The organism is Streptomyces sp. NPDC004111 (genome assembly GCF_042874215.1).
Lineage (GTDB): Bacteria > Actinomycetota > Actinomycetes > Streptomycetales > Streptomycetaceae > Streptomyces.
In genome coordinates this window covers 535,474-580,936 of record NZ_JBIAMU010000003.1, presented here as the reverse complement: position 1 = coordinate 580,936, position 45,463 = coordinate 535,474, and the positions used below count along the sequence as shown (strand labels likewise).

Here is a 45,463-nt window from a genome sequence, read left to right as displayed (position 1 = left end):
CGCATCGCCCCGTACTTCGCCACCCGTGACGCCCGGCTCGCCCGGCCCGGAGCAGCCCGCTTCGCGTTGTAGATTTCCGTCAAACGCGCAATGGCTTTTTCTTGGGTCGCGTAGCCCGATTCCTGTACCTGCATTCCGTCTATGGCACGGTATCGAATCTTGTACGTGTGAGGGCACTTTGACCACCGTTCGGCTGGATGCTCGCATGCTTTGAAGAAGACACCCATTCCGCGAGCCATGGATTTTACCGTCAATGCGCCAGTAGCCTTTCATAGCAGAATTTTGGCGAAAGGGGCGATCCTGGGAAGTGCCCTTCTGTTTCAAATTTGCACCCTCCCTTTACGTTGCTGGATCCATGCCTTCACCTCCGACTCGCTGAAGTGTAGTTTTGCATTACGGCCAACTCCGAATCGATACGGAATCAACCCCACTCGGGGTCCGTTTTTGTAAACCCATGAGGTGGACATATTGATGAGCTCTGCGGTCTCTTTTGTGGTAATGAATCTTTTCAAAGGAAATACTTTCAGGCTTGAATTGGGGTGTGAAATCTCGCGCATTAGGAGGTTCTTGCGGTCAATGGATTAAGCGTCCTCAATTGTGCGGGTGTCCATTGATCTTCGTCCTAGGCGACTCGGTTTCGTTCAACTTCCATTCGTGTGGTGGTGGGCGAGGTCGTCCGGGACGGTTTCTCCCGGCCTCGGTGGCCGTCGTGTGGCATCGGTACCGGGGAGAGATCAACGGTCTTCGGGATCGCCGGTTTGGCAAACCGGCGATCCCGCGTTACCTTCGCGTCGTCCTCTTTGCTGGCGCCGCTGTGTGCCCGCGGGTGATTGTCTGTGCCCAAGCAAATGCGCGACTGTGATGACATCGGTCCTGCGCGCTGTGTCGCACAAGATCGTCTCACCCGGTGCACGGATGCCGTGTGACTGTCTGGTTCAGATGAGCTTCCTTGCGGAACGCAAGGCAGGATCCCTCCCGCCGCTAAAGGGTGTTGCACAAGGCTGTGAACTGGGCATCTCCCAGGTATGGCAGCGGTGTTGAGGGCTGAGGCGTTGTGGTTGGAGACGTTCACCGGGCTGCGGTTGGAGCAGTTCGGTCGGCTGCTCAGGGCGGTCCGTGACCGGGGCGGGAACGGCACTCTGCAGGGCCGGCCGTGGAGCCTGCCGCTGGCCGAACGGGTCCTGGTAGTGGCCGTGTACTACCGCACGAACCTGACCATGCGCCAGTTGGCACCGCTCTTCGGGGTCTCATCCTCCACTGTGTGCCGGGTGATCCAGCGGCTCGGTCCGCTGCTCGCGCTGGAACCGGTGTCCCGGTCGGCTGACGCGGCGGACCGGCTGTGGATCGTGGACGGCACTCTGCTCCCGGTCCGCGACCGGCGCGTTGGTGCGTCGTCACGTAACTACCGGTTCTCGGCGAACGTGCAGGTCGTCGTGGACGCCGAGACCCGGCTCGTGATCGCCGCCGCCCGGCCCGTGCCGGGCACTACCGCAGACGCGCACGCCTGGCGGGCGTCCGGGCTGGCCGAGCACTGCCAGGGCGTTACCGTGCTGGGCGACGGCGCCTACCTCAACTGCGGCATGGCCGTGCCCCACCGCAAACGCCCGCGCCGCCCCCTGCTGGCGGGCGAGGAGGCGGACAACGCCGCCCACCGTAAGGTGCGGGCCCGGGTGGAGCATGTGATCGGCCGGATGAAAGAACTACAAGATCCTCCGCGACTGCCGACAGCACGGCAACGGCCCGCGCCACGCCGTCCAGGCCGTCGCCCACATGCACAACCTCGCCCTCACATCATGACCAGAAGACCGCCCGCACGGGCCCTGACCTGACCAAATGCAGCCTTGTGCAACACCCTTTAGCGGCCTGGCGGCGGAAATTCACCCGGAAGGGTGGAGGTCATTGCTTCGTCACGGGCGGTGGGTCTAGCGTCCATCCTGGATGGAGGGAAATCCTCGTCGTGCGCCAACCCGGATGATTCGCGGCGCAGCGTGTCGAAACCCCTCGCAGCACACCGCATGCATGAGCACCGTTCACGCAGGCATCACCTCTTTCCCGCGTTGGGTCCGGGCAGCGCACGAAGGAGCAGTCATGCCCGAGAACGAGCTGATCGAACTGTGCCGTCGCTACACGGGGGAGTCCTGGGCCGGCGCGAAGGCACGCATCCAGCGCCAGGCACCGGACAGTCCGATGATCCCCTCTGCCGAAGGGGACCAGGCGTTCCTCGAAAGCCAGATCTTGCGCGCACTGCTGGAGTACCCCACCACGTACACGACCCGGCCCCTGCGCGTTGCACGGGTGGTCCCCGGGGAACGCCGTACGCTCATCCGCTTCGCTCCGGACGCCGACCCTGACGGGCTGGCGGAACTGATTGCCTGGGGGCTCTTCTCCTCCGGTGATGCGGATTCCTTGAGGGGCATCTGCGGCCTCCGGATTCGCCGGGAGGGGCACGGAAGGATCGACGTCGGCCTCTACGGCACACAGGCAGCGGTGCGCCTGGAGGGCGTTCCCGAACGTGCGTGGGAGCAGGCCGAGGCGATGAGGCTTCGGACGGCTGCGCAACACGGCGAAGCATCCCCGTGCCGTCACCGCGGACTCACCACAGTAGAGACGGCGTTCATGCGGGAGCACGGCTGGTTCGAGGAAGCGTGGCGGGAGACGGCATCGCTGGGAAGCGCGTTGCTGCGACGGCTGGTGATGTTCCGTACGGGTGCCGACTGGCTGGACATGGCAGCCTTCACGAAACACAGCGACACCTACGGTTTCCGCCTCCACGTCGCCCGAACACGTTGGACGGACCACGACGTGATTGTGGCGCACCTTACCGACCCGGTCTTCGGTATCGCGCTGCGCGAGGACATGCGCGCGTGCACGTGCGCGTACGGCAGTGGAGGGTGCCGCCTGTGGTTCGATGCGCCGGCTGGTTTCGGCGGCCGTCTCGATCTGCAGCTGATCCCCGTGGAGAAGGAGTGCCAGATCGCGGAGTACAACCAGGCACTCACCTATGCGGGCAGCCCGAGGGTGGAGATTGCCCAGGTCACCGGGAACCCGCCGGGCACGACCGCGCCGTGCGCCGATGGCTGCCACCGGCGTCACGGCATCGTGGACTTCCTCGACCGTCGAGCGGCACGTCGCCGCAGCGAACAAGCGCGGCCCACCTCGGTACGGCCTCAGGCCGATCGCAAGTACCCGTAGTCCACTGGACACTGCCCCCTCCGCCGATGCGAGGAGAGGGGGCGGAGATCCGTCTCCCGGACGGCACCTGCGCCACCGAGCCGATTGCCTACTCCCATAGATCGGAAACGAACTACGGCGTCCGAGACCTTCGGACTAAACCCCGGCTACCTCTCCGCTAAACATCGTCACGATGCCGCAACCTGGGCCCTTCGCGCTGTCGACATTCAGCGACGTGGCGCTCTGCCGCAGCAACCTGCCCTCTGATGACGGGCAGGCACCCTGCTTGCGGGGAGATCCTCTCTGCCATCGCGCTTTCCCTTCGGCCCCGCCCGGCAGGCTCCGGGCGAAGGGTCTGTCTGAGTGAACCCGCCGATCGGGCCCGGCAGTAGGGCGATATCCAGACGCGTTTACGACTTGACGGCATCCCTGGAGAGGCTTGCCCGTTGGACCGCCGCCCCACGGATCGCTCGCGCCAGGACCGGCCGGCAGGCCGTCCCAGGACTCCGGATGCCAGGCGCCTTCTGCACTGTGGCCGAGGATCACGATGCCGGCGTTGTCCAGCTCCCGCGGCTGTACGTCCCGGGCGGTGACACCCGCGGCGCGCAAGGCGATCCAGACCCGGATCACCACACCGTGGCTGACGATCGCCACCGTCCGCGCACCACTGCGCACGGCTTCCTCGACGACGCTGTCGAAGCGCTGGAGCACGGCCGTGCCGCTCTCGCCGCCCGGTATGAGCGTGGTCGGATCCGTGGGCCACCCGAAGACGAGTTCCAGGCAAGCGGTATGGGAAGCGTGGTCGCTCGCGGGGGGCCGAGTGTGGGAGCACGTCCTCGCTGTTCGGTGCCGCTTCGGGCGCATCTTCAGATCGGTTCGCATGGCGCAGATTGTGGGCGATGCACCCGCAGAAGGGCTTGCTTCGAGCAGGCAGGGATGCGAGGGATGTAGCGCCTGCCCGCTTGGGTGCGGACCGTTCCGGCATCCAGGTGCCCGTGCCCGAGCGACTGGCAGCCGGTGTGGCCGAGGCGACGAGGGCTGGCGGGAGACTCGTCAGGGATTCACCCTTCGGCCGCGGCGCGGGCGCAGGGTGGCGGGAGCACGGTCGTCCCCAGGTGGTAGCGGTGCACGCACTGAGGACGTCGTACGCTGCTCTGAGCGTGGGCGCAGGGCCCAGGGCCACCACCAGCGCCGCGTCCGCGATCCGCGGCGCAACTGCGGATAGCGGACAGTGGCTTCGGGATGCAGGGTCCGGACATAGAGCGGCCTGCCGATGACGATGCGGTTCGCCGTGGCGAGTACGTCGCCGGGGTGGAAGGACCAGCGCTCCCGGTCCACCACGACATCGGTGTAGACCTTCAGCAGCACAGTGCATTCCCCGCTGTGCCCGACGGTGAACCCCCGAGTCTCCGGACGGCCTGCGTGCTGCTCATCGGGGCCCGAACTGCCTTGTCGCAGGGCAATTTTCAGCGCTTCAAGCGCGAGATACTGGGGGTCCTCGTCCAGCGAGACGGCCCCCTCCGCTTGAAGCAGTTGCTCGATCGCGGGAGCCTCCGAGGACACCCACCCATTCTCGAAGTCATCCCACGGCCCAAACCCGCTGACGTTGTCCATGCTGCCGAACAGGCACAGATCCACCTGGCGGCCCGACCCGTTGTACGTCCGCAGGTGCAGGAGCGCTCCGGGGTTCTTGGCGTACATACCCATGAACTGAGCGAAATTGACCCTGCCGCTGGCTCGGATGAACAGTGCGGGCGGGGGAGCGGAGAGGTCCGTGGTGAGGGCTCTGCCGAGTACCTTCTCCACCCGCTTCGCTTCCTCGGCCCGGTCGCGAATCGCTTGTTCCCGGCTTGCCAGGCCGACCTGGACGAGCCCGGCATTCACTGAGGCTGTCCACCGCGGCCGGTGCGACAGAGCAACCCCGTTGTCCTCCGCGATCTTCCGGATCGCTCGGTCCGACCAGTACAAGTAACTGGGCTGCATGCTTCGCCTTTCGGGTAAGTGACCAGCTAACTCTGCACGAATTGGTAGGGCCTGGAGGCGCATTCCGCGAAAAGGATAAATAGGGCCGGTGTGGCGAGTAGTGCTGGCCCGCTGCCCGATGTCAGCCACTTGGTGCGGCAGAAGATTCCTGCCCGCCGCGAACGGCAGAGCCAAGCGGTCCTGTTGGTCTGCGGTGCGCGGAAATAACTTGGTTCTTCGCGGTGTTGTGGGCCCTGTTGCCGAGTAGGGGGAGGTGGCGGAGCTGAGGTTGTTCCGTACGGACACGTCGAATGGTGGCGTTGTGGAGGTCGTGCCGCGTCTTGCTGTGGTCGAGGCGGATGTGCAGGGTCTGGTCGAGGCGCACATGGAGACGATGCTGGGGGTGCGGTTCCTGGCGAGCGAGTACAGCACCGGCCCGCTGCACGGCGGGCGCATTGATTCACTCGGGCTCGACGAGAACGGGGCCCCGGTCATCGTGGAGTTCAAGCGCGGCACCGACGCAGGAGTGATCCATCAAGGGCTGTTCTATCTCGCGTGGCTGATGGACCACCGGGCGGAATTCGAGCACCTGGTCCGCGACCGGCTCGGGGTCACGGCGGCGGCCCAGGTGCTCTGGAGTTCCCCGCGGGTGATCTGCATTGCGGGCGACTTCACCCGCTACGACATGCATGCGGTGCGCGAGCACCGGCGCAGCATCGACCTGGTCCGCTACCGCTACTTCGGGCCCGGTCACTTCGCGCTGGAGGAGGTCGCCTCAGCGACCGCCAGTACGGGCTCCAGGGCCCGCCCACGGGCCGCTGCGGCAGCGGCCCCCCGCGCGGCGCCCACGGCAATGGGGGAGCTGGCCCGGGCGGTGGACGAGGTGCTGCTCGGTCTCGGCGGTGGAGTCACCCGAATCCAGCGCAAGCATTACGCCGCCTACCAGCGGGTGCAGAACTTCGCCTGCGTCTGCCCGCCCCAGCAGACCAAGCTCCTCGTCTACCTGAAGGCCGACCCCCACCAGGTCGACCTGGCCGAGGGCTACACCCGCGATGTCACGGGCATCGGCCACCACGGCACCGGCGACCTCGAACTCCAGCTCCGCTCGGAGGCGGACCTCGAACGCGCCCAGGACCTGCTCCAACTCAGCTACGCCGCTGCGTAACTGAGCGCTTCGGTTGAGAAGGCGGCTTCCGGCGGGGCGGCAACGCAACTCCGCCGTAGGGGCCGCTACTGCGGAAGCGTGCTGGGGCAGGACGTCGCGCCGGCGGCTGGGAACGCGAAATGCGCAACGTCGTGTCCGAAGGTCACGACGAAGCCTCCACGTGTCCAGGCCAACTGCACTGACTGCGAACGAAGATGACACCGTGCTGCCTCCATGCCGGTGGTGAGGTTCCAGACGATGGCGGTGCGGTCGTGGCTGGTGGTGATGGCGAGAGGCCCCTTCGGACTGTCGGTCACGGCCACCGCGGTCACCCAGTTGGTGTGGCCGGTGAGGGTGTGGCGTCGTTGGCCTGTGAGGACGTCCCAGACGATCGCGGTGTGGCTGTTGCCGGTGGTGATGGCGAGGGGCCCGTCCGGGCTGTCGGTCACGGCTACCGCGGTCACGTCGTCGCTGTGAGCGGCGAGGGTATGACGTCGGGCACTGTGGGTGTCCAGGGAGGCCCAGCTTGGTGTGGGTGGCAGTGGGCGTCCGGGCAGGGGAACATGCGTGAAGGTGCGTGCCAGTGCGGGTTGTTGCCAGCCTGCGGCGTCCAGGGCGAGCAGATCACGGCGGACGGCGGGGTCATGTCGTTGAGGGTGATGGGTGACCGTGGTGCGGTAGACCGCGGCATGAAGCTGGGCTGTCTCACTCCCTGCGTGATGGAGGTAAGGGGCCAGGGTGTCGGGTTCCGCGTGGATCAGGTACATGGGATTGGTGAGAAGCCGGTCAAGGGCGTCGCTCCCTGCGTCGGTTGCGTGTGCTGCGGCGTGCTGCAGCAGGTAGGGGCCCCTGTCCGAGCACGAACTGCAGATCCTCCAGACGGGCACTCATACGGTCGCTGAACCACACCAGTTCCTGCCCCAGCGACACCGCCATCCCACCCAGGCCCAGAGCGGACGCGCACGCCATTGCCGCCTGGCGGCGCTCCTCCTCGGACGCCTCCGCATCCAGACTGTCCAGGAATTGCCGGATCGCCTCGTGCACCCACGCCACCCTCCCGGCCCCGCGACAGATTCCGGCGGCAGCCTTCCACCGAGCGTAGAACCGGACCCGGAGCTAGGGCAGGCTGTCCGCCGAATCCTGTGACGGTGCCCTGATCAGACGCACTGCAGGGGCGCACCGCAGCCCAGGCCAAGTCTCTTTGGGGCAGGTTTCGCAGTCCCGGTGTGCTGGTGGTCCCGTCCGTTCCCGGCGCAGGCCGCCTACGGCGGCCCGCCCAGAAGTATGGAGCGGCCTGCCGTACCTCAATACTGCTCGGGAACCGACGCCACGGGTCCAACACCGGCCGGCGGGTGGGGAGATCTGGGTTCTGGGCGTCGTCCAGGCGCGTGGGGGGGCGGGCTGGATTGGCGTGTACTGCATATGGGCATGCTGGGGGCATGGAACCGTTCACCCGGTGGACGAGAGTGGCCATCGACGTCACCCGTTATGCGTGCGAACAGCATCTCGCGGACCGGAACTTCGAGTTCTACGGTCTGCAGGCCGCGGAGGAACTGCACTACGGTCCCGGAAGCGTGTATCCCGTTCTGCGCCGGCTGGAGGCTGCAGGGTGGCTGCTGAGCCGTCAGGAAGAGGCGCAGGAGCCGCGGGTGCGGGGCAGGCCGCGGCGCACCTACTACCGTGTCAATCCTGACCAGTTGGGCGCTGTTCAGCAGCGGGTGGCCGAGCTTGACGCCCGCGGCCGAACACGACGGCTCCCGACGCGGCCGGGGGCCCCGGCGGTTCCCGGCGTCCGTAGCGGCCCAGGCGCCGGGGAGGCGCGGTGGTGAGCCGGATACTGTCGGCCGTGGCACGGTCCACGCGCGGCGCGGACACCAGGACCGTACGGGTGCTTTTGGCCGGCACCGTGTCGGCCGCGCCCGTCTTCTGTATCTGGGCCGCACCCCAGTCACCCCTGGCCCACGCCAGCCACAGCGCCAAATGGGCCTGGACAGCAGGGTGGGGCCTGGGCCCGCTGCTGCTCCTGCTGCTCGGCGACACGGCCGCACTGATCCTCCGGGCGACACGCCCCGCGGCGAGATGGGCGGCACCACTGCTGCCCCTGCTGGGAGCCGCCGTACTGCTCCTCCCGGCAGCCGCTCTTCCCCGCCGCGCCCGCAAGCAGTGGCTCGGCGACGGCCTGGAAGCCCTGTCACTGCGTCAGGACCACGGATTCACCTGGTGCGCTGTGCTGCTGAGCTTCCTGGGAAACTGGCCGTCGATCCTGCTCCACGCCTGGAGAGACCACCTTGCCGTACGCCCCGACAGTGACCTGGACCTCGCCACGCACCCCGGTTGTGCCCCGTCCGCGGGTTACTGGAAGCGGCATCGCACGGAGATCCTCTGGGCGGCCGTCTTCGCGGCTCTCCTTGCGGTGCCCGCCGCGGTGGGATACGAGATGCTGACGGAGTTCCTGCATCACCACCACATGTCCTGGCCGTGGGAGACCGGCGGTGCAGGTAACTGAAGGGCTCCTGATCGGGTGTCCCTGTCAATCCGCCGGCCACCGACGCGGGCGGACGCGGTTTCGGCGGACGATGCCTGCTCTCGTCTTCATCTGGGCAGCACCATGATCCGAAAGTAGCGCCTTGGGTGCCCCACGCCTCGGGGGGGGCGGGGCCGTCCGTCCGGACGGCCCCGCGCAGGGCGCCGAGGACCAGGGGGGCGTTCTGGGCGCCGCCGCGGCAGGCCAGTACGCCGGCGGCCGGGGTGCCGAGTGCGTCCGGCCGGTGGACCCAGCCGCGGGCCCGGTCCACCGCTTCGGGGCGGCAGGGGGTGGGCCCAACAGTTGGTCTCAGGTGCGGCCGGTGCCCTGCTGGCTTTGGACCAGGAGCGCCAGGAGGTGTTCAACGCTTGTGAGCAACGCGCGCAGCCGGTCCGTGGAGGCGGCCAGCCCCTGGGTGGGGGCGGCCTCCAGGGCGCGTCGGGCGGTGTCGTGGATGGCTTGTCGGCGCTCCCGTTCGCGCGCGGCGTGGTCCGTCGCGGTGAGGAGGGGTTGGGTTTCGTGGACGAGGAGGGCCAGCTGCGAGTGGAGGAGGCTGGTGAGGAGTTCGGTGTCGTCGGGGCGGGGCAGCGGGTGGGAGCGCAGCGCCCGGTGAGCGCGTGCGACGGTGGACGACATGAGACCGGTGTCGAGGGGGACGACGGGGGTGCCCTTCTTGGGTTCCACGGTGAAGCGGGGGTGGCCGGGCATGGGGTACCTCCGAACTGGGTTACGCCGGGTCGTGATTCCCGTTGGCAGCGGAGGCTCGAATTGACCCAGGCCACCGGCCCAGGCGATGGCCGACGGCCCGGTCGGGGCCCATTCAGGCCACGTGGCACCTCTCCCTGCAACTCGCGTCGAATCTGCGTCAGAAGGCCCTGGGCGGTGACCGGGCGGACGGGCGAAGGGCTGTCGCCAGATCGGGAAGTGGAAGGTGCAAGGTTGCGCCGTAGGTGGCTGAAACAGGCATTATCCCGTCGCTGCACGTGCCGGTGGGTAGAGTCGTGAGCGGGCCGAGAGCGCGGGGCAGCCGCCCTGGCGGTGCGTCACCGCCCGCATCTCCCAGACCTGGGAGCGACGGTCTTGGGAATGGTCTGGCTGCCTCGGTCGGCAGGGGGAGCCAGACCATATGCACGCTCCTGGCTGACTGCGACCATGCGCGGTCGTCCGCCCACACCGCCCCGGGGCTACGGGGTTCGTCAGTCGTCGGTCCAGGATGCGGGACTGCGGGCGATGGCGGCGGCGAGCTGCGGGAGCGGGGTGCCGGTGCGCAGCGACCTGGCCCGCATCATCAGCAGGGCCTCGGTCACCGTCACCCCGAGGCGGGCGGAGAGGGCGCCCGCGGCGCGGTGGGTGCTCAGCCAGTGCGCTTCGATCACCTCCCGGGGCTCCCACGAGGGTCCGTGCTCGTTCAGCAGCACGTCCTGCAGGTGCTCCCACAGGCGGGCCACCGCCCACGCGGCGAACACGCCCTGCTGAACGGCCCTGGGGTGCGCGGGCCACGGGCTGCTCCGGTACAGCACGATGGTGGCCAGCGTCTCGTCGCCGCCCAGGGCCGGGAACGCCCACAGCCCCCTCACCTGCGGGAGCTGCTCGCCGACAGTGGCGCTGAAGAGGGGCCACAAGGGGTGGGGTTGCCGGCAGTCCTCGATCACCACCGGTGTCCCGCCGGCCGCGCAGGCGATACCGGGCCCGTGGCCCACTTCGAACTGCAGCTCCTCCAGCCGCAGCGCCACCTCGTCCGAGGCGCACAGCAGCTGGGCGCCTTCGGTGTGCGGGAGGAGGGTTACCGCAGCGCCCTGCGCGCCCATCCCGGCGCACAGGGCATCCGCGACCCGCAGCGGAAGGCGGAGCGGGTCGGGCTCCAGGGCCGCTTCGGTCAGGAGATGCACAGCAACACGCAACCGCTCCGGCATGACCACCCCCGACGAAGACCGGCATCAAGGACAACTTCAGCGGGGTCCAGGCCAGGCGCGTACCCGCCTATTGTGCACCAGTTGAGCCGTCAACAGGCCCCTCTTGCGGGCCTCTTCACCTGCCGGACGACACGATTCCCCGGCCCTGACGCAACCGCCCCGCACGGCAGCTCAGGCACCAGCAGCAGGAGGAGCAGGGGGCGTCCTCCCGCAGAGGTGGGGGCCTGCCGGGGCAGGCTGCTGCACTGGGATCCCACCAGGGGTGGGGCGGTGGCCGCCGCCGGGTGTGCGGCGGCCACCGGGGCGCGTACCGGAGTCCGTGCCTGCTGTGCGAGCTCCGGTACGCGGCATCCCCCCTGGGGAGGCGGGAGAGGTCCCCCTGGGGAGGTGGGGCGGGAGCCGCGGTGTCGGCGTGCGGCTCCAGCGGGTCGTACCGCGCGGGCAGGGAACGGCGGGTCATCCCGCAGACGAGGAAGGAGCTGGGGCATGCCGGTGCGGCCCGGAGCTACATCCCAACTCCAACGGCAGGATAGCCAGTTGCCGTCGCGCACGTGTGTGTTTGCCCCACGAACCCCGCGAACGGCGTACGGCTGACGGTGTGAAGTCCCGGGACACGTTGGGCACCGGAGTCCCGGGAATTCCTTGACGGTCCGAGCACATCCTTGACGCCTCCGCGGTGGTTGCCAGGGCGTGGAACTCAGGTGCGAGGTGAGGCAAAGGGGGGGGGCGAACGCACGGTGCGGCCGTTCGAAGTCGGCGTCCGGCCTCTGGTTTGGCCCGCAACACGGCAGGAGACTGGGGAACGCGCGGACGCACGATCGGGGGATCGACCCATGGACATGGCCAGTCAGATCCTTCCGCTCGCCGGTGTTGCTGTCGGTGCTGCCACGTCATTTCTGGTGACGAGCCTGAATGAGCGGGCCAAGTGGCGGCGCGAGCAATCCGTGCGGTGGGACAAACAACGTCTGACGGCTTACGCCGAATACGCGCATGCCGTCAAGGATCTCGCCTACCAGTACCGGCGGATCGCGGTCGCCCGGGGGCTGACCGACGGCCCTCACCCGTTGGAACCCACTGCCGTGGTGCTTGACCGGCTGGGGGACGCGGAAGTCCACCGCACTGCCCTCTCCGAAACGCTGCTCCTACTGGCAGACAGGAACACCATCGCCGCCATGAAACGGATGAACCAGGGCTTGTGGCTACTGGAAGCACTGGCCCGGGCGACTCCCGGCCAGGACCACAGCGGCAGCTGGGACCAAGCCTACGTGGACTATCGCGCCGCACGACAGGAATACATCGAACAGGCACGCCGGCACCTCGGCGTGAGGGGATCCGTGCGTCCCCTGCCGGGGTGACCTGAACAGGGCCTATCGCCCGTCAAAGATGTGCTGGCACCCTCCAGTATGCCGCGCCGCCAAAGTGTCCAGGATGCCACCGGACCTCGCACCAGCGGGGATATCTCACGACCCCCCAAGGGGACGACTACGGCTCTCGACAGGCCCCGCCCGCAGCAGAGCACTGCACAGAGGCCGGGAAGACCACCCCGAAGGGACAGCGCGTTCCGGTGCGTTGACCGGTCGGAGGAACACACTGATCAGCTATCAGCGCGGGGCGGGGCCGGGTTTGTGCGGCGGGGCGGTGTGGAGGGCGAGCAGTTGCTCGCAGGCGTGGGCCAGTTCGCGCAGCCGGAGCGCGGCGGCGCCCGGGCGGTCGTCGGCCGGGGTGGTGTGCAGGGTGTGGCGGGCGGCGTCGTAGTCGGCTTTGTGCTGGTCCCAGCGGGTGGTGCCGCGGTCCATCGTGTTCAGGCGAGGCAGCACCTCGGCCAGGAGGAGGGCGAGGTGCCCGCGCAGCAGGTGGGCCACCAGCAGCATCTCCTGCGTTTGGGGCGGGCGGGCAGCAAGGGCACGGTGCGCACACCTGATGGTGTCGGTCATGCCGGTGATGTCCAGGGCCAGGTCGTGGGTGGAGGGGTCGTTCGCCGCGGCGAAGTGGTGCGGGGTCATGTCCTCTGTACCTGTTCCTGCCGGGATTCGGACGCGCCCGGCCCGCGCCGTGAACTCTTCGTCCTGCCCCAACAATTGCCCGCTCCCTCGGGTGCCCTCACCGTGGGGGCCGTGTTCAGTGGTTGTCCCAGCTTGCGGGGTTCCGGGTGATGCTGGCGGCGAGCTGGGGGAGGGGGGTGTTGGTGCTCAACGCGCGGGCCCGCATCAGCAGCAGGGCGTCGGACACCGGCAGGCCGAGGTGTTCCCCGAGCGCGCCCGCGGCCCGGTGGGCACTGCCCCAGTGCGATTCGACGACCTCCCGCGGTTCCCACAGCCGGCCCCCGTTCTCGGCCAGCATCGTGCTGTCCATGTCTTCCAGGAGGCGGGCCACCGCCCGGGCGGCAAGCCTTCCCTGCTCGACCTCCCCGGGGCGGGCGGGCCACCGGCACGTGCGGTACAGCAAGACCGAGCCCAGCACCTCGTAGCCGCGCACCACCGGAAAGGCCCACAGCGCGCGCACCTGCGGCAGCTGCTCCCCCACGAGCGTGCTGTAGACGGGCCACTGCGGGTGGACCTGTCGGCTGTCTGCGACCACCACCGGTTGTCCGATGGCCGCGCACGCCATGCCGGGGCCGCGGCCCACCTCGAACTGCAGCTCTTCCAGACGCAGTACCACGTCGTCGGACGCGCACAGCAGCTGGGCCGTGGCCGTGTGCGGCATCAGGGTGACCGCGGCGCCCTCCGCTCGCATTCCGATGCGCAGCGCGTGCGCCACCCGGATAGGCAGATGGTAGGGGTCGGGCTCCTGGGCGGCCTCGGTCAGGATGTACGCCGCCACATGCAACCGCTCACTCATGACATACCCACCCGGACTCCACCTCCGCTACCAGGGGTTTGTTGTCGGCGGGGTCCGGGCCGGGCGTGTTCCGCCTTCAGTGTGTCGAATTACCGTGCGGGAGACACCCTCTTGGCAGACCTGCCCGTGGCGGAACGGTCCTGCACCGCATTCCGGGCTCCCGGTAACGGCAGCGCGCCGGGGGCGGTTGCCGATGGTCTTGGCCCGGCTCTCTCCGACGGAGCGGGCCCAGGGCCGCGAGGACGCACAAGCTCATGGCCCGGTTGACCGGGGAGCCGGCCGCCGTCGTGTCCGCGCGGGTAACGGCGGCCGGGCGCGAGCCATGCCCAGGAACACGGCCCGCGCACCCCCGCACGGCGCAGCGGCGGCGGGAAATCTTCCGCAGCCCGAGCGAGGGCCGCAACGGGAAGGCCGCCAGCCCCGGTCTTCCCGGCACGCCCAGAGAACCACCGGGCCGCCGGCCCGGGAAGGCGAAAGCCCGCCATGGCCGGTCCGGGCTGCCAGGGCCTGGTGGCGAGGAAGGTGCGGGCAAGCAGCACGGGGCGACGGGGAGCTGCAGCCGACGACACCACACCCCGCCGTTCGTCCTCCCTGCCCGGCCGGACACTCCTCTACTCCGCCGCAAGGAGAACACCCTGCGCAAACGATACGGAGGAGGCGCCGGCCCTCATCCCGCCACCTTGCTGACGCCCGATCCTGCAGAGATACGGGGGAATGCACGCAGCCGCCGGAGCCCCTGGCCGTCCGCCAAGACGGGGGCGTGGGGGTGATGCACGGCGGGGTAGCGGCAGTCGTGGGCGGGTGCGCCCTGCGGGACCGGTCGCCACGGGCCGCAGGGCGCACGCCCTGCCACCGGTTCCCGGGGGCGGGAGAAGCCCCGCGAACCGTGCACCAGGGCCTCAGAAAGGGCCTGCCGCACCGAGTTGCCCGCTCCCGGAAAACCAAACCCGGCCCTCGTTCGCTCCGGGCGTCTGCCCTCCCGGCGGGCGGGTTCACGCCGCGTGGGCGGGTCGGTGTCCGCCGGTGAGCAGGGCCTGTTGGCGGATGCGGGTGCAGGTGCGGGAGAGGATGCGCGAGACGTGCATCTGGGACAGGCCCACCTTGCGGGCGATGTCGGCCTGGGTCATGTCGTCGAAGTAGCGCAGGTACAGGATCGTCTTCTCCCGGGCTGGGAGAGCCCGCAGCAGTGGTTTCACCGCCTCCCGGTCCACCGCCAGGGCGTACCCGGTCTCGGTGGCTTCCAGGATGTCCTTCAGCGAGAAGTCGGTGCCGCTCTCGGCGGTGGGCCGGTCCAGGGACAGCGAAGCGAAGGCATGCTGCGCCCCGAGCCCCTCGCGGGCTTCGTCCAGAGTGAGGCCGGCCTGCGTGGCCAGCTCGGCGAGGGTGGGATCCCCGCCGCTGAGCTCGGCCAGTTCCTGGCGGGCCCTGCGCAGTTGGTTGCGGTGCTGCTGGATCCGGCGGGGGACGTGGACGGACCACAGGTGGTCACGGAAGTGCCGCTTGACCTCGCCGGTGATCGTGGGGATAGCGAACACCTCGAACGGCAACTGCCGTTGGGGGTCGAACCGGTTGACCGCCTTGACCAGGCCCAGCGCGGCGATCTGCTCCAGGTCCTCCAGCTGCTCGCCGCGGTTGCGGTACCTCGCCGCGATCCGGTGTGCCATCGGCAGCCACCGGTCGGTGATCTCGGCCAGGAGCCGCTCCCGCGCGGCCCCTTCCAGCTGGGCGGCCTGGAGGAACAGGTCGCCGGTGTCGGGGGCGTCGTCGTGCTGCCTGCGCACGGCATCCGAGGAGCGGGCAGCACAGGAGTCCTCCCGGGCCTGCGGGGTGTGCGGGGCGGTGGCGGGGACGGCAGTCATGGCAACTCCAGGAAATAGTCACCACGCCGTCCCACCAACGGCCCCGATGCTGTCCGAGGGCGCTGTCATGGCACGCGAGTGGTGAACGTGGTGGAGTGCCTGCTGTCCGAAGCACACGCAAGAGGCGTTCAAGGCACGCCTGCCCTACGGCCACCACCCAAAACAGGAGCAGGGCCCGCACACCTGCCGTGCAGCGAGATCACGGCCGGAAACAGTGCACTCGCAGCCGGAAACCACCGGCCGCCTTCTCATGAAGTGCATCCCCGGCAAGCCGGTGGTGTCGACCTCACGCACGTAATCGGGTGACAGCCGCCTGCCACCAGGCAGCTTCCCCCAGTCTGCCCAGACAGCCGGAGAGGCCCAGCTCCCAGGCTGAGAAGCCGGTGGGTGGCTGGGGCGGGGCCGAGGATCCGCCGAATCTTGCGGAAGCGGGCCCCCAGGGGGCGATGGGCCGTTCGAGTCCGGATCCGCAGGCCCTGTTCTTCCGCACATCGGCGGGGCATGATCCTCTCCAGGCGGCCCGCGCTGTGCGGGCCTGGCAGGACGTGAGAGGCACTGAGCATGGCAACGGGAACCGTGAAGTGGTTCAACTCAGAAAAGGGCTTCGGCTTCATCCAGCAGGACGGCGGAGGCCCCGACGTCTTCGCCCACTACTCCAACATCAACGCCTCCGGCTTCCGCGAGCTCCAGGAAGGCCAGGCCGTCACCTTCGACATCACCCAGGGCCAGAAGGGCCCGCAGGCGGAGAACATCACCCCCGCCTGACCCACAGGCAGCACGGTCACCCCGGTACTTCACCTGGCGGTCCTCGGACACGCGTGCCCGCCCCGCCGCGCACGGAATCGGCCGCTCACAGCGGCCCTGACGGGCCGCCTACGACGCGGACGCCTGGCAGCGCGGGCGGGCACAGCAAATCGTTGCCTCCCCGATCCGGTCGGAACCGTGACCTGATCCGGATGGGCGTGGGTCCCTGCATCCGCTGAGCATCTGTGCCATGGTGCCAGTGTGCCGCAACAGGGCCCCGGCGCACTGCTCCGCTGCCGGGGCCCACCACACCCCCCTGGGGACAGCAACTGTGCGCTACCGCTCCCTAAGGAAGCTTGCGGAGAGAAGCGGTTTCGGGGCCCGGGCGCTGTGATGCCCGCCCGTACCCGGGAAGACGGAAAGGCATGGAGCCGCCCGAGCCCGTGCTGCTGGAGATCACGTCCTCGACCTGCCCGCGCTGCCACGCCGACGTCGACGGCATCAACGGCCGGTACGCCTGCGCCCTGTGCAACTGGGTCAACCACTGGTCACAAGGCCACACCCACCTCCCCATCGCCGACGGCAGCCTTCCCGGCGCCCCGCCCGCCCCGGACTGACGGCGAGCCGACCCTGGCCCGCGCGGCAATCCGGTCCGGGGGCCGGCCCCCGCTCCCGCATTTCCGGCGCGGCAGGTCTCGACAGACCCACTCCCGTGCAGGACTCTGCGCTCAGAGCCATGGGGACCGGCCGGGGAGCAGCCGGTTGGGCGCGCTGCCGGGGGGAGCGCGCACATGGCGGCAGGGCCCGCACCGTCGGATCCCCGCTGGTACGCGGGCCCTGCACTCCGGTCGTCGCGAGAGTCAGAGTGTGAAGACCGCGGTGACGACCTTCTCCGCGCCTGGCCGGGGTGCGCCGCTGAAGTGGCAGGGGCACGGAAAGGAGGAGGGCGGGCAGCCGCGGTGAACATCCCGCGCAGAACCCGCCCCGGCCGTGGCCCGCCCCGAAAGGGCCCGCGTAGCCTCGAAAGGGCCTGGCAGGGGTAGTGGGCCGCCAGCACGGTGACGACCGTGTGCCCGGATCCCGCCCGGCCTGGGAGCACTTGTGCCCGACCACCACAGCCGGCCCGGCCCGCTCGCCGGCCAGTACACCCGCGGCGGCTGGCACATCGTCGTCGCCCGAGGCGACCTCGACCTCGCTTCCCTGCCGCCGCTGCGCGAAGCCCTGGAAACCGCCGCCGCAACCGGTGCACCCATCGTCGTCGACCTGGATGCGGTGACCTACGCCGACTCCATGACACTCAACCTGCTCCTGCAAATTCACCGCGCCACCACGCTGCGCCTGGCCGCCCCCGGCCGACAGGTATGCCGTCTGTTCGGCATCACCGGCGCCGACCAGGTCCTGCTCCTGTACCCCACGCTCGCCGACGCCCTGCCCGCTGCGGCCTGACCCTTACGCCGCGCGCCGCCCGGCAAAAGCCTTGTCGTGGTGTTGGTGGTCCTCGCGGGCAGTCTCCAGCAGCAGCCGCCAGGAGGACACGGCCGGGCGGCGGCGCAGCAGGGCGCGGCGCTCGCGTTCGGTCATGCCGCCCCAGATCCCGTACTCGATCCGCTGGTCCAGGGCGTGCGCCAGGCACTCGGTGCGCACCGGGCAGGCGGTACACACTTGGGTGCCCGCGTTCTGCGCGGCGCCCTCGGCGAACAACGCGTCCGCGTCGACGGTCCGGCACTTCGCCCGCGCCGCCCAGTTCTCCTGCTTCTGCACTGTCGTCAGCTCCCCCGCCTGTCACTGCAGCATCTTGTGTACCAAACGAACCTGCGTGACCGTACGTTCCCCGCCTTGGCGGGCGGCACCCCCGGAACACGAGGTACACCCTTTCGAGTGACCCGCTGGCCGGAGCTGCTCGGCTACGCGTACGCGGTCCCCTGCCGCCCTCACCGGTGCGCCCCTTCCGAGCCACCCCAAATTGGCCGTCCCCGCACACAGCAGAGCCCGGCGAGGGGGTGGTGGGTCCCGCCGGGCTCTGCGGTGCGTGGTGCGCGCCCCGACCGACGGGACACGTGCGGGACGGCCGCCCCAAACGACCGTCCCTCCACGCACACTTGGTGCGGATCATCCTGCACCGCAGGGGGCCCCGCACACCACCCCGCCCCGCCACGCCGGTCTGTGCAACCAGCGTCAGTACGTACCCCGTCGCAAGTTCTGCGCTCCTCACCCGTGCGGCGGATCGACAGGTTCCCCCCGGACCCGCAGACTCCTGGCAGGCCATGAGGGGCTGCCCTGCGCATGGCAGCCCCACGCGCGGCAGGACGCACATGGCAGCAGGACCCGCACCCTCGGCCGACCACCTCACCCGGGGGTGCGGGCCCGCACTCACCGGATGCTCCGCGCGCAGCCCGTCTGCGCGGGTCGCGCGCCGGAAAAGAGGGGGTCGACACGACCCGGCCGCAGCGGGACGCTGCGCAGAGAGCCATGGGGGCCGACCGGTCCGCCGGCTCCGCGCGCACCGGTGCGCGTACATGGCAGCAGGGTCCGCCCCCTTCCGGTCCCCCCCCGGAGGGCGCGGGCCCTGCCCCTGCCGCACGTACGGGGGGGCTGCTGCACGGGCAGCAACAGCAGCCATGGCCTCTGAACACCTCAGAACGACCCATGCCCCGGGCGGATCAGCCGCTGGGTTTCCGCGACCGGCGCCCCTGCGGGAAGCGGTGAGCAGAGCGGGGTCATCGGGAATTTGCGGTCGGTGGGGTCGGGCCGGTGCAGGCTTCGCAGGACTCGGCTGCGGGGTCGATGTCGATCATGTGCCGGGCCTGGGCTACGGGCATGACAGCACCCTTCTCGCCGGTGAGCGTCCAGCAGTCCGTCACGGCGTGAAACCGCACCCGCAGGTGCTGGGTCGTGGTCGGCTTGGTGCGTTCGGCGAGCCACCCGGGCTCGCCCCCCTTCGTCCTGGGGACGTTGGTGACCGCCGGCTCGGGCGCCGGGGGTGCTGTGGGTGCCGCAGGGGCTGGGGGTGGTGTGGGGTGCGGTGCGCGCAGGACCGGGACGCCCTCGTAGGAGATGCCCGGCACCTTGCCGACCCGGGCGGCGGGGACGTCGATCTCGATCAGGTCCTCGGTCAGGTCTTCGCCGGTGCTGGCGGCCCGGCTCGCCCAGGCGCGCAGGGCCACCGTGCACACCCAGGTGCCGCGGGCGGTCTGCCACTGGCGGACCAGGAGCGCCCGCACTTCGCCGTCCGGCAGCGCGACACGCACCGGAGGCAGCACCCGGGTGGGGGGTGCTGTGCGGGGGTGTGCCGGTCTGCCTGCCATGCCCCCATATTCGTTCACATGTTCTATTGAGGCAAAGGGGGGCGGGTCACGGTTCGGGCGGCCGGTCCCTTGGGTCCCTCGAACGGGTCCCTCGGATCCGCTGCGCGTCCTTAGCAACTGCACCACGAGGTGTGAGCCGTGCTGTCCCGGATCGAGAAGTGAGCACCACCATGAGCGCGTCCCCTGCCATCGCCGCAGTGCCCGGTACGAGCGGAAGAGCCTGGGCCCTGGCATCGGTGTCGGCCCTGGTCGGAGGAGTCCTTCTCGGCATCCTGACGAATCTGGGCCAGGGCTGGCTTCCGAACCCGTGGGACCAGATTGCCAATTCCGGTGCGGTCTGGTCCGTCTCCGCGTTCGTCGCGGGCGCGCTGCTGGCCCGCAAGGTCGGCCTGCCAGCCGCCGTCGTTGCGGGCCAGCTCGCCGAGTTGGGTCTCGTCGTCGGCTATTACGCCTACGCGGAGTTCGCGCGCGACGGCATGGGCTCGCTGTTCGCGCCTCTGATCTGGGTCGGTATGGCGTTCATCGCCGGCCCTCTGTTCGGGGTGGCGGCCGTGTGGTGGCGGGGGGAGAGCCCGCGCCGCCGTGTCATCGGCCTTGCCGCCCTGGCCGGGGTGTTCGGCATGGAAGGTCTCCACTATGCCTGGGTTCTGCAGTACGCCCCCCAGGCATGGGCCTGCCTCGCCGTCTGTAGGTTCCGCGATTTCGTGAGCATCAGCCGTCCGGCTACCTGGGGCGTTGACCGTGGTGAGCATTCTGATGCGTGGGGCTCATCGCGCGATCATGGGCACTCGCTTCGGCGGTCGATGCCTTGGTGGTGGCTGTACGTAACGGGCACGCCATGTGCGGGCAGGGTCGTGAGCGTGGTGGGGAGGGAGATGGGGTTACTCCTTTGAGGGCTGGCTCCGCGAGCATGCGGGCGTCGGAGAGCTGAGATTCGCGGCTGGAGGTGAGCTTCAAGTGTCGCGACGATCGCCGGTTTGGGAAACCGGTGATCATCGGCTATGTTGCGCGCCGCGGCGCTACCGATCGATTCCGATCACACGGACCTGTTCGGCGCGAGGCGCTGATGAGATGGTCGGCCGCGGCCGACGCACCATGTGGTTGCGAAGCCTCGCGCCAGCCTCCGTACGTAGTAACCAAACGGGCGCACGAGTTGTACCTTCACGCGGCCAGCGCGGACCAGAGGTAGGGGTCGCTGGACCGGTCGGTCTTGGTCGATGGATGCCCTGGCGGTACACCCTTCACCAGGGTCTCCCTCATGACCTGACATCGCGGTTGGCTGTGGATTCAGGAGCCATCCCGCCGCGCCGCCCGAGCAGACGGTGAGCGCAACCGGTCTCCCAACGGAACGAGTTGGTCCTTGCGGGAGAGCAGGGCGCATTGATGGCTCTCAGTCCGTCTACGCACGAATTCCGGAGAGGCTAGAAATGACTTCTGACGAGGTTCGCGAGTCGAGGCCCGCGCGGGGGAGCCGGGTTGGTCCACAGCGACGTCAGGTCCTGTTGATGGGTGGTGCTGCCGTCGCGGCCGGCTCGCTCGCCGCCGCCGGCAGCACGACGGCTTACGCGCAGGCGGCTCGGGGAGGACCGAAGTGGGACAAGACCTTTCCCCGCAGCCGCAAGGTCGACCACAAGAAGGTGTCCTTCCGTAACCGGCTCGGCATCGAGCTGGTGGCCGACCTCTACAGCCCCAAGCGGCTGCGCGGCCGTGCGCCGGCGCTGATCGTGGGCCATCCGTTCGGCGGGGTGAAGGAACAGACCTCGGGCCTGTACGCGCAGACCATGGCCGAGCGCGGCTTCGTGACGCTGGCGTTCGACGCCTCCTACAACGGCGAGAGCGGCGGGCGGCCCCGGCACGTCGCCTCGCTGGAGACGTTCGTCGAGGACTTCAGCGCCGCCGTGGACTACCTCGGCACCCGTCGGTACGTGACCCGGGACCGGATCGGGGTCATCGGGGTGTGCGCCAGCGGCGGCTTCTCCCTCAGCGCCGCGCAGATCGACCCGCGACTGAAGGCGGTGGCGACGGTGAGCATGTACGACATGGGCCGCGCCTACCGCGACGGCCAGGGCTACGCCCCCATCCCCGGCGAGAAGAACACGGTCGCGGAGCGCAAGCGGGCTCTGGCCGAGGCTGCCGAGCAGCGGTGGGCTGAGTTCGACGGCGGGAAGGTGCGCTATGGCGGCGGGAGCGCGGTGCCGTTGAAGCCGTCCCAGCAGGCCGCGGCGGACGAGTTCGCCGAGTATTACGCGACACCGCGCGGCCAGCACCCACGCTCGCACCCCCTGACCCTGACCAGCCTCGGCGCGATCGCGAACTTCATGCCGCTCGCCCAGATCGAGCTGACCGCCCCGCGCCCGCTGCTGTTCATCGCGGGCGAGAAGGCGCACTCCCGCTACTACAGCGAGGACGCCTACGCGAAGGCCCCCGAGCCCAGGGAGCTCCATATCGTTCCCGGTGCCGGGCATGTCGACCTCTACGACAAGGTCGACCTGATCCCGTGGGGCAAGCTGACCGGCTTCTTCGACAAGCACCTCTGAGCCCGGCAGGCCCGAGCGGGCCGTTCTGCGCGGAGGGGGTGACCCGCAGCGTGCTGCCGGTCACCCCCCCTCGAATGGCGCACGGAGAAGGGGCACCGAACCCGACGAGGTTCGGTGCCCCTTCTCGTCGACCGCAGGTCACCCGCTGGCTGACCGTTCGGTGGCCTTTGTGGCGGCCCAGGTGGCGAGCAGGCGCAGCCCCTCTTCGGAGGAGGAGCCGGGTTCGGCGGTGTAGATGGTGAGGGTGAGGCCGGTGGCGGCGGCCATGTCCAGGCCCTCGAAGGCGAGGAAGAGGTCGCCGACAGCCGTGTGGTGGAAGTGCTTGGTGCCGGTGCTGTGGTGGCGGACGTTGTGCGCACCCCACCGGGTGCGGAATTCGTCGCTGCGGGTGGACAGCTCCCCGACGAGGTCGTGGAGGTCCTTGTCGTGGGGGTTGCGGCCGGCCTCCGTGCGCACGATGGCGACGGTGATGTCGGCGAAGGAGTCCCAGTTGGGGTAGAAGCGGCGGGCGGCGGGGTCGAGGAAGGTGAAGCGGGCCAGGTTCTGCTGGTTGCCCGGTGTCGTGTAGAGGTCGGTGTAGAAGGCGCGGAAGAGGTCGTTGGCGGCGAGGACGTCCATCCGGCCGTTGCGGACGAAAGCCGGTCCGGCGGTGATCGCGTCCAGCGTCCACTGCAGGCTGCGATGGGGTGTCCACTGCCGGGTCGCGGTACGCCGGCGGGGGCGGGTGAGGGCGTCGGAGCCGTCGGCAGCGTGGGCAAGGTTCACCAGGTGCGCGCGCTCGGCGTCATCGAGCCGCAGCGCGCGGGCGAGGGCTTCGAGGACGCCCGGGGACACTCCGGAGAGGTCGCCGCGCTCCAGCTTCGAGTAGTACTCCACGCTCATGTCCGCCAGCGCCGCGACCTCGCTGCGGCGCAGGCCCGGCACCCGGCGGCGGGATCCGGAGGGCAGTCCGGCCTGGTCGGGGGTGATCTTGGCACGCCGCGAGGTGAGGAACTCGCGGACCTCCTCACGGTTGTCCATGCCTTCGACGGTACGTCCCGCACGCGGCCGAAGGGATGCACTGCCAGTACACCCCTTGTCAGTGACTCGCTCCACGTCCGAGGAGGGCGTTACCTGGAAGGCGTGGTGCTTCCCGTCCCGCCCGCCAGGCGGAATCCGGGCAGCTCCGCACCCGGCCGGGCGGTCCGCCGTCCGTGTTCCGGGGCCCGCACCCTGTACCCGGTAACGCAAAGGAACCCCTCTCATGCGCGGCGCAGTGATTCACGCCCCTGGCGACATCCGTTTCGAGAACCTTGAAGACCCGAAGATCCTCAAGCCGACCGACGCGATCATCCGCACGGCGGTGACCTGCGTGTGCGGGTCGGATCTGTGGCCCTATCGCGGTGCGGAGCCGACCGACGCGGCGCACCCGATGGGCCACGAGTACGTCGGCTTCGTGGAGGAGGTCGGCTCCGAGGTGACCGCGGTCAAGCCCGGCCAGCTGGTCGTCGGCTCGTTCGCGACCTCCGACAACACCTGCGTGAACTGCCGCAACGGGTTCCAGTCGAGCTGTCTGAACCGCGAGTTCATGTCCACCTGCCAGGCCGACTACGTCCGCATCCCCAACGCCCAGGGCACCCTGGTCGCCGTCGACGGCGTGCCGGACGAGAAGCTCTGGCCGGGGCTGCTGGCCGTCTCCGACGTGATGGGCACCGGCTGGTGGGCGGCGGAGGCCGCAGAGGTCAGGCCCGGCTCGACCGCCGTGGTCGTCGGTGACGGCGCGGTCGGCCTGTGCGCGGTCATTGCCGCCAAGGAGATGGGCGCGGAGCGGATCATCGCCATGTCCCGCCACGAGAGCAGGCAGAAGCTCGCCCGCGAGTTCGGCGCCACCGACATCGTCACCGAGCGCGGCGAAGACGGCGTGGCCCGGATCAAGGAGCTGACCGGCGGGATCGGCGCCGACAGCGTCCTGGAGTGCGTCGGCACCGCGCAGTCCATGAGCCAGGTCCTGCACTCCGCCCGCCCCGGCGGCAACGTCGGCTTCGTCGGCGTCCCCCACGAGGTCGCCATCGACGGCCAGGAGCTGTTCTTCTCCCACGTCGGCCTGCGCGGCGGCCCCGCCCCCGTCCGCCGCTACCTCCCCGACCTCATCGACCGCGTCCTCACCGGTGCGATCGACCCGGGCAAGGTCTTCGACCTCACCCTCCCCCTGGACCAGGTCGCCGAGGGCTACAAGGCCATGGACGAGCGCCGCGCCATCAAGACCCTCCTCACCCCCTGACGCCGCCCCGCCACGCCCCCCGTACGAGGAGAAACTCCGTGCAGATCACCCGCAGCTCGATCGACACCGCCAAGGGTCCGCAGGAGTGGTTCACCGGCGACGTCTACATCGACGCCGTCGCCGCCGCGCCCACCCCCTCCCGGGTCACCGCCAACCTGGTGCACTTCATGCCCGGTGCCCGGACCCACTGGCACCGCCACCCGCTCGGGCAGACCGTCTTCGTCACCGAAGGGATCGGCCTGTGCCAGCGCCGTGGCGGTCCGGTGGAGGTCATCCGGCCCGGTGACCGTGTCCTGTTCGAGGCCGACGAGGAGCACTGGCACGGTGCCGCGCCGAACCGGCTGATGGTCCACCTGGCCATCAACGAGGGCGACGACACCCACGACGTCGAGCACTGGCTGAACCCCGTCACCGACACGGAATACCACGCCGCCTCCGACGTCGGCTGAACCCGGCCGGCACCGTCCCGCCACCCGGTAACCGCCCCGCCCACATCTTCAAGGAGAACCACCGTGACCACCTTCGCTCTCGTCGGCGCCGGCCCCGGCCTGGGCCTGGCCGCCGCCCGCCGCTTCGGCAAGGCGGGCCACACCGTCGCCCTCCTCTCACGCAGCATCCAGCACCAGGACAACCTGGTGCACGAGCTGGCCCAGGAGGGCATCCAGGCCCGCGGCTTCACCGCCGACGTCCTCGACCCCGCCTCCCTCACCACAGCCCTGCACGAAGCCGCCGACACCCTGGGGCCCGTCGAGGTCCTCCAGTTCAGCCCGGTGCCCCGCAGCGACTTCATGAAGCCGGTCCTGGACACCACCGCCGCCGACCTGGACGACCCGCTGGCCTTCTCGGTTAAGGGCCCGCTCACCTGCGTGAACGCAGTTCTGCCCGGGATGAGGGAGCTGGGACGGGGCAGCCTGCTGTTCGTCAACGGCGGCAGCGCGGTGCGCCCGAAGGCCAGCGTGGCCGGCACCTCGATCGCGTTCGCCGCCGAGAGCGCCTACGGGCAGATGCTCCACACCGCGCTCGCGCCGGAGAACATCCACGCAGCCCAGCTCATCGTGCCCGGGGCCATCAGCCCCGACTCGGCGACCTCCAGCCCCGAGAAGCTGGCCGAGCTGCTGTACGGCCTGCACACCGGCCGCACGGGTTTCCGGCACTACGCCGAGCCCATGCCCGACCCGCAGGACGGCACCCCATGACCACCTCCACCCTCCGCCGGGCCCTGACCGCCACGGCCGCCGCCGGCGTGCTGCTGCTGGCCGCGACCGCCTGCTCCGACGACTCCTCCGCCGAGCAGACCCCCTCCACCACTTCCGCTGCGTCGTCCGCCTCGGCGAGCCCGACCGGATCAGACAGGAGCACCCCGATGGACACCCGCGTCACCATCGACGGACAGGAGGTCGAGGCGACCCTGAACGACAGCCCCGCCGCCCGCGACCTGGCCACCCTGCTCCCGCTCACCCTGGACCTCAAGGACTTCCACGGAACCGAGCGGATCGCCGACCCGCCCAGGAAGCTGACCACCGACAACGCGCCCGAACCGCAGGCGCCGAAGACCGGCGACCTCGCCTACTACGCCCCCTGGGGCAACCTCGCCCTCTTCTACCAGGACGGCCCCTCCGCCTCCTCCGACCTCCTGGTCCTCGGCCACATCGACGCCGACGCCGACCAGCTCGCCGGGGCCCAGCGGATCACCATCGAGGCCGCCTCCTGACCTCCCCCAGCACCACCCCTCCTCGTACGGGAAGAAGCTTTCGCATGCCCCCCGCCACCGGGCCTGTCCCCGGCAAACTGCCCTTCGTCGTCTGGGTGCTCGCCGCCGGCACGTTCCTGATGGGCACCACCGAGTTCGTCATCGCCGGACTGCTGCCCGAGATGGCCGCCGACCTGAACGTCAGCGTGTCCCACGCCGGCCTGCTGATCACCGCGTTCGCCGTCGGGATGATCATCGGCGGGCCCACCATGGCCATGGCCACCCTGCGCCTGCCCCAGCGCCACACCCTCATCGGCGCCCTCGCCGTCTTCGCCCTCGGCCACGCGGTTGCCGCACTCAGCACCTCCTTCACCGTCGTACTCACCGCCCGGGTCGTGACCGCCCTGGCCACCGGAGCGTTCTGGGCCGTCGGCTTCGTCATCGCCACCACCGCAGCAGGCCCGGCCCGGTCCACCCGGGCGGTCGGCGCCATGATGGGCGGCCTCACCCTGGCCAACGTGATCGGCGTGCCGGTCGGCTCGTTCGTCGGCCACTACACCGGCTGGCGCGGCCCGTTCTGGGCACTCGCCGTCCTCGCCGCGCTGGCCGCCGCGTTCGTCGGCCGGTTCATCCCCCGAACCGGGCAGCGCGCCGAAGTCTCCGTACGGGCCGAGGTCCGCGCCCTGGGGCAGGGGCGGCTGTGGCTCGCACTCGGCGCCGCAGTGCTGATCATGGGCGGAGTCCTGGCGACGTACACCTACATCACCCCGCTGCTGACCGACCGGGCGGGCATCCCCGCCGGCGCCGTACCACTGGTACTGATCGCCTTCGGGATCGGGGCACTGGGCGGCACCGCGATCGGCGGACGGCTCGGCGACCACCGCCCGATGATCACCACGATCACCGCGTCGGCAGCCACCTCCCTCATCCTGCTGGCCCTGATCCCCGCCTCGAACAGCCCGGTGGCCGCCGTGGTCCTGGTCTTCGGCATGGCCCTGGCCGGGTTCACCGTCAACCCGGTCGTCACCTCCCTCGCCGTCCGCTTCGCCGGCGACGCCCCCACCCTGACCTCGGCACTGACCACCTCCGGCTACAACACCGGCATCGCCGCCGGATCCCTCGTCGCCGGGCGGGCCCTGGACTCCTCCCTCGGCCTGACCGGCCCAGCCCTGGTCGGCGCGGTCTTCGCCGCGCTCACCCTGCTCCCGCTCATCGCCCTCGCACTGCGCGGCACCACCGGCCCCTCCCGGGTTGTCGCCCACCACACCACCGACGCCGCCGCCGAACCGGAGACGGCCACCACCGCTACCACCGCACGCTGAACTCGACGCCCGTACACACCTGTTGGGAGCCACCTTCATGAACCCCACCTATGACTTCACCGGTCAGGTCGCCTTCGTCACCGGCGCGTCCTCCGGCATGGGCCTGGCCACCGCCCGCGCCTTCGCCGAAGCCGGTGCGGCCGTCACCCTCGCCGACATCAACGAGGACGCCGTCAACGCCGCCACCCAGCAGCTCACCGACGACGGACACCAGGTCCTCGCGCTGGTCTGCGACGTCACCGACGAGGACCAGGTCGCCACCGCCGTCGACCGCACCGTCGAAGCCTTCGGCCGCCTCGACATGGCCTACAACAACGCCGGAATCATGCCCCCGCCCACCGACGCCGCCGACGAGAGCGCCGACCAGTTCGACCGCGTCCAGGACATCAACCTGCGCGGCATCTGGGCGAGCGTGAAGCACGAACTGCGCCACATGCGCACCCGGGGCACCGGCGCGATCGTCAACTGCTCCTCCCTCGGCGGCCTCGTCGGCAACCCCGGCCGCGCCGCCTACCACGCCTCCAAGCACGGCGTGATCGGCCTGACCAAGAGCGCCGCCCTCGAATACGGCTCCCGCGGCGTGCGGATCAACGCGGTGTGTCCCGGCACGATCAGCACCCCGATGGTCGACGCCATGGTCGAAGGCGGCGAACTCGACCGCGACCAGGCCGAAGGCGGCCAGGCCATCGACCGCCTCGGCACCGCCGACGAGATCGCCCAGGCCGTCCTGTGGCTGTGCAGCGACGGCGCCAGCTACGTCACCGGCATCGCCCTGCCCGTCGACGGCGGCTACACCGCCCAATAGCCGGGCACTGCTCGGGTCGGCACAGCGGAGCTGCCGGATACGGGCTCACACCTCGCCCTTGTCGTCCTCGTCCAATTCCGTTGCGGCCGGGGCGCGCAGGGGTCGCAGCACACCGGCGGCCGGGACGCTGGCGATGAAGCTGTAGCGACTGGGCAGGGTGCAGTGCTTGAGCGAGGGGAAGACGGGCCGTGTCCTCGCTGGAAGGCCGTGGCCCGCAGTCCGGAGCTGGGCGACAGCGGCGGCGACGTAATTCATCGTCCGGAGCACACCATCTCTTCCATCTGCGTAACCCGTCATTCCGGCGCGGGAGCGATGTCGGCACGGCGCGGTAATTGCTGGTCGAGCAGGTGGAAGAGGCGTTGTGCTTCGTCGAGGAGGGTCTTGCCTCGCGAGGTCGCGACGACGGGGCGCTTGCGGTGGTTGAAGATCTCGAATCCGGCGGCGGTCTCCAGCATCTTCAGACGGTGGTTGAGAGAGGTGCGGGGGATGCCGAGGGTGAGGGCGGCTGAGCGGCGAGTGCGGTGGCCGGGGACCAACAGGGCGGTGCGCAACCAGTCGGGCCCGCCTCGGCGGGTGCTGACGTACTGCATTTCGGCTGACAGAGGGATGCCTAGGCCCGCGAAAGGGCTTGGCTGCCAGGGTGCAGGTGCGCGGTGGCCCGGTGGATGGCGGGCTATGTCGTAGAGGTCCAGAAGCTGCGCGACGTTCGAACCGCAGGCGCCCAACTCACGGGCGATGTCGGCGACCGTCCGCCCGAGCTCGTGGTACTCGGTGCGCAGCCAGTCGGGATCAACAGTCCGCTTCAATTCGCCCGCCGCGCGGCGGGGCCGCCGTGCGATGCCCGCCTGTTTCAGCGCGGTCTTGACGACGGCGGAGGAGCAGCCGGCGAGTTCGGCGATCTGCAACTGTTGCAGGCCCTGACGCTCGTAGAGGTCGTGGAGCCGTTGAGGGACGAGAACTCCTTGTCGGGGCGGGCGGGGGTAGGTTCCTTTGTTGTGCGGGCGGGTGGCCGCGGTCAGGCGGCGGCTCTCCATCTGCAGCCGCAGTTGGTGGACCGTCAAGCCGAGTTGCCGGGCGACGTCACGCGCGGTGGACTCCGCGGTCAGCAGCGCACGGACGCGCTCGTCGGGCAGATCGAGGTGCGGTTGGGGCAGCTCGAGTGCGTCGAGCCAGTGCGCCGGCGGCTCCCAGACCACGGGCTCGTCGCCGAGATGGTGGGCGTTGAGATTCCGACGGGCCTGCTCGTGTAGGAAAGCAAAGATGCGGGGGTGTGTGCGGTAGGCGAAGCGATGTGTCCAGGCGGGCGCGTGGTTGCCGGTCTCCGGATCGGCTCCGAGCAGCAGGCGTCGCAGCTGCCAGCGCAGCCGCTGCAGGTGGACCTGCTGGTACTGCCGGTGGCCCAGCTCCTTGCACAGGAGCCAGTGGGCGCTTTCGTCGAGCAGCAGCTCCCGTGACGGGTCGCCGAACAGGGCCCTGCGGCGCTGGTAGTTGATCGGCACGTCGTGCGCGTCGAGGAGGCGCGCGTAGTGGACCAGGCTGGTGCACAGGTGGTCGGCGTCGACGAACGCCAGCAGCGCCTCCAGGCTGCTGCGGAACTGCGCGTTGCCCATGATGCGGGCGGCCGTGCGGTGTCCGGCCGGGCCGCCGGGAATGAGTAGCAGGCTCGCGCACGCCCGGCGCAGGCCCGCAATCCGGGCCTGGTGGGGGCTCTTGGGCGGTAGCAGCCGCAGTGTCCACGACGGCCAGAGCATGCCGGGTGTCTTGAATGCCCGCACGGTGATGTCGGCCTCGGTCAGGTGGGGCACGGCGGGCTCGGCGGTGGCGGTGCCGTAGCGCAGGCGGGCCTTGAGGGTGAGCTGCGGATCGGAGGCGGCCAGGATGCGGCGCAGGACCCGGGGACCCGCCGGCATCCAGTTGGCCAGGTTGCGGGTGGGATGCTCGCGCAGTTCGAAGATCTCCTGCTCGGACGACCGGCACATCCAGGCGAACACTGCTTCGCAGTGCGGGTGTTCGGGGTCGGTGGCAACAGCGGCCAGGGTGGTGCCGATCGCGACGTTGGCCGCGTCGTGAACCTCCCACGACTGGCCGTCCTGACCTGGGGAGTGCGGGGTGCGTCCGCATGCGTCGGCGATCTCCAGGGCGATAGCCGGGACCTGCTGGGGACTCGTGCGGATGGCACGCAGGGCTCGGCGGCCCAGATGCGACAGCTCGCCAGCCCGCTCCAGCGCTGCGGGGCTGCGGTGCTCGGCGATGATCGCCGCGTTCACCTCCTCCTGGGCCGCCAGAACCGCGCCGCCGTCGACCAGGCGCAGGGCAGGAGCCTCGGTGAGCGCATAGCCGCAGCGGGCCCCGCGTCCGGTGCGGTCGGTCAGAGCCCGACAGGCTTCCGGTCGGGGCAGCATGCGGTAGTTGCCGCCGCTGGCGACCGGCGGACGCTTTCCGCAGTCGGGGCAGTGCTCCAGGAGCAGCAGGCGGTGGCGCGTGCAGGCGAACGTGAAGCCCAGACGCCAGTGCAGCTGCCATCGTCCCCCGTCGTCGGCCAGGCAGGCGGGGCAGTAGCGCGAGGTGGTGCCGTAGACCCGCCAGTGGGCCGGAGCCGTCAGTCGCCGGTTCGTCGCGGCGATGCGCACCAGGGAGCCGTCGAAGCGCTCCAGGGTCATCTCCCGCAGCCGCTCGGTCTCGACGCCGGTACGGGCCTGGAGCAGGTCCGCCTCATCGGGGTCGAGGCGGCGCACCAGGCGGCGCAGGGAGGCGTGCGACAGGCCCAGGAAGTCGGCGAAGTCCACGGTGTGCGTGCGCAGTCGGTGCGCGTACCGCTCCAGCCAGCTGTCCAGAGCCTCTCCGGGATGCGGCGCGACCGCCAGGGGAATGCGCTCGGCGCTCCAAGTGGTCAGGCCGACCTCCGGTGCTCGGCGGGCCGGGTGCTCAGCAACCCGGCGGCGATGGCGGCCTGGAGCTCTTGGCGGGCTTGTTCGGCGGCGGCATCGTTCTTCACCGTATCCATCAGCTCCTCGTCCAGTCGTTCGGCGCCGGTGCGGATCGCGCGCAGGCAGCCACGGTTGATCAAGGCCATCAGGGAGGCGAAGTGACCGGTGGACCGGGCGAAGAGGTAGTCGGAGAGGTCCTCGGCGAGCATGCCGGGATAGGTCTCGGCCAGGACGAGCTTGTGCTCGATCGTCTTGAGCAGCAGCCGCCACTGGCGGCGGCCCTCCTCGTCGGCAACCTGGAACGGGGCCAGCGTCAGCGCGGTGGTGCGGCGGCCGAACTGGGCGAGCGGGCTGTCGCCCGGCGCGAAGCCCTCGTGGAGGATGCCGCGCTCTTGGACACCGACGCCGACGTAGATCAGGGTGAGGGGGAAGACGTTGGCGAGGTACTTCAGCTGATTGGCCATGCGTACGGAGTTGGACGTGCTGCCGGCCAGGAAGTGAATGTCGTCGATGACCATGGCGACGGTCTTCATCGCCAGCACGGCGTCCACGGCCCGCTCGGCCAGCGTGTCGGCGTCGCCCTTGATGGGCAGCCCGTAGAACCGGCAGATCGCCGCGTTCAGACCGCGGATCTGCGTGTTGCCGCTCAGCGCGATGTAGATCACCGGCACCCGCCGGTCTCCGGCCGGTGTGGTCGCCCCGCGCAGGCTCACCTGGCAGCGAAACAGGTCGCAGCCGTAGGCGCGGACCGCGGTGCTCTTACCCAGACCGGGGTGGGCGTCGATGAGGGCCGCCGGTTTGGTCTTGTTGCCGTCCTGGCGGTTCGCCTCCACGATCTCCCGCAGGTCGGCGTGCAGGGCCAGAAGCTGCGGGGTGTCGATGGGGCGTTCCTGGGACAGCCGCACCGCCATGCGGCGCTCGGTGCGATCGCGTGTCAGGCCCGCGCCCCAGCGCTCCAGCAGCTCGACCAGGGCGCGCTTGGTGTCCGGGAACCGGTCCCTCTGCCGGCTCAGTCGGCGGGCGTAGCCCAGGGCCTCCCGGCTCACCGGCATGCCCAGCGCCGCCGCGTGCTCCCAGTGCAGTACGTGCCAGGTGCGGGTCCGGGGATCCTGGAAGTACGCCCGCGTGATGTCCCCGGAGTCGATCGCGATCGGCCACTTACCCGCGTCTACACCGCGGTAGGGGCTGGGCTGGTTGCGGTAGCCGTTCAGCCCGTCGCCGTTGTAGCGCAGGCCGTCGATGTCCACGCCGTAGTGATGGATCGGGACGCGGAACTCCTGAAGGAAGTCCAGCGCGAGATGGGGGCGCAGCGGGATGCGTAGTGGGCCGGCGCGGGTGACACCGTGCTCGAACATCTCCAGCGGGCTCAGCTTCAGCCCCGGCACCTCCGGAATGCACAGCCCGCGGTGTCGGCGCCGGTGGTACACCGTGGTGATCCAGTCCCGGATGACCGCCTCGAGTTCGTCGAGGAAGAAGAACGCCTCCTCCTCGACCTTCTCGCCCCGGCTGTGCACATCCGAGCCCTTGTAGCCCGGCAGCGCGGCCAGCAGGCCCTCGTTCAGGGTGCGGAACCAGCGCTCGACCGGCTTGTCGGTCGGCGTCTTGGGGCGGGCGGGTTGCAGCGAGATCCGCAGCTTCGCGCAGACGCTGCGGATGTGGTTCGACAGGTAGACCTTGCCGTGGTCGTAGACGATCGTCTCCGTGGCGACCGTCGGTAGCAGCGGCTGCCCGTGCCGGTCCACCAGCTTCTGCGCGTCGACCACCACCGTGGACGGCACCCCGGCGTACGGCAGCGGCTCACCGGCGGGCCTCGCGCGGGCGCACCGTCTCGTACAACACCCCGGCCACGTCGACAGACTTCGTCGAGACCGGCGTCAGCCGCAGGCCCACGATGCACCGGCTGTAGAGGTCCATGGCGACTGTGAGTTCGCACCTCACCCACCGGCAGGTCAGCGGCTCCATCGCGAAGACGTCCAGGCTGTTGGTGTCCAGGACCACGTACTCGCCGGGTCGCGTAGCGCGCAGCCTGCCGTACGTGCCCTGCGGGGCATCCGCGATCGACCGCTTGCCCTTCGTGCTGCCCTCGAACGCGTTCGTGCCCTTCGACAGGTGCCGCAGAAGCTCGTAGCCCATGGTGCTGCCCGGCAGCGGCACCGTGCCCGCGCCGTGCTGGGCGGCGAGACGCTCCTCGATCTCGGTGAGGATCAGGCCGCGCACCGGACGGCTGGACTTGACGTGCGCCTTCAGTACGACCTCGGCCATCTCCACCCAGCGGTGATCCGCCCGCTCCACCACGCTGCGCGCGGGCCGGTCCGGCACGAGCCCGGCCGGGCCCGCCTTCCTGAACGCGGCGGTCCACCGGCGGACGGTGGTGACGCCGACGCCAAGTTCAGCGGCCTTGACCTTGTAGCGGTGCAACAGCGGAATGCCGGGCAGGAAGTCCGCCCGTGGCTCCCCGTCCTGCGCCAGAGATGCGTCGCCCAGCCGGTATCCGGTCAGGACCTCTTGGATGTGCTGCACCTTCACGGTCAGCTCGTCGTCCTCCTCCCCGGCAAGGCCGCTCAGCAGCGCGGCGGACGACGTCGTCTCGGGGGGAGCCTGCGCCAGGATCTCTGTCGACGGATCGCCGAGCAGAAGGGAAATGTCGATCTGCCGCAGCTTCGGCGGTCCGGCCACCGCCACCTGGCGCAGGAGCACGCGACGTCCCTCGATCTCCGCGACGGTGAACTGCTCACCGTCGAAGGCGATCGGCAGTCCCGGCCGCAGCGTCGTCGTCCACTGGCTCATCCGCGCCTCCGCAGAACGCATTCGCCCGACAGCGGCCCCGCTGCCAGGTCGGTGGTCAGCCGCCCCGACCACAGCAGGGCCATCAGCGCCGGCCGGACCTCCTCGGGCTGGCCGTCTCCTGCCAGCCGCCGCTCGGTGACCGCCAGTTCCTCGCCGTCGACCACCTCCCGCCACGCGCGTTCCACTGCGGCGTCGGGCACGACACCCCGGTGGCGGTAGGCGGCCAGGAACCGCACGTTCTCCACCAGGCTCGGCTCGGCACCCGACCAGACCTCGTACTCCCAACCGAGCCCTTCGAGAAGGCTTCCGGGCCAGGCCAACGCATCGGCCACTCGTGGATCCTCTAAGCGCGAAGCCGGCTTTACGTTGACCACGCGCACCGTCCCGGCATCCGTCACCAGGAGGAAGTCCGGAACGTGGCTGCGGACCTTGCCGTTGATGCGCGCCACCATGCGCAAGGGCTGGGCGTAGATCCCGACGACGGACGGATCGAAGTCGGCGAGCAGCAGACGGGCCAGCTCCAGCCGGCTCTCGTAGACGATGTGGCCGTCCATCGTCGCCGACGCGTAGTCGCCCGAGAAGTGCGCCATGCCGTGTACCGCACGGACCCGACGCCACGGGCTCGACTCGACGAAGTCCTCGAACCGCAGTCGTTGGAGCGGGACTTGGCGAGTCGTCCCGTCCAGGTGTCGAATCGACGCCGCAGGGGGTTCGCGCTCAGGGCGACTCCGTGTCGCGTGCTGTCCGGCCATACTGAGATGGTGCGAAGGGCGCACTCCACTCAAACCGGAAGATCGCTAACGGGTGACATCTGACAACTACTGAGCGCTACCGCTGTCCATGATCACGCGGAAATGTCCAATCCCTGTCCATGATCACGCGGAAGTGTCCACGGATTCGCGGAACCTACACCGTCGCGGTGCTCGTGCCGCTGCTCATGGGGCGCACCCACAAAGAACGCGGACTGACGCTCCTGGCCACCGTCCCCGTCTCCTTCCTGGCCTACCTCGTCATCGACAAGCTGATCCTGACGTCACTCCTCGGCGCATAGGCACATCGCCGGGGGAGTGAGAGGAACGCGGGTGCCCGAAGCCGTAGGTGGCTTCGGGCACCTTCGGTTTGGGGAGTGGGTGGTGGGTCAGCGGCGTGTGGCGTGGTCGTCGGCTCACAGGGTCCAGGCGGCGGGCCCCTCGCCTGGCTGTGTCACCTACTGCGGGGGCTGTCCCACTTCTTGTGGACTCGGCCACAACCGTGATCGCTCCGCCTGAGGTTGCCAGGAGACCATTCCGGATACGAGTCCCGGCCACGACGACGTCCTGCGCTTCGCTCACCGGGGACGGGGTCCCATGCCGCTCGCTATCGTGGAAGGGCCCTGCGTCCTTGCCCAGGGCGCCCGGTTGAGGGTGGGGGGTGGAGTGCGCAGGCACAACGAGGCTGCCGCGCTGTCCGCACAGCGGGCCGTGCACGCGCGGGCCTATGCGGAGCAGCGGCAGGTGGATGCCGAGCGCATGGCCAGCCAGATCCAGATCAAGGCCCTGGAGAGCCCGCGGGACCAAACGAGCTTTCCCCGCCTGGAATTCCTCGACCCCTACTTCCTGGCCGGCACACCGCCAACGACACTGCTGGATGCCCTGGCGGGGTGCGTGGCGGAGGTGCTGGACGTGCCCCGGTGCGATGCACAGCAGGCGCGCCCGGCCGACGGGGGGCTGCGATTGGTGGCCCACCGCGGCATGAGCGCACCGTTTCTGACGTACTTTGCGCTGGTGGCCGACCGGAACACCGCGTGCGGCCAGGCGGCCGAGAGCGGCTGTGCGGTGTGGGTGCATGACGTACGCACCAGCTCCCTGTTCACCGACGGCAGCCGGCAGGCCGTGCTGGATGCCCAGAGCCGTGCCGTGCTGTCGCTGCCCCTGGGGCAGCCGGGCGGGCCGGTCCTGGGCGTACTGTCCCTGCACCACCGTTCTCCCGGCCTCTTGGCCCATGTCGACACCGCGATCCTGGGCGCTCTCACGCGCGCGGCGGGCCGCGCCCTGCAATGGCACGCCAGCCGACCTCCTGTGGTGCAAAACCGACGGGCGTCCGCGCCGCTCCAGCAGAAGCCGCCGACCCGCACCCCCTCCGAGCTGCCGCCGCCGAGCGTGACTTCCGCAGTCACCGCGAAACGAGGCCCGACGTCGCCGCTGTAACCACTCGCCGGGCGGGCTCCAGCGGTGCCCGCGTCCGTCGAGGGCGTACTGCCAGACGGCTGGTGGGGTGTCAGCGGGTGGTACGGGCTGTGGTCCGTGGGGGCCCTGCCCGGGGTGTGTCCGCGGTGCGCGTGGCGGGAGCGTGGTGGGGCTGGGGCCGGGGGGTGCGTGGGGGCGGGGTGGTGGTGGCGTGTTGCCAGCGGGTGCGGACGGAGGTCAGGGCGGCCAGGGCGCGGCGGGTGTGGACGGCGAGCTGGTGGGGTGCGGTGGCCGGGTCGTGGGCGAGGTCCTGGATGCTGTGTGCGGTGTGGCGGGCGGTGGTGAGCAGGGAGCGCTGCACGATGCGTTCGCCCCAGTGTTCGGGGGAGCCGGAGGGGTGGGAGAGGAGGTCCAGTAGCGGGCGCGGGTCGGTGCCCTCGGTCAGCAGGCCGGTCTGCTGTGCCTGCCACAGCACGGTGACGGGGTCGATGGGGGTGCCGCGGCGGGCCAGGGTGCCCAGGCTCTGCCACAGCCCGCCGTGCAGCGGGTGGGCGAAGTCTGCGGGGAGCAGCCAGCGCATCTCCTCCATACGGGCGGGGTGGGCGGTCGCGCAGGCCACCAGCAGCCGTTCCTCGCCCAGTGCCTCGTCGCTGGCATGGGCGGGCGGTGCTGTGGGGGCCGGGGTGCGGCGCGGCTGGGGGCCGGTGTGCGGGGGGAAGCGGGCGGCGAGGTCGTCTGCCACGGCGGCCAGGGCGTCGGCGGCGGCCAGGGTGGTGGTCACCGGGTGCGGGAGGGACGGGTCGGTGGCGGTGTGCAGGAGGTGGTGGGCGGCGGCGGCCAGGCGGCGCCGGGCGTGCTCGGCCTCGACGATCCGCGCGTACGCGGCCGTGTGCCGGGGCCAGTGGCCCGCCTGGATGAGGGTGTGCAGGTAGGGGGCGGACAGGGCGGCTGCCTGTGTGCGGGCGGTGGCAAGGACGGTGTCGAGCCAGATGGTGGAGGTGGTGTGGACGGCCATCTCGGGGGCGGGCACGGTACGGATCGCGGCGAACAGGGCGCCGTGTGTGGCGGTGGAGAAGGCGTCGGGGCTGATCCCGGCCGCCTCGCGCAGCCGGTGCGGTTCGAGCAGCAGCGCTCCGAGCAGGGCCTGTTCGACGTGGAAGACAGGCGGCGGCGGGCTGTCCACCGATTCGTCCGTGGCGGGGGCAGGGTTGGGGGGCATCAGGCGGCCAGGGAGAAGTCGTCGGGGTCCAGGGGGACTTGCAGGTGAGGGGCGAGGAGGTGTCCTGCGAGGAGCGGGGGGACGGCGTTGCCGATCTGGCCGAACTGCTGGCCCTTGTTGCCGGCCCAGGGGTAGGTCCCGGGGAAGGTCTGCAGGAGCCCGGCCTCGCGGGCGGTGATCCGGATCGGGTCCGGCACCGGCGCCTCGCCCTTGCCCCCGGCGGCGGGGCCGGGGGCGGCGGGGGAGGCGACCCACAGGCACTCGTTCGCCCGGTGCCCGAAGAACAGCGTGCCGGCCGGGTCCGTGGCGGGCCGGGTGGTGGCGTTGGCCTGGCTGTTGCTGCGCAGTGACCACACCCAGGCCGGTCCGGCGCCTGCGGGCTGTGCCGGGCCGCTGCCCTGTTCTTGGGGGCGGGTGGGGTTCCCGTCGGCCGTGGCCCTGGTCCGGGGCTGCGGCGGGGTGCCGGGCGGGTGGGGTGTCCAGGTGCCGCGGTCGCGGGCGTCGGTCAGGGTCTTGCGGGCGCCGGAGGGGAAGGGTTCGGGGCCGCCGCCGGGCCCGCCGCCCGCGCAGACGGTCGGGGTGGGCCGGTCGGTGGCGCCCCAGCCCAGGGCCTGCGCCATGGACACCCAGCGGGCCCGGCCCGCACCGAACAGGGACTCCGGCTCCGCGATACGTGCGTGCGTGGGGGCGGGAGGTTCGGCGGTGCGCACCCGGGAGGCCAGCAGGATTGCCCGTTTGCGGGTCTGCGGTACGCCGAAGTCGGCGGCGTTGAGCAGGCCCGTCCACACCGAGAAGTCCCAGCCGCGCAGGATCGCGGCGTACTGCCGCCACAGCGGCAGGACGTCGGGCACCTCCTCCATGGCCACCCATTCCGGTTGCCCTGCGGTGTGCAGGGCGTGCAGGTAGCGCATGGGCTCGGCGGCGAGCAGGGAGCGGGGGTCCTTGCAGGAGGCGAGGAGGGACTGGCGGGTGTCGCGGCCCCGGGCGAGGTCGGCGACCGCCTGGTGGACCAGGGGCTGGTCGAGGAGCCCGAGCCGCTTTCCGGCCATGGACCATGCCTGGCACGGCGGCGAGGCGATCAGTCCGCTCACCCGTCCGACGAAGGGGGCGGTGGGATACACCGCGACATCGGTCTGCAGCGTCAGCTGTCCGGCCGCCGCCCGGGTCTTGCAGGCCCAGGTGTCCCATTCCAGGCCCACGTCGCGGGCGCCGAGCACCGCGAGCGCATGCGACCAGCCGCCGGGCCCGGCGAACAGGTCCAGGATCAAGAAGCCAGCCCGTAGTCGTCCTGCGCCGGCTCCGGGTCGGAGCCGCGGCAGGCCCACGGGGAGCAGCCGCCCGCCACTCCGTGTTCCAGCAGGTCGGCCTCGTCGGGCAACGTGTCCTGGAGGGCGGCGCGTTCGGCGGCGGTGACGTGGTCGATGGGCGCCTGGTCGAGCGGAACCCGGGAGCGGTGCAAGAACGCCTCGCCCAGCAGCGGGTTGCCGGTGGCGTTGGCCCGTGCGTTGCCCTTGCGGATGGCGGCGTCGAATTCCACGACGTCCTGCCATTCCTCCGGACTGCTGTCCCGGAGATTCCTCCACTGCGCGTTGCCGTGGAAAGGGCAACCCAGGCACGACGATTTCGGGGTTTCTGCCAGGCCGATGGAGGAGAGGTACCGGGTACAGTCGGACCGCGACCAGTTCATTTCGGTGATCAGGGGGTGCCGGTTGCGCATGTACTGGACGTCGGAGTCCTTGGCCCGGTGGAATTCGTCCGTGGATATTCCGATCCACTGCTCGACCCAGACGTCCTTGGGGATGCGGGCGGGGTAGGGGTGTCCCAACAGGTCGCGGATCGTCTTCTTGATCGGCTTGACCTTGTATTCACCGGTGCACTGACGCCTGGTCATCCCGGGTTTGCCGTCCTTGTTCAGGACGTGGAGGGGCATGGAGGCGAACCGTTTCTCCGGGTTCAGGGCGTCATTGCGAATGTTTCCCGCCGAGACGCGCAGGACGGGAATCCCGGCGGGTTTCGCTATTTCTTGCTCCAGGCGGTCGAGGTGGGCGTAAACGGCTGCGGGTTCCCACCCGGTATCGGCGAAAATGGCGTAGTCGACCTTGGGGAGGATTCCCTCGGCAGACAGGGCGAGCATGGCGCTGGACTGTATTCCCGCGCCGAGAGAAATAGCGCGGAATCGGGGAGAGGCGGGGATAGGAGGATCCTTGCGGTGGTGGCGGGGTGCGGGTGGTGGCCGGGAGCGGCGGGGGTCAGCGCCGTGAGGGGGCGGTGCGGGGTGCGGCGGGCCCTGGTGCCGGGGCGGTCGCGGGTGTCGCGGAGAGGGAGCGGGCGGTGGGCGGTGCGGCGCTGGCCGGGTGGCCGGCCAGGCCCGCGAGGTGGGCGCGGCCGGTGCCGGTCAGCTGGAGGCGGGCCTGGTCGCGCCAGTTCTCGTACTCGGCCGGCATCGCGACCGACTCGACCAGTCCCTGCGCGGTGAGCGCGCGGAGGGTCGCGATGGCCACCGGGGGGCGGGACTCGACGTACGGGGAGCCCTGCGGGTCGGTCAGTGCCACGTGCCCGCCGGCGACCGCGGTCAGGGCCTCGTTCTCCGCGGCGGACAGGGGCAGCGCTTGGGCGCTGAGGTCGCGGATGTTGCGCACGCGCAGTTCGTGAGCGACGGAGACGGCGCTGGCGACGAGGTCGTCGGCGGCGAGCCGAGTGAGCGCGCGGGCGGTGGTGACCGCGGTGCTGCGGGTGGCCGGTGAGCCGGTTTCCAGCGTGCGCTGCAGCCCGTCGAGGTGGGCGGCGGCGGTTTCCGCGAGGTGGGTGAGCTGGTGCAGGCGGGCCACGGCGTCGCGGGTGGCGGCCGGGTAGCGGGGCAGGGTGGCGGAGACCTCGTGGCGCAGGCCCCGGGCCTGGTGCCCGAGGCGCTCGGCCGACCTGCGGGGTGCGGTCAGCTGGTCCGCGTGGGAGGGGGTGTTCAGGCGGTGGTCGGCGAGCTGGTCGTGGTGGCGGGTGAAGTCGGCGGCGAGGGCCAGGATGCGTTCGGGCAGGCTCGGTGGCGGCGCCACGTCGAAGAGCTGCTGGTGGTCGTTGGAGGCGGTGTCCAAGGGACCTCTTCCGGGAGAAGGGCCGGCGCCGGCGGGCGGCAGTCGGCGTTCGCGCAGGCATCGGCCGTGGCGGCGGCGGTGGCGTGGGTTCAGCGGGAGCGGACGGCATCTGCTGCGGGCCGGGGCACGGCAGCGGGTGTGCCGGTCAGGGAGGTGGTGCGGGAGCGTGCGAAGGCGGCGGCGAGGTGGGCGCACCCCCTCCCGGTGAGGTGCACACGGGACGGTGCGGCCAGGCCAGGGCGGGGGCCGGGGATCCGCACCGATTGGACGAGACCCTGCTCTTCGAGCGCCCGCACCTCCTGCAACGGGACCCTGACGGGGCTGTTGGCGTGCCCTGTTCCGGGGGATTCGGGCAGCGCCACAAGCCCGCACGCCACGGCGTGCAGCACGTCGGCCTCGGCGGCGGCCCGTTGGATGTCGGGCGGTGGCGGGGCGGCGGGCACGTGGTGGTGCACTACTGCCGCGAGGGCACGGGCGCACGCGGTGAGGTCTGCCGGGGCGTGTGCAGTCAGGTCCCGTGCGATGGCGATGCCGGTCGCGGCGTCCTTGAGGACTTCGTCCAGGGGGACGGGATCGGGTGGCGTGCGGCCGAAGGGCGGGGGGCGCAGGGCTCCTGTCGCGATGGACAGTTCGCCGTGCAGCCGGTCGAGCGTGTCGAATGCGGCGCTGGTGAGCCAGTGGAGCTGGCGCAGGCGGGCGAAGCTCTCCGGTATCTCGACGGGGTGGCGTCTGCGTTGGATGCCGAGGCGGGCGAGCTGGCCGAGGGTGTGCGCGGCGAGTGTCCTGCTGGAGTTGCGGGGTGCGGTGAGCTGGTCAGCGGATGTGGGGGCGCTCAGGGCGTGATGGGTGAGGAGGTCGTTGTGGCGGACATAGGCGCCGGCCAGGCCGAGGACTTGTTCGGGCAGGGTGGCGAGCTGCCCGTCCGGGCTGCTCAACGGCGCATTCCGGGCGGTGCGGGGCGGATCCCGTCGGGGGCAGCGCGGTTCACGGCCGCCGGGTGTGGCGGGCCGGCTTGGGTGGGGGAGGCTGCCTGGGCGATGCCGGTGGCGAGGTAGTGGCAGGCCGATGAGGCCGCGGAGAGCTGCTGGGCGGCGTCGGTGAACCGCCGGACCATTTCCGGGCGGGCGTCCTGCTGCCGCAGGCGCCGGGCAGCGGCGTCGTTGCCCGCCGGGGCGGTGTCGAAGCCGGAGGCGTCGAACGGATTGACGCTCAGGGCGGCGGCGAGGTCCGCCCCGGCCAGCGCCGCGCCGGCGACGGTCGCGGAGAGGACGTCCAGGCCCTGGCGGCTGCCGGGCAGCGTGGTGTACGCGGCTGTGTTCAGGGTGGTCAGCTGGTGCAGCGCGGCGGCGGTGAGCTGCTGGCAGGACAGCAGCAGGGGGGTGATCTTCTGCAGGGCGTCGGTGCCGGGCTGCACGGTGAGGGTGTTGATGCGCTCGTCCAGCGCGGCGAAGTCGTCGCCGAGGGCGCGCAGTTGTGTGACGGGTTCGGCCAGGTCGGGGGAGGGCACGAAGAGTGGTTCCTTGCGGACGGGGCGGACGGGGCGGACGGGGTGTGCGGGGCGGACGGGGCGTGCGGGGTCAGCGCTGCGGGCCCGGCCGGGGCTGGGGGCGTGGTGGCGGCGTGGGGTGCGGCTGCGGCTGCGGGCGCGGGGACGGGGTGCGGGGGACGGCGCAGAGCAGGTCGTGCACGGCGATGCTCCGGCCGCGTCCGATCAGTTCGTTGTAGGCCCGCTCGACGGCCGCGAGCGGGCGCGGGGTGTCGCGCGGCAGCTTGTACATCGCCTCGTGCAGCCCGTAGTTGAGGGAGAAGCTGCGAAAGCCCGCCTGTTCCAGGACGTGTTTGGCGACGAGGTCGAACCCGGCGGTCGCGACGATGCCGTACGGGGCGGTGCGGAAGGTCACGTCGTGCACGGCTGCACCCGGGGCCAGGGGGCTGGTCGGGAGGTAGAGGACCGTGGCGCCGGACTGGACCAGGTCGGCACAGGCGCGGGCGAGGACGTCTGGGGCGTCCAGGTGCGCGGGCACGGTGTACTGCCCGGCGGAGGCCGCGGGTGTCAGGCCGTGCGGGGGGAGGATGGCGGCGGCCTGCGGGCAGCGGGGGTGCACGGTGACGCGGGCGGCGCCGTCCAGGCCGGTGGCGATCAGCACATCGAAGTCGTCGGGCACGCTGTCCAGCTGGGGGGAGAGCCACCGGGGCGACGGGGTGCGGGGGGTGCCGGCCAGGGCGAGGGCGTCCTGGCGGCCCAGCTGCCAGGCCAAGCGGTCGTGGAGCGAGGCGTGCGGGGGTGCGGCCTGCCCGCGGGCGCCGTGGGCGTAGGCCCGCCGGTCACTGCTCTGCCCTTGGGTGTCCTCCCACAGCGCCCACGGCCACATGTTGGGGAGGGTGTAGTGGCCCTGGCCGTCCGGGTGCACGGTGTGCGCGAAAGGCTCCCCGGCGTACTGGGCGTCGGCGGTGAAGAGCAGGGCGCGGCCGTCCCACCGGGCGGTCAGGCCGCCTTTGTCGGCGTTGAGGTCCACCACGATTTGCTGCGCGGTGGTGTGGGTGACGGTGAGGCAGTCGTATCCGTCAAGGGCGGCGGACCGTGCACGGGCCATGTAGGGGCCGTGGGTGCTGCCGTCGACGGTGACCAGGTGCAGGGTGCTCAAAGAAGGGGGCTCGATTCGGTCAGCGGGAGCGCGGGCGGCCGGGCGGCGTCGGCGGGATCCGGGCGATGTTTCCGAGGGCGTGGGTGATCTGCGGGCCCATCCCGCCCGCGCGTACCGGCGTGATGAGCGCGTCCGCCGCGTCCCGGACCAGGAGCGGGATGTCCCGGTAGACGCGCTCCACCGGGAAGCTGTCGGCGAGGTTGGAGAGGAAGGCGGCGACGAGCGGCGCGGGGGTGCCGGCGGTGAAGGTGGCGTCCCAGTGGGTGTCGAACCCGTCGTGCACGTGGTGGGAGAGAACCCAGGCGGGTTCGCTGCCGGCGGCGGTGGGGTGGTGGGTCACCGCGCAGTGCCCGTCGGGCGAGCGGAACCCCGCGCTGCCGGCCCCCGGCGCGGGCTGCCAGTGGTACCGCGCGGCGATCTCGAAGGGGCTCTCCTTGGGGAGCGGGCCGACCTCGGCGGCGAACCGGTGGTCCCCGGTGATCTGCGGCAGGTGGTACAGCATGACGCCGATCGCCTCGATGGGGGCCTGCCGGGTGAACTCGGCCTGCCAGAAAGGCTCCTGGTGCGTCACCGTCCACCACTCGCCGCGCTGGTTGCCGGTGTCGAGCGCGACACTGACCGCGCCGTCGGGACTGTGCAGCGCCAGGTATCCGGTGTCGCGGTTCTGCTCGGTGGCCCAGCCGGCCCGGTGGACCAGGGGGCCGATGGCCTCGCCCAGACGCTCCAGGCCCGCCCCGGCGAGGTAGCGGGGCGAGATCAGGACTCGCTCGTGCGGTGCGATGGTCATCGGCGGCCTCCGGAGGGGGCGTTGGCGGCGCGGGAGGCAGGGGCGGCGGGCCGGGAGGCGGGGACGGTGTGCGGGGGCGGGCCGTGCAGCGCGGTGCGGGCCGATTCCAGGGCCTGGCGGGCGTCGTCGAGCTGGACGCGCAGGCGGCTGTGGAGGCCGATCGCCTCCAGCTGCTGCGGAAGCGTGCCGGGCGCCTGCGCGGCGAGGCCATGGAGCGGCGGCAGGGCCTGGGTGTAGTGGCCGACGGCCTTGCCGAGGTGGACGGCCGTCCGCGCGAGGCTCTGACGGGGCGGCAGCCCGGCGGCGTTGGGGGAGAGCTGGTACTCGGCCTCGCCCGCGAAGCGGGCGGTGAGGTGGCACAGCAGGCTCAGGTGGCGGGTGACGTGGAACAGGCCGTGGCGGTCGGCGGAGATGGAGTGGTCGCGGATGTCGGTGAGGACCGCGTCCACGGCCTGCTCCGCGCTCATGTCTTCAAGATCACCGGGTTCGTAGGGGTACAGGGCGACTCCAGGGGTCAGGGGGCTTCCCACAGGAAGCGGGCGATGCGGTCGGTGCCCCGGTCGGTGCGGGGGCGGGAGGGGGTGTGCCAGCCGGGCCTCGGCGGGCGGCGGGCGATCAGCTGCCAGCCGGCGCCCCGCAGCGAGGCCCCGCTCTCGCCCTCCTGGGTGTAGGTGAGCAGACGCCGGTACCCGAGGGCCTTGGCCGCCCGCCAGCACGCCCCGTACAGCAACGAGTTCGCGTGCCGGGCGCCGTCGCTGGCGGTGCGGGTGACTTCGAGGGTGGCGCCGTCGTCGAGGTGGCGGGCCACCGGCCGTCCGACGACGGCCACCGCGCGCAGGGTGCCCGTCGCGTCGGCCGCACCGACGGCGAAGATCATCCCGGCGGGCGGCGGGTGATGGCGGTGCCAGGCGCGCACGAATTCCTTCGCCTGACGGGAGCGCACCGGCACCAGGTGCAGCTGGGGGTTGCTCATGCGGCCGTCCCGAAGTCGGCCTGCTGCGGGGCGCTCTTGGCGAGGGCACGGGTGGTGATGTCCTGGGCGGCACGGGCGGAGGCGGCCGACAGCGCGCCGGCGCCGTCCTCGGCGTACCAGGGGCGCAGGTCGACCATGGCGGCCCGCAGGCCGGTCGCGAAGCAGATCGCGGTGCCCTTGGGCAGGGCGCGGATCGCGTCGGCGGGCAGGATCCGCTCCTGGCGCATCGACACCGAGGTGCTCTTCCCCGATTCGGAGTGCGAGGTCGAGCGGGTCTCCACGTCGTGGTCGCCGATCAGCCGGGACAGCTTGTCCGCGAAGTCCGGGTCGTCGATGCCGGATCCGATGATTTTGATGGTGGACGCGCTCCACATGCTGTCCATGCCCGCGTCTCCCCAGGTCTTCTGCCCCTGCCGGTACGACTGGAGGATCGTGAGGGGGATGATGCCGCGGGAGCCCAAGTGGGAGTAGAGGTCCGGGAGGTCGGAGATTTTGCATACGTTGGCGGCCTCGTCGAGGACCGCCAGCATCGGCGGATCAAGGCGTCCGCCGGCCCGCTCGGCCTGGGCGGTGGCGGCCCGCATCACGGCGTCCGCGCAGGCGGCGATCAGGGCGGAGGCGCCGCCGCCGCCGTCCTTCGACAGCAGGAAGAGGGCGTCCGTGCTCGTGACGAAGGCGGCGGGCTGGAATTCCTCGACGTCCTTCTGCGGGGTCACCCAGGCCGCGATGTCCGCGTTGAGCAGGGCTGCGGCGTACTGTCGCGCGGTTTCGTAGATGCCGTCGCGGGTCTCGGGCGG

General features: G+C 70.8%; 46 protein-coding genes and 2 pseudogenes (1 of these 48 cut by a window edge). 19 read left to right on the top strand and 29 right to left on the bottom strand.

Annotated features, from left to right (window positions below; genetic code table 11):
* Positions 1-1,025: 1,025 nt before the first annotated feature.
* Positions 1,026-1,797 (top strand): annotated as a pseudogene (locus ACFYVL_RS09665) (transposase family protein).
* Positions 1,798-2,088: 291 nt separating this feature from the next.
* Complete coding sequence (locus ACFYVL_RS09660) at positions 2,089-3,192, top strand: hypothetical protein (RefSeq protein ID WP_389242534.1); 1,104 nt, start codon at positions 2,089-2,091, stop codon at positions 3,190-3,192.
* Positions 3,193-3,327: 135 nt separating this feature from the next.
* Here ACFYVL_RS09660 and ACFYVL_RS09655 read toward each other — a convergent pair whose 3' ends face one another.
* Both ACFYVL_RS09655 and ACFYVL_RS09650 read right to left on the bottom strand, forming a co-directional pair.
* A complete protein-coding gene (locus tag ACFYVL_RS09655; protein WP_389242588.1) occupies positions 3,328-4,035 on the bottom strand; it encodes a histidine phosphatase family protein in 708 nt (235 codons plus the stop codon).
* Between the two features lie 189 nt (positions 4,036-4,224).
* Positions 4,225-5,055: a hypothetical protein gene (locus ACFYVL_RS09650; protein WP_389242532.1), complete on the bottom strand. Its 831-nt coding sequence runs from the start codon at positions 5,053-5,055 to the stop codon at positions 4,225-4,227.
* 352 nt (positions 5,056-5,407) lie between these two features.
* Between ACFYVL_RS09650 and ACFYVL_RS09645 the strand changes: the two genes are divergently transcribed.
* Positions 5,408-6,298, top strand: a complete 891-nt coding sequence (locus ACFYVL_RS09645; RefSeq protein WP_389242530.1) for a DUF5655 domain-containing protein — start codon at positions 5,408-5,410, stop codon at positions 6,296-6,298.
* Positions 6,299-6,363: 65 nt separating this feature from the next.
* Here ACFYVL_RS09645 and ACFYVL_RS09640 read toward each other — a convergent pair whose 3' ends face one another.
* Positions 6,364-7,044 carry a WD40 repeat domain-containing protein gene (locus tag ACFYVL_RS09640; protein WP_389242528.1) on the bottom strand — a complete coding sequence of 227 codons (681 nt, stop codon included), beginning with the start codon at positions 7,042-7,044 and terminating at the stop codon, positions 6,364-6,366.
* A gap of 19 nt (positions 7,045-7,063) precedes the next feature.
* Positions 7,064-7,321, bottom strand: coding sequence for a hypothetical protein (locus ACFYVL_RS09635; protein ID WP_389242526.1), 258 nt, complete (start codon positions 7,319-7,321; stop codon positions 7,064-7,066).
* A 395-nt stretch (positions 7,322-7,716) separates the two neighbouring features.
* On the opposite strand from ACFYVL_RS09635, the gene ACFYVL_RS09630 reads away from it, so the two are divergent.
* On the top strand, positions 7,717-8,106 hold the full coding sequence (locus tag ACFYVL_RS09630; RefSeq protein ID WP_389242524.1) for a PadR family transcriptional regulator: 390 nt from the start codon (positions 7,717-7,719) through the stop codon (positions 8,104-8,106).
* 17 nt (positions 8,107-8,123) lie between these two features.
* Complete coding sequence (locus ACFYVL_RS09625; RefSeq protein WP_389242522.1) at positions 8,124-8,783, top strand: hypothetical protein; 660 nt, start codon at positions 8,124-8,126, stop codon at positions 8,781-8,783.
* A gap of 130 nt (positions 8,784-8,913) precedes the next feature.
* Here the strand turns inward: ACFYVL_RS09625 and ACFYVL_RS09620 are convergent.
* The 3 genes and pseudogenes from ACFYVL_RS09620 to ACFYVL_RS09610 form a co-directional block, all read right to left on the bottom strand.
* Positions 8,914-9,078 (bottom strand): annotated as a pseudogene (locus ACFYVL_RS09620) (HEAT repeat domain-containing protein); the annotation flags it as partial.
* A 32-nt stretch (positions 9,079-9,110) separates the two neighbouring features.
* On the bottom strand, positions 9,111-9,509 hold the full coding sequence (locus ACFYVL_RS09615; RefSeq protein WP_389242520.1) for a DUF6415 family natural product biosynthesis protein: 399 nt from the start codon (positions 9,507-9,509) through the stop codon (positions 9,111-9,113).
* Between the two features lie 488 nt (positions 9,510-9,997).
* A complete protein-coding gene (locus tag ACFYVL_RS09610) occupies positions 9,998-10,690 on the bottom strand; it encodes a GAF domain-containing protein (RefSeq protein ID WP_389242518.1) in 693 nt (230 codons plus the stop codon).
* Between the two features lie 857 nt (positions 10,691-11,547).
* On the opposite strand from ACFYVL_RS09610, the gene ACFYVL_RS09605 reads away from it, so the two are divergent.
* Entirely contained in the window at positions 11,548-12,069 is a 522-nt protein-coding gene (locus tag ACFYVL_RS09605) for a hypothetical protein (RefSeq protein ID WP_389242516.1), read from the top strand.
* Positions 12,070-12,315: 246 nt separating this feature from the next.
* Here ACFYVL_RS09605 and ACFYVL_RS09600 read toward each other — a convergent pair whose 3' ends face one another.
* The 3 genes from ACFYVL_RS09600 to ACFYVL_RS09590 form a co-directional block, all read right to left on the bottom strand.
* Positions 12,316-12,717 carry a DUF6415 family natural product biosynthesis protein gene (locus ACFYVL_RS09600; RefSeq protein WP_389242514.1) on the bottom strand — a complete coding sequence of 134 codons (402 nt, stop codon included), beginning with the start codon at positions 12,715-12,717 and terminating at the stop codon, positions 12,316-12,318.
* A 115-nt stretch (positions 12,718-12,832) separates the two neighbouring features.
* The gene (locus tag ACFYVL_RS09595; protein ID WP_389242512.1) at positions 12,833-13,552 is read right to left on the bottom strand and encodes a GAF domain-containing protein; all 720 of its coding nucleotides are present in this window, start codon (positions 13,550-13,552) and stop codon (positions 12,833-12,835) included.
* 992 nt (positions 13,553-14,544) lie between these two features.
* Positions 14,545-15,411 carry a SigB/SigF/SigG family RNA polymerase sigma factor gene (locus ACFYVL_RS09590; RefSeq protein ID WP_389242510.1) on the bottom strand — a complete coding sequence of 289 codons (867 nt, stop codon included), beginning with the start codon at positions 15,409-15,411 and terminating at the stop codon, positions 14,545-14,547.
* Between the two features lie 561 nt (positions 15,412-15,972).
* Between ACFYVL_RS09590 and ACFYVL_RS09585 the strand changes: the two genes are divergently transcribed.
* From ACFYVL_RS09585 to ACFYVL_RS09575, 3 genes are all read left to right on the top strand, one after another.
* The gene (locus ACFYVL_RS09585) at positions 15,973-16,176 is read left to right on the top strand and encodes a cold-shock protein (protein ID WP_389242508.1); all 204 of its coding nucleotides are present in this window, start codon (positions 15,973-15,975) and stop codon (positions 16,174-16,176) included.
* A gap of 404 nt (positions 16,177-16,580) precedes the next feature.
* Positions 16,581-16,772 carry a hypothetical protein gene (locus ACFYVL_RS09580; RefSeq protein WP_389242506.1) on the top strand — a complete coding sequence of 64 codons (192 nt, stop codon included), beginning with the start codon at positions 16,581-16,583 and terminating at the stop codon, positions 16,770-16,772.
* A gap of 484 nt (positions 16,773-17,256) precedes the next feature.
* On the top strand, positions 17,257-17,601 hold the full coding sequence (locus ACFYVL_RS09575) for an STAS domain-containing protein (RefSeq protein ID WP_389242504.1): 345 nt from the start codon (positions 17,257-17,259) through the stop codon (positions 17,599-17,601).
* Between the two features lie 3 nt (positions 17,602-17,604).
* Here the strand turns inward: ACFYVL_RS09575 and ACFYVL_RS09570 are convergent, their stop codons facing one another.
* On the bottom strand, positions 17,605-17,916 hold the full coding sequence (locus ACFYVL_RS09570; protein WP_389242502.1) for a WhiB family transcriptional regulator: 312 nt from the start codon (positions 17,914-17,916) through the stop codon (positions 17,605-17,607).
* A gap of 956 nt (positions 17,917-18,872) precedes the next feature.
* Positions 18,873-19,460, bottom strand: coding sequence for a hypothetical protein (locus tag ACFYVL_RS09565; RefSeq protein ID WP_389242500.1), 588 nt, complete (start codon positions 19,458-19,460; stop codon positions 18,873-18,875).
* A 158-nt stretch (positions 19,461-19,618) separates the two neighbouring features.
* Between ACFYVL_RS09565 and ACFYVL_RS09560 the strand changes: the two genes are divergently transcribed.
* Both ACFYVL_RS09560 and ACFYVL_RS09555 read left to right on the top strand, forming a co-directional pair.
* Complete coding sequence (locus ACFYVL_RS09560; protein ID WP_389242498.1) at positions 19,619-20,353, top strand: DUF6518 family protein; 735 nt, start codon at positions 19,619-19,621, stop codon at positions 20,351-20,353.
* Between the two features lie 612 nt (positions 20,354-20,965).
* Complete coding sequence (locus tag ACFYVL_RS09555; protein WP_389242496.1) at positions 20,966-21,997, top strand: alpha/beta hydrolase; 1,032 nt, start codon at positions 20,966-20,968, stop codon at positions 21,995-21,997.
* A gap of 138 nt (positions 21,998-22,135) precedes the next feature.
* Here the strand turns inward: ACFYVL_RS09555 and ACFYVL_RS09550 are convergent, their stop codons facing one another.
* On the bottom strand, positions 22,136-23,017 hold the full coding sequence (locus ACFYVL_RS09550; RefSeq protein WP_389242494.1) for a helix-turn-helix transcriptional regulator: 882 nt from the start codon (positions 23,015-23,017) through the stop codon (positions 22,136-22,138).
* 223 nt (positions 23,018-23,240) lie between these two features.
* Here ACFYVL_RS09550 and ACFYVL_RS09545 point away from each other — a divergent pair, with 223 nt between their 5' ends.
* The 6 genes from ACFYVL_RS09545 to ACFYVL_RS09520 all read left to right on the top strand — a co-directional run bounded on the left by ACFYVL_RS09545 (position 23,241) and on the right by ACFYVL_RS09520 (position 28,074).
* The gene (locus ACFYVL_RS09545) at positions 23,241-24,257 is read left to right on the top strand and encodes a zinc-dependent alcohol dehydrogenase family protein (protein WP_389242492.1); all 1,017 of its coding nucleotides are present in this window, start codon (positions 23,241-23,243) and stop codon (positions 24,255-24,257) included.
* A gap of 38 nt (positions 24,258-24,295) precedes the next feature.
* Complete coding sequence (locus ACFYVL_RS09540) at positions 24,296-24,706, top strand: cupin domain-containing protein (protein WP_389242490.1); 411 nt, start codon at positions 24,296-24,298, stop codon at positions 24,704-24,706.
* Positions 24,707-24,769: 63 nt separating this feature from the next.
* Positions 24,770-25,453 (top strand): SDR family NAD(P)-dependent oxidoreductase, encoded by a 684-nt coding sequence (locus tag ACFYVL_RS09535; protein ID WP_389242488.1) that lies wholly within the window; start codon positions 24,770-24,772, stop codon positions 25,451-25,453.
* Entirely contained in the window at positions 25,450-25,968 is a 519-nt protein-coding gene (locus ACFYVL_RS09530; protein WP_389242486.1) for a cyclophilin-like fold protein, read from the top strand. Before ACFYVL_RS09535 ends, ACFYVL_RS09530 begins: the two co-directional genes overlap by 4 nt.
* 44 nt (positions 25,969-26,012) lie before the next feature.
* A complete protein-coding gene (locus ACFYVL_RS09525; protein ID WP_389242484.1) occupies positions 26,013-27,269 on the top strand; it encodes an MFS transporter in 1,257 nt (418 codons plus the stop codon).
* A gap of 37 nt (positions 27,270-27,306) precedes the next feature.
* Positions 27,307-28,074: an SDR family NAD(P)-dependent oxidoreductase gene (locus ACFYVL_RS09520; RefSeq protein WP_389242482.1), complete on the top strand. Its 768-nt coding sequence runs from the start codon at positions 27,307-27,309 to the stop codon at positions 28,072-28,074.
* Positions 28,075-28,119: 45 nt separating this feature from the next.
* Here ACFYVL_RS09520 and ACFYVL_RS09515 read toward each other — a convergent pair whose 3' ends face one another.
* From ACFYVL_RS09515 to ACFYVL_RS09495, 5 genes are read right to left on the bottom strand one after another with little or no spacing between them, the layout of a single operon-like run.
* Positions 28,120-28,329 carry a hypothetical protein gene (locus tag ACFYVL_RS09515; RefSeq protein WP_389242480.1) on the bottom strand — a complete coding sequence of 70 codons (210 nt, stop codon included), beginning with the start codon at positions 28,327-28,329 and terminating at the stop codon, positions 28,120-28,122.
* A gap of 38 nt (positions 28,330-28,367) precedes the next feature.
* Entirely contained in the window at positions 28,368-30,938 is a 2,571-nt protein-coding gene (locus ACFYVL_RS09510) for a TniQ family protein (RefSeq protein ID WP_389242586.1), read from the bottom strand.
* A gap of 26 nt (positions 30,939-30,964) precedes the next feature.
* Positions 30,965-32,779, bottom strand: a complete 1,815-nt coding sequence (locus ACFYVL_RS09505; RefSeq protein ID WP_389242478.1) for an AAA family ATPase — start codon at positions 32,777-32,779, stop codon at positions 30,965-30,967.
* 19 nt (positions 32,780-32,798) lie between these two features.
* Entirely contained in the window at positions 32,799-33,788 is a 990-nt protein-coding gene (locus ACFYVL_RS09500) for a helix-turn-helix domain-containing protein (protein WP_389242476.1), read from the bottom strand.
* Positions 33,785-34,540 (bottom strand): TnsA-like heteromeric transposase endonuclease subunit, encoded by a 756-nt coding sequence (locus tag ACFYVL_RS09495; RefSeq protein ID WP_389242474.1) that lies wholly within the window; start codon positions 34,538-34,540, stop codon positions 33,785-33,787. The genes ACFYVL_RS09500 and ACFYVL_RS09495 overlap by 4 nt, the downstream gene beginning before the upstream one ends.
* Before the next feature lie 119 nt (positions 34,541-34,659).
* Between ACFYVL_RS09495 and ACFYVL_RS09490 the strand changes: the two genes are divergently transcribed.
* A complete protein-coding gene (locus ACFYVL_RS09490) occupies positions 34,660-34,839 on the top strand; it encodes a hypothetical protein (protein ID WP_389242472.1) in 180 nt (59 codons plus the stop codon).
* A gap of 364 nt (positions 34,840-35,203) precedes the next feature.
* Positions 35,204-35,974, top strand: a complete 771-nt coding sequence (locus tag ACFYVL_RS09485) for a GAF domain-containing protein (RefSeq protein ID WP_389242470.1) — start codon at positions 35,204-35,206, stop codon at positions 35,972-35,974.
* Between the two features lie 70 nt (positions 35,975-36,044).
* Here the strand turns inward: ACFYVL_RS09485 and ACFYVL_RS09480 are convergent, their stop codons facing one another.
* From ACFYVL_RS09480 to ACFYVL_RS09430, 11 genes are all read right to left on the bottom strand, one after another.
* The gene (locus ACFYVL_RS09480; protein ID WP_389242468.1) at positions 36,045-37,172 is read right to left on the bottom strand and encodes a DnaB-like helicase N-terminal domain-containing protein; all 1,128 of its coding nucleotides are present in this window, start codon (positions 37,170-37,172) and stop codon (positions 36,045-36,047) included.
* On the bottom strand, positions 37,172-38,440 hold the full coding sequence (locus ACFYVL_RS09475; protein ID WP_389242466.1) for a DNA cytosine methyltransferase: 1,269 nt from the start codon (positions 38,438-38,440) through the stop codon (positions 37,172-37,174). The genes ACFYVL_RS09480 and ACFYVL_RS09475 overlap by 1 nt, the downstream gene beginning before the upstream one ends.
* On the bottom strand, positions 38,437-39,306 hold the full coding sequence (locus ACFYVL_RS09470) for a hypothetical protein (RefSeq protein WP_389242464.1): 870 nt from the start codon (positions 39,304-39,306) through the stop codon (positions 38,437-38,439). Before ACFYVL_RS09470 ends, ACFYVL_RS09475 begins: the two co-directional genes overlap by 4 nt.
* A gap of 115 nt (positions 39,307-39,421) precedes the next feature.
* Positions 39,422-40,261: a hypothetical protein gene (locus ACFYVL_RS09465; protein WP_389242463.1), complete on the bottom strand. Its 840-nt coding sequence runs from the start codon at positions 40,259-40,261 to the stop codon at positions 39,422-39,424.
* An 89-nt stretch (positions 40,262-40,350) separates the two neighbouring features.
* On the bottom strand, positions 40,351-41,196 hold the full coding sequence (locus tag ACFYVL_RS09460; RefSeq protein WP_389242461.1) for a hypothetical protein: 846 nt from the start codon (positions 41,194-41,196) through the stop codon (positions 40,351-40,353).
* A complete protein-coding gene (locus tag ACFYVL_RS09455) occupies positions 41,193-41,768 on the bottom strand; it encodes a hypothetical protein (protein WP_389242459.1) in 576 nt (191 codons plus the stop codon). Before ACFYVL_RS09455 ends, ACFYVL_RS09460 begins: the two co-directional genes overlap by 4 nt.
* Positions 41,769-41,838: 70 nt before the next feature.
* A complete protein-coding gene (locus tag ACFYVL_RS09450) occupies positions 41,839-42,906 on the bottom strand; it encodes a hypothetical protein (protein WP_389242457.1) in 1,068 nt (355 codons plus the stop codon).
* A gap of 19 nt (positions 42,907-42,925) precedes the next feature.
* Positions 42,926-43,693 (bottom strand): DUF317 domain-containing protein, encoded by a 768-nt coding sequence (locus tag ACFYVL_RS09445; protein ID WP_389242455.1) that lies wholly within the window; start codon positions 43,691-43,693, stop codon positions 42,926-42,928.
* On the bottom strand, positions 43,690-44,160 hold the full coding sequence (locus ACFYVL_RS09440) for a hypothetical protein (RefSeq protein ID WP_389242453.1): 471 nt from the start codon (positions 44,158-44,160) through the stop codon (positions 43,690-43,692). The genes ACFYVL_RS09445 and ACFYVL_RS09440 overlap by 4 nt, the downstream gene beginning before the upstream one ends.
* Positions 44,161-44,207: 47 nt before the next feature.
* Positions 44,208-44,666: an XF1762 family protein gene (locus ACFYVL_RS09435; RefSeq protein ID WP_389242451.1), complete on the bottom strand. Its 459-nt coding sequence runs from the start codon at positions 44,664-44,666 to the stop codon at positions 44,208-44,210.
* Positions 44,663-45,463 carry the 3' end of a type IV secretory system conjugative DNA transfer family protein gene (locus tag ACFYVL_RS09430; RefSeq protein WP_389242449.1) on the bottom strand. The gene runs 987 nt beyond the window's last position, so 801 of the gene's 1,788 nt are visible here — the last part of the coding sequence; the start codon falls outside the window, past its right edge; its stop codon occupies positions 44,663-44,665. The genes ACFYVL_RS09435 and ACFYVL_RS09430 overlap by 4 nt, the downstream gene beginning before the upstream one ends.

Excerpts from the sequence above, each read along its gene's own strand:
- ACFYVL_RS09660 (WP_389242534.1), top strand. The coding sequence starts at position 2,089 with ATGCCCGAGAACGAGCTGATCGAACTGTGCCGTCGCTACACGGGGGAG.
- ACFYVL_RS09655 (WP_389242588.1), bottom strand. The coding sequence starts at position 4,035 with ATGCGCCCGAAGCGGCACCGAACAGCGAGGACGTGCTCCCACACTCGG.
- ACFYVL_RS09640 (WP_389242528.1), bottom strand. The coding sequence starts at position 7,044 with ATGTACCTGATCCACGCGGAACCCGACACCCTGGCCCCTTACCTCCAT.
- ACFYVL_RS09630 (WP_389242524.1), top strand. The coding sequence starts at position 7,717 with ATGGAACCGTTCACCCGGTGGACGAGAGTGGCCATCGACGTCACCCGT.
- ACFYVL_RS09615 (WP_389242520.1), bottom strand. The coding sequence starts at position 9,509 with ATGCCCGGCCACCCCCGCTTCACCGTGGAACCCAAGAAGGGCACCCCC.
- ACFYVL_RS09605 (WP_389242516.1), top strand. The coding sequence starts at position 11,548 with ATGGACATGGCCAGTCAGATCCTTCCGCTCGCCGGTGTTGCTGTCGGT.
- ACFYVL_RS09600 (WP_389242514.1), bottom strand. The coding sequence starts at position 12,717 with ATGACCCCGCACCACTTCGCCGCGGCGAACGACCCCTCCACCCACGAC.
- ACFYVL_RS09595 (WP_389242512.1), bottom strand. The coding sequence starts at position 13,552 with ATGAGTGAGCGGTTGCATGTGGCGGCGTACATCCTGACCGAGGCCGCC.
- ACFYVL_RS09590 (WP_389242510.1), bottom strand. The coding sequence starts at position 15,411 with ATGACTGCCGTCCCCGCCACCGCCCCGCACACCCCGCAGGCCCGGGAG.
- ACFYVL_RS09585 (WP_389242508.1), top strand. The coding sequence starts at position 15,973 with ATGGCAACGGGAACCGTGAAGTGGTTCAACTCAGAAAAGGGCTTCGGC.
- ACFYVL_RS09580 (WP_389242506.1), top strand. The coding sequence starts at position 16,581 with ATGGAGCCGCCCGAGCCCGTGCTGCTGGAGATCACGTCCTCGACCTGC.
- ACFYVL_RS09565 (WP_389242500.1), bottom strand. The coding sequence starts at position 19,460 with ATGGCAGGCAGACCGGCACACCCCCGCACAGCACCCCCCACCCGGGTG.
- ACFYVL_RS09555 (WP_389242496.1), top strand. The coding sequence starts at position 20,966 with ATGGGTGGTGCTGCCGTCGCGGCCGGCTCGCTCGCCGCCGCCGGCAGC.
- ACFYVL_RS09550 (WP_389242494.1), bottom strand. The coding sequence starts at position 23,017 with ATGGACAACCGTGAGGAGGTCCGCGAGTTCCTCACCTCGCGGCGTGCC.
- ACFYVL_RS09545 (WP_389242492.1), top strand. The coding sequence starts at position 23,241 with ATGCGCGGCGCAGTGATTCACGCCCCTGGCGACATCCGTTTCGAGAAC.
- ACFYVL_RS09530 (WP_389242486.1), top strand. The coding sequence starts at position 25,450 with ATGACCACCTCCACCCTCCGCCGGGCCCTGACCGCCACGGCCGCCGCC.
- ACFYVL_RS09525 (WP_389242484.1), top strand. The coding sequence starts at position 26,013 with ATGCCCCCCGCCACCGGGCCTGTCCCCGGCAAACTGCCCTTCGTCGTC.
- ACFYVL_RS09520 (WP_389242482.1), top strand. The coding sequence starts at position 27,307 with ATGAACCCCACCTATGACTTCACCGGTCAGGTCGCCTTCGTCACCGGC.
- ACFYVL_RS09515 (WP_389242480.1), bottom strand. The coding sequence starts at position 28,329 with ATGAATTACGTCGCCGCCGCTGTCGCCCAGCTCCGGACTGCGGGCCAC.
- ACFYVL_RS09500 (WP_389242476.1), bottom strand. The coding sequence starts at position 33,788 with ATGAGCCAGTGGACGACGACGCTGCGGCCGGGACTGCCGATCGCCTTC.
- ACFYVL_RS09495 (WP_389242474.1), bottom strand. The coding sequence starts at position 34,540 with ATGGCCGGACAGCACGCGACACGGAGTCGCCCTGAGCGCGAACCCCCT.
- ACFYVL_RS09490 (WP_389242472.1), top strand. The coding sequence starts at position 34,660 with ATGATCACGCGGAAGTGTCCACGGATTCGCGGAACCTACACCGTCGCG.
- ACFYVL_RS09480 (WP_389242468.1), bottom strand. The coding sequence starts at position 37,172 with ATGCCCCCCAACCCTGCCCCCGCCACGGACGAATCGGTGGACAGCCCG.
- ACFYVL_RS09470 (WP_389242464.1), bottom strand. The coding sequence starts at position 39,306 with ATGCTCGCCCTGTCTGCCGAGGGAATCCTCCCCAAGGTCGACTACGCC.
- ACFYVL_RS09445 (WP_389242455.1), bottom strand. The coding sequence starts at position 43,693 with ATGACCATCGCACCGCACGAGCGAGTCCTGATCTCGCCCCGCTACCTC.
- ACFYVL_RS09440 (WP_389242453.1), bottom strand. The coding sequence starts at position 44,160 with ATGAGCGCGGAGCAGGCCGTGGACGCGGTCCTCACCGACATCCGCGAC.
- ACFYVL_RS09435 (WP_389242451.1), bottom strand. The coding sequence starts at position 44,666 with ATGAGCAACCCCCAGCTGCACCTGGTGCCGGTGCGCTCCCGTCAGGCG.